The sequence below is a fragment of the bacterium 336/3 genome (assembly GCA_001281695.1).
Taxonomy (GTDB): Bacteria; Bacteroidota; Bacteroidia; order Cytophagales; family Thermonemataceae; genus Raineya.
In genome coordinates this window covers 2,024,609-2,082,279 of the sequence record LJIE01000001.1, presented here as the reverse complement: position 1 = coordinate 2,082,279, position 57,671 = coordinate 2,024,609, and the positions used below count along the sequence as shown (strand labels likewise).

Below are 57,671 nucleotides of genomic sequence, written 5' to 3'. Positions count from 1 at the left end.
ACACACAATTCTGCCAAACCTCCATAAATAGAAGAACCTGCACCTCTTATAATTTCTATTCTTTTAATATTTCCGATAGGTATTCGTTGCCCAAAAGCTACTGTACCAAAACTGTTTTCGTTGAGAATCATTCCATCTAAAAGAAGTAAAAATTTGCCTTCTTCTGCCCAGTTGCCTCGAGCTACAAAGCCTATGGCATTTTCGTAGTTATGAGCAAAATTAAGCCCAGGTACTAACCTCAAAATATCTACCAAATCTCTTGCTCCTGAGTTCTTAATTTCTTCTTCTGTGATAAGTGTTACAATTCCAGGGCTTTCTCGCAAAGGTGTTTCTTTATACCCTGTAATAGATACCAAATCTTCATCTTGGTTTTTCTGATTCATTAGTTTTAACATATCTGTTGCATCTGTTTCAAATACTTTTGCAGTACGAGATGTGTCTTGTGCCAATAGTCCAACATTCAAAAAGAATAGCAAGCAAACTATGGAGAAAGATTTCCATAAGTTTTGAAGGTGTATAATAAGCATTTTGATAAGTTTTAGAGGTTATAGAATGAAATGTAGAATGTTTTTTTGAAGAAAACAATCACATGAAGAAGTATATAATCATGAAAAATAAATCATTTTTTTTAGCTTCATGATTGCTTGATTTTTTTGATTGTGAGATAAAATTATACTTGAGAATGATACTTTGAAAAAAGATATTCTCGTTAGTTATATGAAAACTACTTATTTCATTTTAAAACAAAATTTATCAAAATCATGAAAATTTTAGGACTTGTTGGTGGAATCAGTTGGGTTTCCACTACAGATTACTACAAACTTATCAATCAGGGTGTTAATAACAAATTAGGTGATTTAAACTTCTCAGAATGTATAATTTACTCACTTAATTATCAGGAAATCAAGAATAATAATGACAGAAATGATTGGGATGCCACATTTCAAACAATTTTAAAAGCTTGTAAAAAATTAAGTAGTTCTGGAGCAAATGCCATTTTGCTATGTGCTAATACCATGCATCACATTGCTGATAGACTTGAAAAAGAATTAGACATTCCTATTATTCATATTGCTGATGCTACTGCCCTTGAAATTGAAAAGGTTGGACTCAAAAAAGTAGGACTTTTGGGAACAAAGTTTACAATGGAACTTGATTTTTTTAAGTCTCGATTACTCAAAAAAGGGATTGAAACCATCATTCCAGATGAAACAGACAGAGCATTCTTACATCAAAATATTTTTGAAGAGCTTGGAAGAGGTATTTTCAAAGAAGAAAGCAAAAAGCGTTATCTAGAAATTATTGATAAGCTCTTGGCAAATGGTGCAGAAGGAATTATTTTGGGCTGTACCGAAATTCCTATGTTGCTCCCACCCCAAGAAGTCCCTGCTCCAGCATTCGATACAACCCTGATACACACAAATGTAGCCATTGAGTTTCAGTTGTCTTAAAATAATAAGTTTTGATTGCCTTATTTTTATATATTTGGTTATTCTAAATTTCTATGTTTATGACCGAACAAGAAATATTAAAAAAAGTTCAATGGAAAGATTTAAAGAACTTATCAAACCAAGAACTTCTGATTGAAAACAATCTGACAATTCCTTGGTTTGTTATTTCCATTACTTTGGCTTACTACAAGCATTATGTCTGGGCTTTACCCTTTTCTGCATTTTTCTTCTTAACAGCTCTCAGACAGGTTCATAATGGATTTCATAATACTTTGGGGACAAGTAAGTTTTTAACATGGCTGACACTCTACATCAACAGTGTACTGATGATGGTTTCCATTCATGCTGTTAAATTCAATCATTTAAGGCATCATAAGTATTGCTTAGAAGAAAAAGATTATGAAGGAAAATCTGCTCGTATGACTTGGTATGGAGCTATTTTGTATGGACCTATTCATACTTTTTTAATTCATAAAGTAACTTGGCAGTTAGGTGGAAAACTTTACAAAATTAATTTACTTTTAGAATTGACTTCTATTGTCATTTTTGTGGGTATAGTTTGGTATTTTCAGATTCATTTTCTGATTTATCATATGATTGTCATGGTCTTTGGAGAGTTTTTGATGGCTTTTTTTGCTGTTTGGACTGTCCACCACCATACCCACGAAAATCCGAATTTTGCACGTACACAAAGAACTTTCTGGAAAAATTGGCTAACGTTCAATATGTTTTATCATTTGGAACATCATTTATTTCCTGCTGTGCCCACTATTAAATTACCCGAATTAGCTAAACGCATAGACAAAGCCTTACCTGAAATAGATAAAAAGATTACTTTTTAAAACAACACCCCACGATTTGTGGGGTGTTTGAATTTCTAAGCAGGTTGAAGAGATTGAAACAAAGTTTTATGAATAGTAGCTGTTCTTTCTTCAAAGCTCTGAATGTCAAGAGGGAACACTACATTTCCAAACAAATTCATAAATTCATCTGAATGGTTGGTAGCTTTTTGTGTAGTTAAGTCGTAATGCACAAAATTAACCCAATTAACAGCTTTTAACTCTGTTTGTTTTTCATTGAACATTCTGAGTTCTATTTGAATGCTTTTAGGTGTAAAATTAATTAGTTGAGATTCTATAATAATAGGCTCCATCAGTAAAGCAGGTTTAAAATAAGCAATTTGATTGCTTACTACTACCCAACTTTTCTGAGTTTCTTGAGCTATTTTATAAATATCCAAACCATAATATTCAAGCAATTGGTCTTCTCTTGCATTCATAAAATAGTCTAAATATTTTCCATTGTTCAGGTGATTGAAAGGGTCACAATCCTGAAATCTTACTTTGGTTTTACTTTTCAAAACTTTTTCCATAAAACATTGAAGGTTAAAGGTTTTTAAATATACCGATTGGTATATTTTTGAATAAAAAAATTTATATAATTGGTTGAAGAATTCTTTCTCTGATATAATTATCTACAAAATCCATCATGGTTTCTAAATATGTCTTATCTAAATGCGAAAAAGACATTAAAATACTTCCATCTATCATGGTATAAAGCACTTTGGCCGTTTGCTCTGCATTCAGGGTTTCTTTAAATTCCTTACTCTCAATACCCATTTGGATAATTTTAGTGAGTTTGCCTTCCATTTTTTTAGCTTCATAACAACCTAAAGCATATAATGTAGGGTTGATATTTTTAGCATCAATGGTCACATTGATAATTGGGCAACCTCCAAAATCTACCATGAAATCATAATAATTTCTGTAAAATTCCGTCATCAAAAACAGTTTTTCTGTTGGATTTTTGCCTTTAATCATAAAATCGTACAACCATTGGTTTACTTTCTTAAAATTATATTGAAAAGCCTTGACAGCTAAATCTTCTTTCGACTCAAAATTTCCGTAGATTGCTCCTTTGGTAAGCCCTGTGGCTTCTTCCAAATCAGACAGACTCGTAGCAGTATAACCCTTTTTGTTGAATACAGGGGCTACTTTTTCAATGATAAACTCCGTTGTTTGTTCTGCTTTCGATTTCATGTTACAAAGATAATGAAAAATACCGAATGGTATAATTATTTAAAAAAAATATTTTTGATTTAAAACAATGTATTTTGAATATGCTTATTTTCACTTTTTTTCTTAATACTGATTCAAAACTATAATTATGAGTTTAAAAATAAATATTGTTTTAATTCTATTAGTCTTTTTGTCTATGCCATTAGGGATTTACAGTCAAAATTTATTTAATTCAAATGGTTTTCAGAGAGATATGATTGATATTGTGGTTGCTAAAAAAGAAAGAACTGCAAAAACTTATAAGAAATGGAAAATGATAAATTTACATAATATTGATGATGATTCTGTGAAGGTTTATATAAATGATACATTATTTACCAAAATTTGTGTAAGAGTTGATTGTTTTGAAAATGACATTTTTATTTTCAAAGGTAAAGAAAAGGTGAAAAATGTAAATATGGCTGTAATTCTTACCAGAAGAAAAAGATACATAAGATTTCAAACAAATTTTTATGATGGGACATATATAACGATAAAGTTTTTTTCAGATAATGAGGGCTATTGGAAAATACAGCAAAATAAAATCAAAAAAAATCCTATGTTAATGTGTCCTTAATAAAAACTCATCTTTCATAAAACAAAAAAGAGGCGTACGCCTCTTTTTTTATGCTTGTTCTTTCTGTTCTTCTTCAGGTTTGGGAGCAATTTTCTCAAGGTCTCCAATAATTTCAGAATAAATAATATCCGAAACATCTTTGAAAGGAATCAGACGTTTGTCTTTGTCATCACTAGGTTCATCATAAGTGTAGCTTCCAAACTGCACTGAACCCGTTTTCACGAAAAACAGTCTGCCAATATGAGCATCATCATAATCGTAATAGCCCATAAAAATTCCATCCACTTCTATTATGGCATCTACTCCAGCCTCTTCAAACGATTTGCGATAAGCAGAAACCATTCCTCCATCTACCACTGAACCACGTTGCCAGCCTAATTTCTCAAAATATCCCACAGCAGCACGAGCATCTACTTTTCTACCACTGAAATTACTATTGATGAGTAAATTTTTATCTGCATCTGTAATCAAGTGAACAGCTCTACTCATTTGATCAAATATTGCTTCTATACCCAATTCGTAGAATTTATCTTTCCACTGACGACGTTCTTGTTCTGAAATATGCAATGGATGCAACATTCCTACCATATTTTCCTCATCAATACTGATTTCCTCATCTTCCAAATTGAGAAGAGTCGTATCCTCCGAGCAATAGAAAGCATTAATCAGTTTTCCATTTTTATCAAACTCTCCCCAAATTAACTTAATGGCATACACAAACATAATTGGATTACCCAAGAAGAAACGTTCCCAATTTTCTTTTGTCCAACGTCTTCCAATTACCATATATTGCTCTAAACGATCTGACTGTGAACGAACTATATCTCTTACTTCTTTGGCAATTTCTTTAAACTCCGTTTTGAGTTCTTCAGGTGTACCTTTGGGAGGTGATTTGAGTTTTTTATTGTTCTCATCAAAATAAGCCAATTTGAAATCGTTATCAATAAAGGCTCTGTATTCTGCTCCTTTAATGTCAAATGATTTAAACAACCCATCAAAACCAAAATCAGGGATAATGCTATCAGCCAGTTCATAAGGGCTTATTCCTAATTCTTCTGCTGCTGTTTTCAAAGCATTTTTGGCAGCCTCACCAATATTTTTGTTCTTAGAACGATATTTTCTTGAGAAAAACTCCACAGCTCTCAAAGCTTTGTTTGAGCCTATCAGAGCGAGTGCCCCTACAGCATATTCTGCCATTTTAAGCCTTGCTCCTTCACCAGATTGTTGCCAATTACCTTGATTATCCTGAAACCACTTCAGGGTGTTTTCAGCCCAACGTTGAACTGTAGAACGTAATGTTTGTACCACATCATCATCTCCCAGCAAACCAGCCAATGCCAAACAATATTTTTGTTTAGAATCTGCTCCATTTCCCAAGTATAGATTGAAAATTTCTTTGGCAAATGTTCCACTTTTACTTCTATCCACAAGATTTAAAACTACTTTTGCCTCAATATCAGACTTCATTTCTTTGGCTCTACCCATTCTATAAAGCAAGAAACGGACAGTATCCAAGTCTAATTTTTTACCTGATTGGAAATGTAAAGCTGGTAATTTTGTTTCATCTATCCATTTCTCAGCTTGCTTATCCAATTTTCCTCTTTCTTTGGCAAAAGCTACCATTTCAGCTACTTCCTTCTCTCCTGCTTTCTTATAAAGCTTATCTGCAAGGTTTGTAAGCATCAAATCTCTTGCATCATCACTTTTTTCTGCATTCAGGGCTTTCATCAAGATTTTCTTGGTTTTTTCATTCCCAATCAAAGAAAGTATCAAAGCTCCTGACTGCCTTGTATCAGCATTTTTGCCTTCCAAAAGCATTTTTTCGGCATTTGGAATGGCTTTATCTTTTTGTTTGGAAAGGGTAACAGCCACTAGTTCCCTTACACCTTTATTTTTACCTTTGGCAAGTTCCCAGAGTGTATCTTCGAAGGCTGTGAAATCATGTTTCTGAATGGCTTCAAAAGCTGTTTTAAAGAAATTACGATTATTTTTCTTACCATCAGCTTTGAGCATTGTAAACAACAACGGAATAGAATCTTGTTTTAAGTTTTTCTCTACTACTTTTACAATTTGTTCATTGAAACGAGAAGTTTCTACTACAAATTTATCCAAATAAGGCTTGAAGTTTTTGAAGTCAGTTTCTAACAGTTTATCAATAATAAAGGCACTCATGGGCATATAATCCACATATTCGCCTTTTTTGTTGTATATATTCTGATAACTTTCGTAGAAGTAACTACTTTTTGAATTGTTTACTTCATTGGTGTACCAATCCAAATATTCATACAAAATTTTTAATCTTTCCTCATCATATTTTTTAGGAAAATGCTTGTCTAAAAGCTCAAAACCATCAATTTTTTCTTTAGGGTCGGTTTTTTTACTAATGATAACGTAAGCCTCTTTTTCATATTTTTTGGCATCTTTTGTTAAAAAAGTATCTATTACACCTCCTTGATTAAGATAAGATACTTTAAAAAACTCTTTAGCATTATTTTCCGCTACTTCAGGGCGATTATGAATCAAAAGCCTCACCAAATACTCCACAGAATACTGATAATCGCAAAATGCCTTGATAACCATTTTTTCGTTTTCTGCGATTTTTTGGAGAATAAACTCTCCTTGAGGAGTAGGTTTGTTTTTATCGTTGAGTAATTGATAGTAGCTACGATAAGCAAAATCTTTGAACAAATCAGCTTCTTTTAATCCACTGGAAATCAATTTTGTCCATAAAAAACCTAAGACACCTTCCTTAGGATGCTCATTACCTACCCTTTCTATCCAATACCAAAATGTATATGATAAATCTTGCCAAATGCCAGATTGTGTAAGTAAATTAAAAACCAGTTCATTTTTTGCTCCCCATTCAGAAGGAATATCAAGCATTTCTACCAAATGGCTAAAATACCATCCATAATAACTGTTTGCAGGGGTTGTCGGAATATTTTTAAGATTGCCAGTCAAATATTTTTTTACATCATCAAAAAAATTAACGAATTTGGGTTCGTTTGTGATGTAATAGCTACCTCTTTGTTCTACTGAGGCGATAAAGTCTGCGAGTTCAGCATCTGTGTATGCCATAAAAGTTGTTTTTTGATTGTATAATGATTTTAATTACAAGTTCTTATTTTTGTGTGGTAATTTATAATTTTTTTCGAAAACAAGAATCTTACTTCGTAAAAATGTTACGTACTATTCAAATATTCTATTAAACTTTTTCATTTTCATTCTTTTATGAAGTTTTTTCTACCTTTTTCGTGGTTGTATGGTGGCATCATGGATATACGCAACTGGCTCTATGACCATCAAAAAGTTCGTTCCTTTCGTTTTGAGGTTCCCATGATTAGTGTAGGTAACCTCACTGTTGGTGGAACGGGCAAAACACCTCACATTGAATATCTGATACGTTTTTTACAAAATCATTTTTCCATCGCTACTCTCAGCAGAGGCTATGGTAGAAAAACCAAAGGTTTTTTGTTGGCTCATCCTGAAATTTCCAGTATAGAAATTGGTGATGAGCCCATGCAATTTTATGAAAAATTTGGAAAAAACATAATTATTAGTGTAGGAGAAGAACGAGCTTTGGCTGTACCATATATTTTACATGACCATCCTGAAGTAAATCTAATTTTATTGGATGATGCTTTTCAGCATCGCCCTGTTCAACCAGATATTAATATCATGCTCACAGACTATAAAAGACTGTTTTACAACGATTATCCTTTTCCTGTGGGCAGATTGCGTGAACGTAGACATTCGGCAAAAAGAGCCAATATCATTCTGGTAACCAAATGCCCCAAAAGTTTATCAGAAAATGAGCAACAAAATATTATTCAAAATATTCAAAAATATAATGCTCATGCCCCTATTTTCTTCACCTATTTTGATTACTCAAGTCCAAAAAGTTTATTTCTGAAAGAAAAAGTCTGTTCTAAAAACGTGGCATTGGTTTCGGCCATAGCTCAACCTGCTCATTTTGAAAAAGATATGAGATATTTGTTTGATGTACGCCATCATTTTATGTTCCCCGACCATCATTTCTTCTCTGAAAAAGATACACAGCATTTTATTAATTTCCTTGAGCAAAATCCTGATTGTGATCTAGTTTGTACAGAAAAAGATGCCGTGAAACTCAAAGAAATAATTATTCCTGAAATATTTAAAGATAGATTTTTTAGTATGGGAATTGATGTTCGTTTTTTAGAAAAAGAAACAGTTTTTCAAGATTATATTCAAGAAAAACTGCTTAAGAGAATGAAAGAAATTCAGGAAAATTAAGCGTCTACCCAAAGATTGTCTATCAAACGAACCTCTCCTACAAAAGCAGCAACACACAACGCTTTTGCTTTTGAATGTTTTTGTAGGTTTGGAATATTTTCTAAAGTCTGAGCGTCTGCTATTTCAAAATATTCTAATTCAATGCCTTCTATTTGAGCGAAAAATATTTGGACTTGCTCTTGAATCTGCTCAAGAGAGTGTGTGTTAAGCATTTTTTCAGCCATTTGCAAAGCTTTATAGATATTGGAAGCTATTTGTATTTGTTCCGTACTCAAACGTTTGTTCCGTGATGACATCGCCAAGCCATTTTCTTCACGGACAATTTGGCATCGTACAATCTCAATAGGAAAAGACAAATCGCTGGTCAGTTGCTTGATAACAAGGTACTGTTGTAAATCTTTTTGACCAAAATAAGCCTTATGTGGCATAACTATATGAAAGAGTTTTGAAACTACCAATGCCACTCCATTAAAATGTCCTGGTCTAAACTTTCCTTCCATCGTGGTTTCTAAAAACCCAAAATCAAATTTAATTTTGGCAGGCTCTGGATACATTTCTGCATCAATGGGTGCAAATAAGATATCACAACCCACAGAACGCAACATTTCTGCATCAGCATCTAGGATACGAGGATATTTTGCCAAATCGTCAGGATTATTGAATTGTGTTGGGTTCACATAAATACTACAAACAACTATGTCATTTTCGGCTTTGGCTTGTTTAATCAGTGCAAGATGCCCTTGATGCAAAGCTCCCATTGTAGGGACAAAACCTATTTTTTGTGATTGTTGTTGCAAAACCAGAAGCATTTCTGTTAGTTTTGAAATATTTTGAAATATTTGCATCATGAAAAGAGCAGAATATGGGCATATTACGATTTATGTTTGCAATATTGAAGTATTTTTGAATAAAAAAAATGCTTTTTCATTTTTTTTGTGTAAATTGCACCCGAAATAATTTTTTGTACGTAATCCCTATATTATGTCAAAACTCCGTATATTGTACGTAGCCAGTGAAGTAAACCCCTTCTTACAAACCACTAAAGTAGCCGACTTTGTCAGACAAATCCCACAAGCCATGCAGGAAAGGGGCATGGAAATCAGGATTTTAGTTCCTCGATTTGGAATTATCAATGAACGAAAGAATCGTTTACACGAGGTAGTCAGGCTTTCGGGCATCAATATCTCGGTTGGTGATGAAGAAAAACCACTCACAATCAAAGTGGCTTCTATTCCAAGTGCCAAATTACAAGTATATTTCATTGATAATGAAGACTACTTCCAAAGAAAATCAGTATTTGTGGACAAAGACAATCGTTTCCATGCTGATAATGACGAAAGAGCCATCTTCTTCTGTAAAGGGGTTCTTGAAACTATTAAAAAATTAGGTTGGTCGCCTGATATTATCCACTGTAATGACTGGATGACAAGTCTGATTCCCATGTACTTGAAAACAACTTATCGTAAAGACCCTATCTTTCAAAGTACCAAATCTGTTTTTAGTGTTTACAACAATGCATTTTCACATCAATTCAGTGCCGATTTTGCAGAAAAAGCTCGCATGATTGATATTGATGATGACATGATTGCTCATTTACAACAAGCAACTTTTGTCAATATTGTAAAAACTGGCATCAAATATGCTGATATGGTGGTGAGTGCCGAAGATGAGTACAGCGAAAAATTACAATCACTTCTAACTGAAATGGAATGTGAGTGTAAAATAAACCATATTCCTTTTGCCTCAGAAGAACAAAACCAAGCTCTTTCAGACTCTTACTACAATCTATACCATGAACTTAGCAGTTGTTAAAACTTTTTTTTCATTATCAGTCCTAAGCACAATTTTATTTTCTTGTAATAAATCTACCTCTATAGGTAGTGAACTTCAACCCCAAAATCTTGGGGTTGTTTTCACTGATGACATTACAATTGAAACATCTACAATTCTCATTGACCCTATCAATACAACAAACAGAGAAGTTTTATTGGCAGGGCAATACACAGACTCTCATTTAGGACAAATCAAGGCTTCTGCTTTTTTTGCAGTACAACCTTTCAACAAAATTTTCAATTTTGGGTCTAATCCACAGTTCAAATCGGCTGTATTTTCACTTCCTGTAAGTTTTTCGTATGGAGATACTACTCAAAATCAAACACTTAGCTTACACAAGCTCAATAATTTTATAGACCCCAGTCGAGTTTATTACAGCAAAGATGCCATTGCTTACGACCCAACACCCGTAGCAAGTTATACATTTAAGGGCTCGGAAGCTACAACCTTTAGAAAGTTAGAAATTCCTCTACCTGATAGTTTCAGAGATAACATCATTACTCTTGTAAACAACAATGCTGCTGATTCTTTAGAACAATCTGAATTAGATAACTTTGTCAAAGGTTTCGCTTTAGTACCTCAAGGTGGAGAAGCTATTTGGGGTTTTAGAGTAACTGGTAGCATTCCTGCTGCCATTGAAATCAAATATATAGATGATAATGGCTCTGAACAAACATATCGTATTTCTGTACGAAATGCAGCATCTACTAATGATATTGTAGGCGAAAGATATAATTCTTTGAGATTTAATGGTGTAACAGCCAATAGAGCAAGTACTCCTTTAATTTCTTTGAATCAGAGTTACCAAACCATTCCTGCTGGGCAAACTCAAAATCTAACATATATTCAAGAGTCTTTGGGTATTAGAACTAAAATTACTTTCCCTGACTTAGGAAAACTTGTTCAAAATCAAACCGTTGCTATCAATAGAGCTGACTTAATTGTTGCTCCTATTGAAAATACTTTTAATGATTTTATCAGAACTCCAAGGCGATTAGAATTACAAATTTTAGATGAAAATAGTAGAATAAAGGAATATTACTTCCGATTTACCGACCCTCTTTTTAGAGTAGCTGTTCAAGATACTCTTCTTCAACGAGTGCAAGTAGAAGGTGCAAGTCCTTTTGGATTAGCAAGTCCTTTAAATGTTGGCCTTAGTGGGCTGAGTAATTCTTATAATTTTGAGATTACTTCATACATTCAATATTATTTGAATCAGCTCAACCCCCGTTATAAAGGAAGCAATAAACTACCAAATAATGGATTAGTTTTAGCATCTGATTTGGGCAACTCAGGTATTTCAAGACTTGTATTAGGTGGTTACAATCATCCTAAACAACCTATGCGATTACGAGTGTTTTATACCATTGTAAAGTAAGTTTTAAACATCATTAACTCTCTAATTTTTTATGTGTGGAATAGTTGCTTATGTAGGACATCGCCAAGCCTACCAAGTTATCATCAATGGTTTAAAGCGTTTGGAGTATAGAGGTTACGACAGTGCAGGGGTTGCTCTACTAAATGGAGGACTCAATGTATATAAAAAGAAAGGAAAAGTAGCTGATTTAGAAGCCTCTTTAAAAAACGAAGGGCACCTCAATAGCCATATTGGTATCGGACATACTCGTTGGGCAACTCATGGAGAACCTAATGATACCAATGCTCACCCACATTACTCAGCCAATAAAAACATGGCTATTATTCATAATGGAATTATTGAAAACTATGCTTCTCTCAAACAAGATTTGATTAGCAAAGGACATACATTCCATAGTGATACTGATTCTGAGGTTTTTATTTATCTGATAGAACACATCAAAGAACATGAAAAATGCTCTTTAGATGAAGCTGTAAGACTTGCTATGACTCAGGTTGTAGGGGCTTATGCTATTGTGGTTATTTCTAAAGAAGATAGTACACAATTGGTTGCAGCTCGTAAAGGTAGCCCTTTGGTAGTAGGTGTTGGGGATGGTGAATATTTTTTAGCCTCTGATGCTACTCCTATTGTTGAATATACAAAAAAAGTTGTGTATTTGAATGACCATGAAATCGTCGTGATTCGTGGTGGAGAATTACAAATTCGTACTGTTGAAGACTTACCTATCACACCTTATATCCAAACATTGGATATGGAGCTTACTCAAATAGAAAAAGGTGGTTACAAGCATTTTATGCTTAAAGAAATTTTTGAACAACCCAAATCATTACGTGATAGTATGCGTGGGCGTATCAATGCTGATAAAAACCATTTAGTTTTAGGAGGCTTGATAGAATACCAACAACGCTTGATGAATGCTCAAAGAATTGTGATTGTGGGTTGTGGAACATCTTGGCATGCAGGTTTAGTAGCTGAATATTTATTTGAGGAGTTTGCAAGAATACCCGTAGAAGTTGAATATGCTTCTGAATTCCGTTATAGAAATCCTGTTATCAACGAAAATGACATTGTTATAGCCATTTCTCAGTCTGGTGAAACTGCTGACACTTTGGCTGCTATTGAGCTTGCTAAAAGCAAAGGAGCTATCATTTTTGGAGTATGTAATGTAGTAGGTTCTTCTATTCCAAGAGCCACACACTCAGGAGCTTATATCCATGCTGGTCCAGAAATTGGCGTAGCCAGTACAAAGGCTTTTACGGGACAAGTAACAGTACTTGCGATGATGGCTCTCATTATTGGCAGAGCCAAAGGAACTATCACAGAGTCTAAATTTCAGGAAATGATTGCTGAACTTAGTAGCATTCCTGAGAAAGTAGAGCACATCTTGAAAACTACTGATGAGCAAGTTCGTTATATTGCAGAAGAATTTAAGGATGCTAAAAACTTCTTGTATTTGGGTAGAGGCTATAATTTTCCTGTAGCTTTAGAAGGTGCTTTAAAACTCAAAGAAATTTCTTATATCCATGCAGAAGGCTATCCTGCCGCAGAAATGAAACATGGTCCTATTGCTCTCATTGATGAGCAAATGCCTGTTGTATTTATTGCTCCTAAAGATAGTTCTTACGAAAAAATAGTTAGTAATATCCAAGAAATAAAAGCTCGAAAAGGAAGAATTATTGCTGTTGTAACAGAAGGTGATACTGAAATCAGCCGTTTATCTGAATTTACAATCAATGTTCCACAAGTTCATGAAGCATTCTCTCCTATTCTAACGGTTGTGCCTTTGCAGTTGCTTTCGTACCATGTGGCTGTATCATTGGGTAAAGACGTTGACCAACCTCGCAATTTAGCCAAGGCTGTAACAGTAGAATAGTAAATAACAAGATTTTTTTTACATGAAAATCTTATAGGTTTTAAACAATTGATAATCAAAATTGCTTAAAACCTATAAGGTTTTTCTTTTTAAATCATTTTTATGAGATTTATATATATAACTTTACTCTTTTGTATTTTTGGATTTATCACATTTGCACAAAATACAAAGCCGAATTTTAGTAGAAAAGGGAATTTAGTATTTAATTGGGGTTATAATAGAGCCGAATTTACCAAAAGTAATTTACACTTTATTGGAAAAGACTATGATTTTACAATAAAAAATAGTGTGGCAAAAGATGCTCCCACTAAGTTTAGTTGGGAAACATATTTTAGTTTAGTCAAACTCTCTATCCCTCAATATAATTTTACAACAGGTTATTATATTAATGATAATATTAGTATTTCATTAAATATAGATCACATGAAGTATGTAATGCAACAAAACCAAGTTGCTAATATTGATGGTTATATCAATGAAGTAGGGAATCCTTATAAGACTGTTTATAACAATCAGCCTACAACTCTTACAGAAGACTTTTTGACTTTTGAGCATACAGATGGATTAAATTATGTAAGCATAGAAGGAGCCTATACCACTAATTTGTATGCATCTCCAAAAAGGCATTTCCAAGTAGAAGCTATGGCTGGATTGTCTATAGGGGCATTGGTTCCTAAAACAAATGCTAAATTGTTTAACCATCCAAGGAATGATGAGTTTCATTTGGCAGGCTTTGGAATAGCTCCAAGATTAGGCTTAAATTTTGTATTTTTCAAAAAAGTATTTATTCAAACAAATTTGAAGGGTGGTTGGATAGACATGCCAGATATTATTACACGCAACAAAAATTTAGGCGATAGAGCAAAACAGAATTTCTTCTTTTTACAAGAAAATGTCACATTTGGCTTCATAACTCCTATTAAAAAAAGATAATTTTTTTAAACTCATATTCAAAGGCTTGAAATTAATTTCAAGCCTTTTGTGCTTTTTGGGGTTATTTTACTAAATTTGCAAAATTTTCTTTTGCTTGTATGAAGACCAAAACCATCAAAAAAAATAAAGTGAATATTGTTACGTTGGGATGTGCCAAGAATTTGGTGGACTCAGAAGAACTTTTCACACAACTCAAAGCCAATAAATTTGACGTAAGCCACGAATCCAAAAAAGATGATGCTGGCATCATCATCATCAATACTTGTGGTTTTATAGACAATGCCAAACAAGAATCCATTGATACCATTTTGCAATATGCAGATGCCAAAGAGTCGGGCTTGATTGATAAATTATATGTTACAGGCTGTTTATCACATCGTTATAAAGATGATTTGGAAAAAGAAATTCCACAAGTAGATGCTTTTTTTGGAACAAATGAATTACCTCGTATTCTTAAAACTCTTAAAGCTGATTATAAACATGAGCTTGTAGGTGAACGTTTGCTTACTACGCCTGCTCATTATGCTTATCTCAAAATTTCGGAAGGTTGTGATCGCCCTTGTTCGTTTTGTGCTATCCCACTCATGCGTGGAAAGCATGTTTCCAGACCAGTGGAGCAACTTGTAGAACAAGCTCATAATTTTGCTAAGAAAGGGACAAAAGAGCTCATTTTAATTGCTCAGGATTTAACTTATTATGGTCTGGATATCAATAACAAACGTACTTTAGCCGATTTGTTAGAACGCCTTTCTGATGTTGAAGGTATAGACTGGATTCGTTTGCAGTATGCCTATCCTGCGGGCTTTCCATTAGAAATTTTGGATGTAATTAAAAATAAAAGTAATATCTGTAACTATTTGGATATGCCTTTGCAACATGGCTCAACGGAAATACTGAAACACATGCGTAGAGGTATCACAAGACCCAAAACGGAGGAATTGATTGACAAAATTCGCCAGAAAGTGCCTGATATTGCTCTTCGTACCACTCTGATTGTAGGACATCCACATGAAACTGAAAATCACTTTGAAGAAATGTACGATTTTGTGGAGAAAATGCGTTTCGATAGATTGGGTGTATTTACATATTCTCATGAAGAAAATACTCATTCATTCTCCATGCCTGATGATATTTCAGATGAAATCAAGCAAGAAAGAATCTCTGAAATCATGGCATTGCAACAAGATATTTCTTTTGAGCTTAATCAACAGAAAATAGGTAAAACTTATAAAGTGCTTTTTGATAGAAAAGAAGGTGGTTATTTTATTGGTAGAACAGAGTTTGACTCTCCTGAAGTAGATAATGAGGTTTTGGTAAAAGCTGATAAAAACACTTATTTGCGTATTGGAGATTTTGCTCAAGTGAAAGTCAAAGAAGCACAGGAATTTGATTTATTTGGCGATTTGGTTGCTCAATAAGCTATTATTATTTATTTTTTGAAAAAAGAATATAGAAAAAGGATGATTGACATTTCTTTGTTCTTTCATCCTTTTTTTTCTCAAGAATAATTTTAGTTGAAAATATTAAACAAGTTTTACTCACAACTTATAATTTATAAATCATATTGCTTATGTCAAATAAACCCCACCCTCCTTTTACTTGTACCCATTCTCCCAATATTCCTGAATTTTTGTGGCAACTCAATGCCTCTGTTATATTAAGTACTTACCAAGCAGGTAAAATGATTTTCCTGAGTTCAGTAAACCAAGAGAATCTTGTTCAGTTACCAAGGAATTTCAAGAAAGCAATGGGAATAGCTTTGAAAGATCATTATCTAGCTATTGCCACAGAAAATAGTGTGATTGTGTATGGACATGATAAAAGCCTTGCTCCTCGTTATCCAGCCAAACCCAATATTTATGAAACTCTGTATGTTCCTAGGGCTTCTTATTATACAGGTATCTTAGATTTGCATGATTTAGAATGGGGTACAGAAGGTCTGTGGGCTGTTAATACACAGTTTTCTTGTCTTTCACTCATCAATGACCATTATAGTTTTGAACCTCGTTGGCAACCTAAATTCATTTCTAAATTAGAGCCTGGTGACCGTTGCCACCTCAATGGTTTGGCTATGGAAAATGGAAAACCCAAATATGTAACAGCTTTGGGTACAACAGATGAGCCTATGAAGTGGCGTGAAAACAAAGTAAAAGGTGGCGTTTTGATAGATGTAGATTCTAATGAAATTATTGCTAATGAATTAGGAATGCCTCATACACCCAAAATTTACAATGGGAAAGTATTGGTTTTACAATCTGCTACTGGAGAAATTATAGAAATAGACCCACAGTCAGGAAAAAAAGAAGCTTTGTATAAATTCCCTGGTTTTGTGAGAGGTTTGAGCATCTATGAAGACTACGCATTTATAGGTCTTTCTAAATTACGTACAACAAGCAAAACTTTCCAAGATCTACCCATCTCCAAAGAATCAGTATTTGCCGGTATAGCCATTATGTATTTACCACAAAGAAGTATTGTGGGTTATATTAAATACGAAACCAGTGTCGAAGAGATTTATTCGGTACAAGTTCTACCAAATATCCGCAGACCAGGTATGGCAAGCATGGATAAAGATGATCACCATTATAGCATTGTAACCCCTACCGAAACTTTTTGGGCACTGAAAGATATTCCTGAAAATACTCCCAAAGATACAGATGGTAATGTAAATTTTACATACGCCAATTAAAATAAAAAGCCTGATGATACACACTCATCAGGCTTTTTAGTCTTTATAAACTTCTTCGGTTTCCTTACTTTTTTTACCCAAATAGGTTTCCCAATCTTTTTCTATTTTTCCAGAGAAATCTCTCAAGAACATAATAAAAGAAGGTTTGAAAGGTTTACGAGGAAGTGGCATTTCTGCTTCTTCTGGAGTAAGATCTCCTTTTTTAGAATTACAAGCCTTACAAGCTGTAACAAGATTTGTCCAAGAGGACTTACCTGCACGAGAACGAGGCAATACGTGGTCAAGTGTGAGATCTGTTGTAGCTCCACAATATTGACATTGGTGATTGTCACGTTTAAAAATGTTCTGTCTGCTCAATATTACTCCTTTGTAAGGAAGATTTACATATTTATGCAAACGAATAATCGTAGGTCTTGGAAATGTACGTGTTATCGTTTGTATTCCCTGCGAAGACTCCGAAATGATATCAGCTTTATTGAGATATACCAAAATAAATGCTTTTTGGATACTACAAATTGTCAAAGCTGAGTAATCTTGATTAAGTATAAGTACCTTACCCATAACTGTATGAATGGTTTTTTGCAATATAATATTTTTGTTTTAAAAGTTTGTCTTTTTTCAAACAAAAATATTGCCAAACATCTTTTTAGCTTAGGTATTATTTGGTAAAAACACCTAAGCGTATGTATCTACATAACCTTGTAAACCTTTATTTCCACCTATTCCTGATGCTACAAATATCCATTCGTTGTTTTCTTTACGCAATCTACCAAACTCGATATCTGTATTGGTAGGGTATTCTGCATCTAAATCATAACGTAAAATTTCTCTTTTTGTTTCCATATCCAAAATACGAATATACGCATCTGAAAGCATTCCAAAGTTGTGACGGCGAGTCTCTGCATCATGGATACTTACAATTATCAGGATTTCTGCAACATTTGAGCTAATAGTATCCAAATTGGCAAGAACCATTTCATCATCATCATCTCCTGCACCTGTACGGTTATCGCCTGTGTGTTTAACTGCCCCATCAGGTGATTGAAGGTTGTTATAAAAAATGAAATATTCATCTTGAGGCAATTTCCCTTTGCTATTAATCATGAAAATAGAAGCATCTAAATCCAACGCATTGCCTTGTTTTACTTCCCAACCCAAACCAATCATAATTTTTTTAAGCGTAGGTTCTTTTTTTGTAAGATTGAAAGTGTTGCCTTTTTTGAGTGTAATAGCCATATTTTATAATAATTATGTGTTTAAACGTTTTATATTAATAGGATAAAGCCGTTGTTATTAGAATTTCAGCATATTGATATACATCATCAATTGTACGTATTTCTATTTTTCTTTCTGAACGTCCCTCCCCATCAAACAAACTTAAATATTTTTTTGAACCATTAAGATGCAACCTACAAATAGGTTTTCTATTATTGTTGTCTAATAGAATACCAAAGTAACTTTGTGTATCTCTGTAAAAAATTCGGTTTGAGTCTATTTTAACTCTAAGTATAGCTTTTATAATATAAAAACTTTCTAATTCTTCTTCTGTTGTAATAATTTTGGAGGCTTCATCATCTCCATTTTGTTGAACATCTAATTTAGGTATTTCTGCTATTTGTAATGTCTCTGTTTCTTTTATTACAGCTTGATTTAATCTTAAATTAACTGTTTCACTAATAATCTGTTGGAATGTTTTTTTTACAATACTTGTGAATTGGTCTATTACTTTTTGAGTAACAACACCTGAATATATTTGTTTTGTAAAAAATTTAACAAAATCAGCAGAAGATTCTACCATTTCTTTTTTTAGAAGGTTTTTCAACTGATTTGTATATTTTAAATCACTTGCACTTGTCAAAATCTCTTCTAAATTAAAATAAGATTTATGAAACTTTTTAAGTTCATTCACTTGAAGCTCTGTAAAACTTGTTATATCTATTTCTAAAAATGGATTCTCATCCATTTTATTTGGAGCTTCTAAATCTGTGTAGAATTTATATATTATTCCATTTGTTAAAACTCCAAATCGGGCTTCAGTTACATGAAAATATCTGTGTAATTGGGTTGTATGAACATCCAGTTTTTCTTTCCAACTTTTACACTCAATAATAACACTTGGTTTACCATCTTTTAAAATAGCATAATCCACTTTTTCACCTTTTTTTATACCAATATCAGCCACCAATTCTGCTGTTATCTCTAATGGGTTAAAAACATCATAGCCCAGCTTTTGTAGAAAAGGTAGAATAAAAGCCGTTTTAGTAGCTTCTTCTGTGGATACTTGTTCTTTAAGGCTTAAAATTCGGTCTCCAAGAGCCTTTATTTCATCTTTGAAATCCATAAATTTATATTATTTAAGTGGTGTGTTCAATCTGTAAATCTATTAAGCATAAGCATCTACATAACCTTGTAAGCCTTTATTTGCTCCAATACCTGATGCTATAAATATCCATTCGTTGTTTTCTTTACGCAATCTGCCAAATTCTACATCTGTGTTGGTAGGGTATTCAGCATCCAAGTCGTAGCGTAAGATTTCTCTTTTAGTTTCTACATCCAAAATACGAATATAAGCATCTGCAAGCATCCCGAAATTATGACGGCGAGCCTCTGCATCATGGATAGATACCGTAATTAAAATTTCTTGGATATTAGCACCAATAGCATCCAAATTAGCTAAAATCATTTCATCATCTTCGTCTCCTGCACCTGTACGGTTATCACCTGTATGCTTGATAGAGCCATCAGGAGAGTTTAAGTTATTATAAAAAACAAAATAACCATCTTCAGGTAGCTTTCCAGAAGCATTCAACATAAAAACAGATGAATCGAGGTCTAAAGAATTACCAGGTTTTACATCCCAACCTAAGCCTATCAATATTTTTTTAAGTGTAGGTTCTTTTTTAGTCAAATTAAAAGTATTGCCTTTTTTTAGAGAAATAGCCATATAAATGATGATTTTTGAGTGATGAATTAAGAATTATTTGGTTTGAATATTTTGGTAGTCTATTAATTTTAAGCGTATATATCTACGTAGCCTTGTAAGCCTTTACCCGAACCAACACCTGTAGCTACAAAATGCCAGCCATCTTCTTCTAGTTTTAGTCTGCCAAATTCCATATCTGTAAAGTTCATATTGGCTTCATCGAGTTTGAAACGTACAATTTCTCTGCTAGTTTCTACATCTACAAGGCGTATATAAGCATTATTAAGCAATCCAAAATGTTGTTTTCTTTCTTGAGCTTCATGGATACTAACAACAAAAATCAGTTCTTTGATATTGGTATTGATAGCTGGAAGATTAGCCAAAATCATCTCATCATCATCATCTCCTACTCCAGTACGATTATCGCCTGTGTGTTGTATTGCTCCATCAGGTGATTTAAGATTATTATAAAAGACAAAGTACTCATCAGCAGGAATTTTCCCATTGTTGCCAATCATAAAAACGGAAGCATCCAAATCTACAACATTGCCTGGTCTTAAGTCCCACCCCAAACCAATCATTATTTTTTTAAGACTTGGCTCTTTTTTACTTAGATTTAATCTTGCTCCTTTAGAGAGTTCTATGGACATAATAAAATAGTGTTATAAGTATTATTGCTTAAAATATTCCACAAAAAAAGGCTTTTTCGTAATTTTTGCAAATTTTTTAAGTGTTAATGTATAAATTTATTTGAATATCACGAAATAGTTTGTATTAATTGATACAACCACGTACCATTTCGGTATATTTACGTAGAGCATCTTTAAACTCTAATTGCTCCTCTTGCATTTTTTCAATAATCCAGATGGCTGCGATGGTATGAGTGAGTTGCTCTCCTTCATCATCTCCTTTGATAGCTATTTGGGGTGTTTCTTCATTGATTAGAGCCTCTTCAGCCATTCTAAGTGTTTCTAAAGGCTGGTTTTCTACTAATTCTTTGATAGCTGGAATTTTCATGTGATTTCTTATTGATTTAAAACTTTTTTTTGATTACTAACTTAACAACTTTTTTTGTGGGCTTGTTTCTTATTTTCAGTAAAATTTAAGTTTATTTGTAAAACGCTTTTTATCCGAAAACTATTTTGGCTTATAGGCAAGATATTTGTAATAGTTGTTTATTACTAACATACAAAGTTAAATTTTTTATTGATTTTACCAGCTTATGCTCATTCATTTTGAAAATGTAGTACCTGAACCTTTACATGGAGTTGCCAATCCCAAATCGGAGGTGTGGCAAACCCATTTAGAACTTCAACCACATAAAAGTTATCAGGTTTATTCACCGTCAGGTAAGGGAAAATCTTCTTTTTTGCATATTATTTATGGATTAAGAAGCGATTTTACTGGTCATGTAAAACTCAATGGCAAAGATACAAAAAGTATTTCTGTAGATGAATGGGCTGTGATTAGGCAGAAACAACTCTCTATTGTTTTTCAGGATTTAAGGTTATTTCTGGAGCTTACAGCATGGGAAAATTTACTTGTAAAAGCAAGCCTGTACCCTGAAAATAAAGATGATGAGTTAAAACAACATGCTGAACTTTTAGGTGTATCACATGTGCTTCACAAACCAGCCCACACACTTTCGTATGGGGAGCGTCAGCGTATTGCCATTATTCGTTCACTGATTCAGCCATTTGAAATTCTTCTTTTAGATGAACCTTTTAGTCATTTAGATGAAGAGAATATTCAAAAAGCCTCCAAACTGATTGCTCAAAAAGCAAAAGATCAAAATGCCTCTATCCTAATGACTTCTTTAGGCTATGAATATCATCTGCAATTTGATGAAAAAAAGTTATTGGGATGATTTTTTGGAAAAAAGATGCAAGAGAAAGGATAAAAGACTCCAAATAAAAAAACTAGTGTTTAGCATTCAAACATTTACTATTTTAACATTTAGCATTCACCATTTTAAACATGACCAATCCGATTCTTTCTAAAATATTTCGTTCTCAAAAAAACAAAAAACAATTTCTATTTGCAGGAATTGGCTTTTTATTAGGCTTTGTATTACTTATTAGTTCATTTTATGTGTATTTACAAATCCAAAAAACATTCAGCAATAACACCGAGCTCCCTGATTATCTGATTGTCAGCAAACAAGTAACCGTTTTAAATGTATTGGGAGCTTCTACTTTTTCGCAAGAAGACTTACAAGATATTCAAAAACAACCCTTCACAGACAAGATGGCTTCGTTTCGTTCAGGAAATTTTAAAGTTTGGGCATACGGAAATGACTATCTCCAATTCCAAACTGAATTATTTTTTGAAAGCATTCAGAAAGAAATGCTGGGAAAAATCCCAAATAATTGGGACTGGCAACCCACAGATAAGTTTGTACCTGTGATTATTCCCAAAGATTTTGTTGACCAATACAATTTTGTGTATGCTCCTTCACAGAATTTGCCCCTCATCAGTGAAAGTTTGTTACCCACTTTTCCAGCTCTGAAAGCTCGCATTTATAGCAGTAAAGGTGAAAGAAATATCGAACTGAAAATTGTAGGTTTTGAGGAACGCATTCCCTCTATTTTAGTCCCTGAAACTTTTTTGGATTGGGCAAACAAAGAAATTGGGTCAAGTGAAACCAAAGACCCTGCCCGAATTGTTATCAAAGCAAAAAACCCTGCCAGTCCAGAACTTGCTACATATCTTAAAACCAAGAATTTACAAGTAAATACAGAAAAAACTCTTTTGAGTAAAATAGCAGGACAAGTGATGGAGGTTTTGGGTATTGTGGGTGTTTTAGGAGTAGCTTTTGTGTTACTTTCATTGGTGATTATTTCTATGAGTTTTAAACTCATTTTAAGTGAATCAAAAGATGAAATCAGACTTTTGATGCAATTGGGTTACACACATCAAATGATTTCTGGTTATCTCAATAAAAGCTTTTTACGTTTTATTGCTTTTTATGGAGTTTTGGGAATTATCCTCATTGGTGTATCTATTTATGCTTTTTATAGCTACATGCAATCAAGAGGTGTGGGACATTTAACTCTGTTTGAACCATTGGTTTTGGTCTTAGGATTGGGTTTTATTGCCTTAACAACTTTGTATAATATTTGGAATATCAGGGGATTGGTAAGAAATTATTAGTTTTAGATTTTAGAAAATAGACAAAAGATATAAGATTCCAGATAAAAAATTTAGCGTTTAGCATTCAAACATTTATCATTCAAATATGCGTTTAACCACAAAACCCATACTTTGCAATTACTATGTTACATATCGTTGCAATGCAACTTGCGGGTTTTGTGATATTTGGGAACGCCCTTCGCCATATATTACACTCGAAAATGCTGAAAAAAACCTTAAAGACCTCAAAAAGTTGGGTGTTAAGGTCATTGATTTTACAGGTGGAGAGCCTTTGTTACATCGAGAAATTGATAAAATTCTTGAATTAGCCAAAAATCTAGGTTTCATTACTACTCTCACAACCAATGGTTTACTCTATCCAAAATTAGCTGAAAGGTTGAAAGGAAAAGTAGATATGTTGCATTTTTCTCTGGATTCCTCAGTTGCTGAAGAACACGATGAAATGCGAGGTGTGAAGTGTTTTGAATCTGTGATGAAATCCATTGAAATTGCTAAAAATCTAGGTGAACGCCCTGATATTTTGTTTACGGTTTTTGAACACAATTTGCATCATATTGAGCCACTTTGGAAAAATATTTGCCTGCCTAATAACCTGATTCTTATTTTAAACCCTGCTTTTGAGTACAATGAAGTAAAAGTGGGAAACCAGTTTACCAAAAAGGCTTTGGAGGAAATAAGCCATTGGGGACGAAAAAAGAATATTTACCTAAACGAAGGCTTTATTGCCCTCAGAAAAGACGGAGGCAACCATATCAATAACCCTGTTTGCAGGGCTGGTAGTTCTACAATTGTCATTTCTCCTGAAAACAAACTCATTTTACCTTGTTATCATTTGGGTGTTGAAGAATTACCCATTGAAAACAATTTGTTTGAACTCTACAAATCTGAAAAAGTACAAAAAATAATTGCCCAAGAAGGCAGATTACCTGCCTGTGAGGGCTGTGTGATAAACTGTTACATGCAACCCTCTTTTGCAGTTGAGATTTCTAAATATTGGTGGAAAGCCCTCCCCTCTACCCTCAAATACAATCGCATCAAAGGAACTTGGAAACAACTCTTGAAGGTATGAAACTACTTTTTTATATTCTGATTATTCTGGTGTGTGTTGCTTGTGCATCTCCTAAAAGTGACACGAAAGAAAGTTTTGTAAAAACAAAGGATTCTATCCCCTTGAAAGATACTGTAAAACAAGCCCAAGAAGAAACACCTAAAACTGTTAAACTCCTTTCAGGCAAACAATTATTGGACAGCCTGCTCAAAAAAGCAAAATACAGAGATTTGAAAAAGATTGAAATACCTAAAGGGTATGGATATGGCTTTTGGAGTGAAGATAAAAACAATGAAAGAAAATTATCTCTGAATTTATGCGAAGAATTGGGTGTTTTAGAATCATATCAAGTATTTATCGCAGATATTCATGTTTATGCCTATTTAGGAAAATATTTTGATAAGCACTTATTTATAATTTTAAGACGTGGTGGAGATGGTGTATCTGCCTCCGATTTATGGATGGTAAATTCTTTGGGGAAAATTATTAGCATACAAAAGGATCTGGCTTGTTATTTTGCTGATATGGGAATATTTGACATTTCTTATACAGTCAGGGAAAATGATAGTTTATTTATTACACAAAATTTATGTACCCATAAGATTCCAGTAAAAGAAGACACTTTACTTTTAAGCAAAACTTATTTTTATATTCGAAAAGATAGTTTTTTTGTAAAAAGAGTTGATACTTTAGCTTATAAAGAGTTAAAATTTTAGTTTTATGGCAAAATGGCTTTTGATAATATCAATAATATTTTTCTCTTGTGAAAACCAAAAAAAACAAGAGAATACCCAAATAGATACAACCAAACAAAGCAAAAAAAATGCTGAAGCACTCTCAGGCAAACAACTATTGGACAGTCTGCTCAAAAAAGCAAAATATAAAAATTTGAAAAAAATTGAGTTGCCTCAGGATTACATCAATTTTAATACCCTTCAAAATCATAAAATTAACGAGCAAGAACTTTTTACATTAGGCTTGGCAGATTTTAATTATGATGTTTATACCAGTAAATTATATGTTTATGGGTATTTTGGAAGGTTTAGAAACAGTCATTTATTTGCTATTTTAAGACAAGAAGGAAATGGTGCTATCATAGCTGATTTATGGCTTGTTGATAGTTTAGGCAAATGCAAATCTATTCAGAAAAATATAGTCCATAACTGGGGAGATATGGGTTTTATTTGGGATAGTTATACAGAAAAAATCAATGATAGCTCATTTATTACCCATTCTAAGCAGTTTTACTATCCTCCCGAACAACTCACTCAAAAAGAAACTTTACTTATTTCTAAAACTCATTTTACTATTCAAAAAGATAGCTTTTTTGTAAAAAAAACAGATACTTTGGTATTTCAGAAACCAAAGTTCCTTCGCTGATTATTCTTTTATATAGCTAATATTTTCTTCTTTCATCAGTTCCAGTCCATATTCTCTGATTTGGATAATCAAAGGAATTACGCTTTTCCCTTTTTCTGTGAGTCTATATTCCGTTCTGGGAGGCACTACAGCATATACTTCTCTATGGATGTAGCCGTCTGTCTCCAATTCTCGCAATTGTGTAGTAAGCATTTTATCTGAAATATGCTTGATAGACTTTCTTAGCTCTCCATAACGCATTACATTGTCATCTTGCAAACGCCAAAGAATAGGCATTTTCCAAACTCCTCCAATTTGCTCCATCGCAAGTTGAACAGGATTGTAGTACACTTTTCCTTTGTAAATAAAATCGGGCATAGTTGTATTTCTTTTAGATACAAATAAAGTATCTATTTTAGATAAATTTCCCATACTTTCCAAAAAGTATGTATCGCACTTTTGGGTTAAACTCTTGAATTTAGAGAGTACACCTATTTATTTTGGTGAAAAATTAAACCTCAAAAGTCATGAAACAAATTATTGTAAGTTTTTTTGCTCTGCTTTTTTCCATCAATGTTTTTGGACAACATAATGCAGGCAATCAGGGTAAAATCCTGATGATAGTATCCAACCCTTCTGTTTCCAAACAAACAGGTTGGCCCATTGGTGTATGGTATGCCGAAGTTACACACCCTTATTGGGTATTTAGTGAAGCTGGTTATAGTGTAGATATTGCCAGTTTGAATGGTGGAGAAGTAAAATTTGACGCTTTCAGTGATCCTGAAGATGCCAGCAAATATGCAGCCTTCGATTACATTTCTTTGGGTTTCAAAAAAGACCCCAGTAAAATGGAATTGATGAAAAACACGAAAAAAATATCTACTGTAAACCCTAACGATTACAAAGCTATTTTTGTATGTGGTGGTCAAGGACCTATGTACACCATGTATAAAAACGCTGAAATAGAAAAATTCTTTGCTGATTTCTATTTAACTGGTAAACCTTCTGCGGCTATTTGTCATGGAACTTGTATTTTATTGAATACTAAGCTCTCTAATGGTAAATTTTTGGTGGAAGGTAAAAAATGGACTGGATTTGCCAGCAGCGAAGAGCAATATGCAGACAACTATGTAGGCATGAAGATTCAGCCTTTCAGGATTGAGGATGAAGCTCGTAAAATGTCTAATAGCAAATTTGTAATAGGTGCTCCTTTTTCGTCATTTGCTGTACGTGATGGCAATTTGATTACAGGACAGCAACAAAATTCGGGTGCTGCTGCTGCCGAATTGGTTGTAAAAGCTTTAGAAGAAGACAAAAAACGCTATCCTACCTATGTACTTGTGCATGGTGCTTGGGCAGATGAAAGTGCTTGGGGTTTTGTAAGAAATGAATTGGCTAAAAATGCTAATGTGGTAGTGGTTAATTTACCTGCTCATGGTATTGATTTAACAGCTTCTAATCAGGTAAGCCTTGTAGATTATGTAAAAACAGTTACAGATGCTGTCAATGCACAACAAGGAAAAGTAATTCTGGTTGGACACTCTATGGCTGGTGTTGTTGTTTCTCAGGTTGCTGAAAATATTCCTAATAAAATTGACAAATTGGTGTATGTTTCTGCTTATTTACCTAAAAATGGAGAAGATTTATTAAGCCTTTCTAAAACAGATACGCAAAGTAAAGTAGGTGGAGCTTTAGAATTTAGTGCTGATTTTGCAGAAGCCAAAATCAAAAAAGACATGATTGCAGAAGCTGTATGTGCTGATTGCCCTGATTTTATGAAAGAAGTGCTTGTCAAATACCATAAAGCTGAACCAGCTAAACCTTTAGGCGAAAAAGTTATTTTGACAGCTAAATTTAATAAAGTACCTAAATATTATATCCATACCACCAAAGACAATGCTGTTGGTTATGATTTACAGAAAAGAATGGTCAAAGCCAATGGCACTATCACTAAAACATTTGAAATGCCAACATCTCATTTGCCTTTTGTGGTCAATCCTACTGAGTTTGTAAAAATACTTACTGGTTTGAAATAACTGAAACTATTATTAAATAAACAACAGAAACCTTATAGGTTTACATTTTAAGTGTTTGTAAATCAGCATATATAATTGTAAAAAATCCATCAAAACCTATAAGGTTTTAGTATAAATAATTTTCTCTTATTGTTATATGATACGATATTTATTTCTGATAGGTATTTTTTTGGGAGTATCCTTTTATGGATATTCCCAAATCAACGAAAGTGATACAGTTCGTCTACAAACCCGATTGGCTATCACAGGAGCTTGGCAAACTGGAAATGTAGCCATGTTTACCACCCGAAACAAACTCGATTTGACAGTAGCTCCTATCGAACACCTTGTATTTAAAACACAAAATGCTTATTTGTATCAAGCCTTTTTCAATAAAAAAGCAGACGAGGATTTATCCAGTAGAAATTTTATCTACTGGAAACCACAAAGAACGGTTTATCCTTTTGTCATGTTTTTTGCTTCTAAAAGTTTTAGAAGAAATATTGATTTCAGATATTTTACTGGCATAGGAGCTACTTGGCAGATTGTAAGAAGCTCAAAAACTACCCTCAAAGTAGCTTTATCAGGCGTTTATGAACAAACAGAATTCAGCAAAAGTCTTTTCAACAAAAATGAATATGATGGCTCTGAAAAAATAGCAACTCCTCGTGCTACTGTGTGGTTGTTTGGAAAGCACCAAATTGTAAAAGATAAGATCAACTTCCATTATGAATGTTTTTTGCAGCCTTCAGTAGAAAAGACAAACAATCTGCGTTGGCAAACAGAAGCAGGTTTGGATATTTTTCTGACTAAAAAATTCAGTTTTACCGCAAATTATCTTTATACTTATGAAAGTGTGGTAACCTTAGGGCAGAAAGATTTTGACAGTATCTTGACTTTTGGGCTATCCTATCAAATACGTAAATAAATAAATATTATTTATGACAAAAAACAGGCTTGAGGCTTTCAGTGATGGTATTATAGCCATTATTATCACCATTATGGTATTTGATATAAAAATGAATGAAGTTCCAAATGAACATCATTTTTGGGTAGAGTTTCTCAAACTTTATCCAAAAATCATTTCTTATATGCTCAGTTTTCTGACACTGGCAATCATGTGGGTCAATCATCATCAGTTATTTCATCAAATCAAACAGATTGATAGAAAAAGCCTTTGGTATAATATCCATTTATTGTTTTGGATGAGTCTTGTTCCTTTTGGAACAAATTTAGTGGGAGCCAATCCAACACTTGCACTCAATATTAGCATTTATAGTCTTATATTTTTAATGAATGCACTTTCATTCTCTTTTTTAAGAGGTTATGCTGTTCGTAAAAATTTACTATTGGAGCATGTAAGAAAAGAAACTCAGGTCAGAATTTTAAAGAAGAATATTCTGGCTGTTTGTATTTATGCCTCAGCAGCAATTGTGGGATGGTGGTCTGTATATATTTCTTACATTTTGCTTCTGATTGTACCAATTATGTATTTTATCCCTGAAAAAATAACATCCAACGAAATTTCAAATTCTTAACTCAAACCTCATTTTTTATGAAAATAGCAATTATTGGAACAGGCAATGTAGGTGGAGCTTTGGCTACACAATGGGCTAAAGCAGGACACCAAATATTTTTAGGTACAAGAGACCTTTCCAAATTTGAAGACAAACACCTTCTGGAAAACCCAAATACAAGTTTACATACCCTTGTAGATAGTTCAAAAGAAGCTGAAGTTATTTTGATAGCAGCCGTTCCACAAGCCTCTGAAAGCATTGCAGAGCAAATTAAGCCTTATGTTTCAGGTAAGATAGTCATTGATGCCATGAATGCTGTTCGTACACGCCCCGAAGGTTTTACAAGTTCTTTTGAAGCTCTTAAACATTTTTTACCTGAAACAGAGATTGTAAAATGCTTTAACTCAACAGGTTTTGAAAATATGCAAAACCCTGTTTACAAAGGTGAAGGCATTGATATGTTTGTGGCTGGAAACTCTGTAAAAGGCAAAGAAGTAGCTAAACAATTAGCCTTAGATGCAGGTTTTGGAGCATGTTGGGATTTTGGAGGTGATGACAAAGTGGCTCTGCTTGAGTCTTTTGCACTCGCTTGGATAAATTTAGCTATTATGCAAGGACATGGTAGGGATATGGCTTTTAAGGTGATTAGAAGGTGATTATTTTTCTTTGCAAAAAAGGCATTTTTTTGGAGAGCTTGAGATAATTTATACCTTTGCCTAAAATCAACTCAAAGGTTTTACTATCCAAATTTTATTGTATGTCTTTTCGTAAAGAAATTCGTTTATTTGATGCCGTCATGCTGGTAGCTGGCACCATGATTGGCTCCGGTATTTTTATTGTCAGTGCGGGCATTGCACAAAAAGTTCAATCTGTTTCATTGTTATTGCTTGTTTGGCTTGTTACAGGGCTTATCACCATGACAGGAGCTTTAAGTTATGGAGAGTTGGCTGCCATGATGCCCCAAGCAGGTGGACAGTTTGTATTCTTACGAAAAACATATAATAAACTTGTTGCCTTTTTGTATGGTTGGACAGTTCTTGGAGTTATCCAAACAGGAACAATCGCAGCTGTTGCTGTAGCCTTTTCTAATGCCTTTGGAGAGCTTGTTCCTTTGTTTCATAAGACTAATATCGTTTTTGAATTAGGCAAGTTTAAAGTAGGCTCTAATCAACTTTTAGCAATTGGTATTATTTGGTTACTTTCCTTTATTAATAGTAAAGGTGTACGCTATGGCACACTCATTCAAAATTGGTTTGGAAGTACCAAGATGATAGCATTGTTTGTTTTACTCATTGTTATTTTCATTTTTGGACGTAATCCTGAAGCCATTGCTCAAAATTTTGGAAAATATTGGTCAATGCCTGAAAACATTTCTTGGACAGCCATGATGCCTATTTTTGCTGTGGCAATGGTAGGCTCGTTATTTTCGAGTGATGCATGGAATAATATTAGTTTTGCAGGTGATGAAATTGTAAACCCTGAAAAAACTATTCCCAGAAGTTTAGCTCTTGGAACAGGGCTTGTTACAGTTATTTATCTCCTTACCAACATTGGCTATTTGGTGGCTCTCCCCTTACCTGAGATTCAGAAAGCCGAATTGGTGGCAACTACCTCTATCAGCAGTGTTTTTGGAAGTGTCGGTCTGATTCTGATGAGTGTCTTGATTATGGTTTCAACGTTTAGCTCTGATAATGGTTGTATTCTTTCTGGGGCAAGAGTGTATTATGCAATGGCAAAAGATGGCATTTTCTTTTCGGCTTTGGGTAAACTAAACAAAAATGATGTACCTCAGAATGCTTTGTATGTACAAGCAGCTTGGGCTTCGGTGTTGTGCCTTTCAGGTGCTTATGGCGACTTATTAGATTATGTAATGTTTGCTGTGATGCTTTTCTATTTCCTTACGATTTTAGCAATTTTTATTTTACGTAAAAAAATGCCAGATGCTCCCCGCCCATATAAAGCATTGTTATACCCTTATTTGCCTGCTTTGTATCTTATTTTGGTAACTGTTATCAGTATTATTTGGCTTGTAGAAATCCCTTATACTCGTTATGGTTTCTTGATTATTCTTTCAGGTGTGCCTGTGTATTTTTTATTTAAAAGTAAAGAAGAAACTAGCGTTTAATCAGCATCCCAAAAATTAGTATAAAAACCCAGTAACATACCCTCCTGATAATCAAAGAAAAAACCTTTATCAAATGTATCCCAAAGACTATATTTCAAAGACTCTTTTGGTTTTGAGGTATAGCTTTGAGCATTTTGAGGGGTATCTATCCAGATAGAAAATCTCTGCCAAGCAAGCTCTTCTCTTTCTTGAGGAGTTTGTTCAGGCAAAGGGGTTTCAAATGGTATTTCAATGTGCAGATTTATTTTATTTTTTCTAATAAAATAATGTATAGAGGCTTTGACAGTAAAATAATCTATGTGTATCTCATGCCATATAGATTCTGTGGAATTCAAATAAAACCATGCCACATCTGTATCAGCTGTAGGCTGACAAAATGCAAATTGTGGGTGTTTTAAAATGTTGATGTAATTGATATAGTTTGGCATAATTTTTTACTTTTCATCAGGAGAAAACTCATAATCAGTCATAACTCTGATACCAAAAAGCCCTTGTTTAAATGTATAACGAATATTACTTGAGCTTTCTATGGGTTTGTAGTCCCAAAAAACTTGTAAGCCTATGTACTCACCATATTTCTCATATCCATCATACTTTAATGTAATTTTTGAGCTTACTTTAGGTCTCCTATTTTTATAATATTGTAAATGAACATGATATTGATAGGTTTCTTGTGTAGGATATGAGCTAAAAAAATAATTGAAACATAAAAATAAACTCATTACAAAAGGTACTAAAGCAAATATATAAAGATATTTTTTAGATGTCTTTTTAAGAGGATATACCCATTGTGCAACAACAAAAGCAACAAGTATTGACAAAAGATATATTAATGCATAAGTTTGTAGTGTAATAAGCGTTTGTAAACCTATTCTTAAAAAAACAACAACATTGATTACACTTAATCCAACTATTTGAAATATTATATTGGTAACAATAGTTTGTATAGCATCATTTAAATTTCCCATTTTTAAGCTATCTAACCCATAATATACCAAATGACCTGTAATTGGAAGTGTAATGACTACTACAAAAACAGAACCCCAGAAAAAATCTTTGACATATCCTATATACAGTATAAATGGAATAAAAGTTAAAGCTAATATCATCCCAACCATTCCCCCTATTCTTACAAGAGCCAGATAATTATAGTCTTCATTGATAAATTTCTCAAAGTCTTCATGTTTTTTCTCAGCATAAAAATCTGCTTTATTCTTCACTTCTTTAATCCAAGTTTCATAATCAAAGCTTTTTGACTTGAGTTTCCTTTGCATTTTTCCTGAAACTACTTCATAAGCCTCTGTAAGGGCTATAAAAGCTTCTTGAGCCTCCTGAGATGTTGCATATTGATGATGAATTTCTTTGGTTTTATCAAAATAGGCTTGTTTGATTTTAGCCAGACTATCTTTTTCATTCACTCCTAAGAGCTGGTAATACCTAGGTATATCAATCATAATTATTTACAGAATTTAAAAACAAAGATAATGACTTTCAGCTTATTAGTAAAAGTTTATTGTTATGAAAAAGATTCGTATTCCCATTTTTTTAGCTACCATATATCTTTTGATATATGCCACTACACTCTACTGGACACCAGAGTACATTACAGCTATCATGTACTTATTTTCTCCTCTTATTGTGATTGGTTTAATTTTGATTGTACTCAAAAAAGGTGAGCCTAGTCACTTAACTTTTGATGAGGCTTTTTATGAAGATTATCCTACTAAAAAAAACTAATGTATTAATAAAGAAAAAAGGCTCGTAACAATACGAGCCTCTGTTTTATAAAAGTTCTTTTGGGAGAAAATGACTAAATGTATCTCCTCGTAGCCCTAAACGAATAGTTTCTACAGATATCACTTCATTGGGAGCTATATTTCCAAGATTTACATTTGCCCCAAGTAGTTTTACGAACCAAACTTGTTGTGATTTTTGAGGTGCCTCCCAAATAATTTTCTCAGCTGGAATAGTGTGAATAATCTCTTTCACAAGTCCTTGGCGTACTTCTCCAGAATCTCTAAAAAGCCCTACAGTACCTGATTCTCTCGCTTCACCTATTACCTTCCAAGCTCCTGCTTGCAATTCTGCTTGCATAAGTTCAATCCACTGATAAGGTGCCAATATTTTTTCAGCATCTTTAGAACCTACCTCAGAAAGTACTGTAACTTGTTTAGCTAATTCACTGATATAATTACATTTTTCTTCGTGTGGGAGTTCAATGGAACCATCAGAAACTTCAACATAAGGCATTTGGTATCTGTCGATCAATCTTTTATAATCGTCAAATTGTTTTCTAACGATAAAAGCTTCAAATAGAGTTCCTCCAAAATAAGTAGGAATATTGGCTGCTTTATAAGCATCTAATTTTCTTTGCAAATTAGCACTAACATAAGAGGTTGCCCAACCTAGTTTCACAACATCTATATGATCGCCTGCTACTTCTAACATATCTTCGATTTCTCTTACACTCAATCCTTTATCCATTACCATCGTAAGACCTGATTGACGAGGTTTGCCTGAACGTTCAGGCACATGCTGAAGGTTATAATTCATTATTTAGCTGATTTATAATTCTTAATATTATCTTTTATTTAAAATCTTCATGAGTGCTGCTACATCATTACGAACACTGCTATCTACTTCTCTCAAATCACTGATGGTTTGTATCGCATGAATCACTGTACTATGATCTCTACCCCCAAAATGAAACCCAATCGCTTTCAAAGAAAACTCTGTATATTCTTTACACAAATACATAGCCATTTGACGAGCAAGTGCCAAAGCTTTGGTTCTTGCTTTTCCTTTTAGTTCTTCTTCTGTTACACCAAAATATTGACAAACAGTTCTTTGAATAGAATCTATACCTACTTCTACATCATCAGGACGGCGATCATCTACTTTCTTAACAATATGTCTTACAGTTTCTTTAGCAAGTTGTACATCTATTTCTCTTCTATCAAGGTTTGACCTTGCCATTAATGAAACAATTACTCCTTCCAACTCTCTAATATTACTATCAATGCTATGAGCAAGATAATCAATTACATCATAACTGATGCTAATGCCTTCATTTTGAAGTTTTCTATGAATAATAGCAACTCTTGTTTCAAAATCGGGTTGTTGTACATCCGCTGTAAGTCCCCACTTGAAACGAGAAAGCAATCTATCTTCCAAGCCTTGAAGTTCCTTTGGAGGACGGTCACTTGTCATGATGATTTGCTTGCCATGTTGATGTAAATGATTGAAGATATGGAAAAACATTTCCTGTGTACGTTCTTTTCCTGAAAGAAACTGAACGTCATCAATGATCAATACATCTATTTTAAGATAAAAATTTGTAAGTTTTTGAAGATTATTGCTTTTAAGCTCTTCAATAAACTGATTAACAAACTTTTCGGAAGAAATATAAACTACTATTTTTTCAGGAGAATTGAATCGAACATGATTGGCAATAGCTTGTACCAAATGCGTTTTACCAAGTCCTACACCTCCATACAACATCAAAGGGTTGAATGCTGTTACCCCAGGTTTTTTAGCTACAGCAAAACCTGCTGAACGAGCCAATCTATTACAGTCTCCTTCTACAAAATTATCGAATGTATAATTTTCATTGAATTGAATATCTCTAAAAAAAGCATCATGCTCTTTCATGATTTGCTGTTTACGTTTCTGCAAATCGTGATTGGGCTTTTCTTCTTTACTTTTGATGTCCAATTCAATTTTATTATTAGGAACGGTCATGGTTTTGGGAAGGCTTTCAGCATTTCCTTTATCCACAACAAGCGAATATTCAAGTTTTCCTTCTGCACCCAATTCTTGGTCTATAGCTTTACGTAAAATATCTACATAGTTTTCTTCTATCCATTCATAATAGAATGGGCTGGGTACTTGTATTGTTAAGATATTATTATGAAGACTGACAGGTACCACAGGACCAAACCAAGTCTTGAAGGTATGCTCAGGCAGATACTGCTGAATTACACGTAGGCAATTTTCCCATACTACTCTATGGTCTTTTATCATCGGATTATGGAAAATTGAAGTTTTAAGCACAGTCGTTGTCTGTAGTTATTTATTTATATACTAAATACGTATTTTTTTTAAATCAGGGGAACAAAAGTGCTAAAAAAATTTCACAACTGAAAGTTAAGTTTTTTTTAAAAGCTCTCAAAAAACTACAAAAGCTTTATAATCAAATTATTATTTTTAAAAAAAATTTAGATTAAGAGTAAAGAGGAATCTCCATAGCTTAAAAAACGGTATTCATTATTTAAAGCATGTTCATAAACTTTTCGCCAATTTTGACCCATAAAAGAAGCTACAAGCAAAATAAGTGTAGTTTCGGGCATGTGAAAATTTGTAATGAGTCCTTTACATATTTTAAACCTATAACTTGGAAAAATAAAGATTTCTGTTTGTCCTCTAAGCTCTTCCAAATTATTTTTTTGCATCAAATCCAAAATGGCTTCCAATGCCTCTTTGGGTGAAGCAGGTGATTGAATGCTGTAAGGCAGTAGTTTTTCAACCCAAATAGTTGTATCTGTGATATTTTGGTCAATAATTTTTGCTCCAAACCAATAAATACTCTCAAGGGTACGCATGCCTGTTGTACCTACTGCCACAATGGTTTTATCAAGATTTTGGAGAATATTTTCAATATTTTTCTTGGAAACCACTATTTGTTCTGCATGCATGGTATGGTTTCTGAAATCGTCTGTTTCTTTGACAGGCTGAAATGTACCAGCCCCCACATGAAGCGTCAGGAAATCATAAAGAATCCCTTTTTGTTGCAGTTTTTCAAGCACTTCTTCTGTAAAATGCAAACTGGCTGTTGGAGCAGCCACAGCTCCCTCCTTTTCTGCAAAAACAGTTTGATAACGTTCTTCATCAGATTTTTGAGCTTCTCGTTTGATGTAAGGTGGTAGAGGCAATTTTCCCAAATAATGCAAAATTTCAGCAAAAGAAATAGCATCATTATCCCAAACAAATTCCACTTCATTTTCCTCCAGCAAATTGACTTGCAGATGCAAAGTTTGGTTTTCTATGGTTAATTCTTGGTGTAGAGCTTCCTTGAAACGTTTTCGATTGCCTATCATACAATTCCACACACACCTTTTTTTAGCCTCCATTGTAATAGCTACAATATTAGAGGGCTCTTTTGCCTCTAATAAAAATATTTCAATCGTTGCTCCTGTAGGTTTTGTAAAAAACAAACGAGCTGGAATTACTTTAGTATTATTGAAAAATAAAAAACTATCAGCAGGCAACAAATCAGGGATTTGATGAAAAGTATAGTCTTTGATAGTTTCATGTTGATAAACCAACAATTTAGCATCATCTCGTTTGGCAAGTGGTTGTTGGGCTATTTTGTGTGTAGGTAAATCGTAAATATAATCTTGTAGATTGAAGGATTCCAAGGTAATCGTGATTTTTAGTTTTTACTATCTTTTTTGCAAAATTAGGTAATTTTTCTCAAAATAAAAGCCCAAATGCGAAGCATTTAGGCTTTTAAAATTAAAATATTATTCTTTTTATTTTTTAGTAACTCTTACAGAAACTCTACGATTTTTGTCTCTTCCTTCTTCTGTATTATTATCAGCCACAGGGAACTGGTCTCCATAGCCTTCAGATGCTACACGAGTATCTGTAACGCCTAATTTTACCATTTCAGCTTTTACAGCATCTGCTCTTTCCTGAGAAAGTTTTAGATTGTTTGCAGGGTTTCCTACATTATCAGTATAGCCTCCAATCTTAATTTCCACATTAGGATATGCCTTCAAGATTTTTACAATATTTTCTAATTGCTCTTGCGATTCGGGTTTGAGTTTAGAGCTACCCGTTTCAAATAATAATCTATCAAAATCGAACCAAGTCGTTTTATCTACTGGTTTGGTGTTATCTTTGATAAAAGCAAGCAATTTACTTTCGATACCCAACTCAGGGATTTCAAGGGTTATACCATCAGGAAGTTTGTCTTCTTTGAATTTACCCAATTCTTCTTTGACGATAGCGTGTTTGGTATGGCTGTGGTCATGTCCTGCATGGTCGTGTCCTTCATGTTCATCTTTTTTTACAGGAGTTTCTACTTTAATGGTATCAGTATTTGCTTTTTCCGAAGAAAAATAACTTGCAATAGGTGTCCCTGATTTATAATCTTTGAGTTTATAGGCAAACCAAGTAAGTCCGAACACCACAATTAAACCACCAAATATCCACCAAAGTGCTACTACATCTTCATCTTCCTGATCATTTTTAGGATTTGTACTCATAAAATTATATCGTGTTTTATGTTGTTAAATATGTTTTTAATTTTGAAGTCAAAAATATGAAAATCTGATAATATAGTACATATTCTTTTAAAGATTTTTTAGAAGAAATGAATGTTTTTTTCATCTATTTCTATAAAAATGCTTTTTTTCGCTATTTTTTGAGGACTAAACATTTTTATTTTCTGCTTTCCAATGGTACAAAGTACTTCGTAGCCTTTACCAACATATTTTTGGGTTTGGATAGTAGCTTCCCATAGAGTAGGTATTTGAGAAATTTTGATATGCTCAGTCCGAATACAAGCTTTTTGTGGTTTTTGCCAGTAATTTTCAGAAAATTCGGGGCTTAAAATATTTTCATTTCCAAAAAGTGTAGCTATATAGCTGTTTTTAGGGCATTGATAAAGCATTTCGGGTGTACCTTGCTGTATAATTTTTCCATCTTTCATCACAATGATTCTATCTGCATAACTCAAAGCCTCTTGCGTATCGTGGCTGATGCAAACAGTAGTAATTTTATGTTTTCGTAAAATTCTAAAAATATCCTCTCTGATAGTATTTTTGGTGAAAGTATCAAGGTGGCTAAAAGGCTCATCCAAAAGTAAAATAGAAGGTTCATCTGCCAATGTCTGTGCCAATGCAATGCGTTGTAATTGCCCACCTGAGAGTTCTCTAGGAAGCTTTTGAGCAGCTTTTTCGAGATGACAGAGTTTCAGTAGTTCACGAATTCTTTTTTCTTGATATTCTTTTGTAAAACTGCGTAAAGGAATTCTCAAATTCTCAAAAACATTATGAAATGGCAAAAGTGGGTTATTTTGCTGAAGTATTTTGATAGATGGATAACCCGCAATCAATTTTTCTATCGTTGGGTATAATTTCTCTTGATCTAGGTAAATGCTTGGATTTTCACCATCAGGATTGAGTATGCCAGCCATGATCTTGATTAAGGTACTTTTTCCCGAACCACTTTCTCCTACCACAAAAACCATTTCACCTTGTTTTATTTCTAAATTAATATTTTTTAAAGCAACATTTTGCTCCTGATAAGATTTTGAAATATTTTTCAGATAAAGCATGTCTGTTTTTTATGAATAAAACACCTCAATATTTATTTTGTTTCATTGTATCATAAAAAAGGCTGTTAGTGATACCAACAGCCTTTTTTGATTATTCTTGTTCTGTCAAGTCCCAACGCAGTCGGGTTTCGTTCCAAAATAATTGGTATTCTCGTGGTAATAACACTTGATAATAGATATATCCTTTGTTTTCAGTGGCTACTCTCAGATAACCATAGAGTTGCTTTCCTGCTCCAAATTTATATTTTTTCCCTGATTTAGAAGATAATTTTTCCTTACGCCAAGTAAGGTTATCATCGCTAAGCTCAAACTCTAACTCTTTGTCTGTACTATTATAAATAGTTGCTCCTTGTTTTACCATTACAGGTAACTCTGTGCTTTCTTGAAGCACCAGATTATTTATATCACCTACAGGGTCAAGAGTATTTGCTACTTCATACTGTTTATTAGCCGAAATCCATGTTTCACCTGTTATAGATTTCGTCTTAGCTTGTCCATTTTGATTGGTACTTTCCACTGTAATTTTATATAAATATTTACCTTCTTTGGGCAGATTAAACTTTAGTATGCCTCTTAAATTTCCGTCTTGACTCAAATTTAACTCTTGACGTGTATTATTTATTTCAAGCGTTATTTTTGCTTGTTTTAGTTTTTCAGGTAAAATGTAAGTGGTTTCCATATCAAATTTTTTACCATTTTGAACATTGGTATTATTACTACACCCAGCTTTGGGATACATTTCGTTAAGAGCTTCAATATCTCCTTTACTCAAGCCCTCTCTTTGTCCGATATTACATGTAGATGTACAAGAGATGGTGGGTTGCCCATTGATACTAAAACCATATGCTCCATAGTGCATAATAGAGTCATAGTCATAATTTCCAAATTCTAAACTATTATCATAAGTTCTTGCTTCATAATTATGCTTATTTTGTTCTGGAATATTATCCCAATTGATTTTCACATATTTATCTCTATCAGGTCGGGTGTGTTCGTGCCACATACCCATTGCATGGCATATTTCGTGTACAACTGAACCAAAAGGACAATTAACACTCACATTAATTACTTGCTTGCCTCCTATCATACCTACATACGACCAACAACCATTATCCTGATTGACGAACTCCACATAATTTGCTTCTGAGCTTTGTGGCACAATACAAACATTGGTTTTTGCATTGATGTGCTCAATAGCTTGTAAGATTAACTCTTTTCTGGGATGTCCATCTGCAATTTTGTATGGAACAATAGCGTTTGTCCAACGATAGTTATCGCCTTTGATACCTACAGCTTTTGCTTTAGCAGTTTCTACAACAGCTATATCTCCTTCAAAAAACATATTTTTCCCTACCACATCTACTTCAATTTTTGAAGGATTTTTGCTAAATGGTAGTTGTGTAGTAATAGCTTTTTTACTGATAGCTTTTGACTTTTCGGGGGGTAAATCGTAACTGTATTGTTCTTGTGCAAAAGCCCAATACCCCAAAAAAATGATACATAGTGTACTAATCAATTTTTTCATACTTTTTGTTTTTGATGATGATGATTATTTCACTTCAATAGCAACTTCTGTTTCTTTTTCAATTTCTGAACGAAATTTATTGATACATTTTACTTGCGAATTTCCAGCCTTAACTGCCTGAAAAATTACTGTTACAGTAGATGCATCTCCACCTGCCATACCTGCAACTTGTTTTTGGTGAAAACGAGTATGTGTTTTAACTATTTTTAGCACTGACTCATCCGAACTCGTTACATCAGCCCAAATGCCTACTGAAGCATGCATCTTGTATTGAATGTAAGCCTTCTGACCTACTTTTAAGGTAACTTTCTTTGTTCCTAATGAAGAAAGATTCACCATGCCTTTTTCGGGTTTAAAAGGTTTTGTTTCGTCTTGGGCGTAAACAACAGACAACATTAAAGAGAATAAAACTGATAAAACAACTGATTTCATGATTGATATTTTTGTTTGTGAAAATTTAAAAACTGGGTGTATTTGTTTTTGTTGGGGTTGTATTGATAGTAGAACCTTTGTCTGTAAGATTACCAATAAAAAAACCAAATATGCTACCACATAAGCCCCCAAAAATATGAGCAAATTGTGAAACGTGGTTTTCTCCAAAACTATTCCAAACTTCTCTACCTATATACAAAACTAATACCAAAATAAATGTAAGAGGAATAACTTTTGCTTTCATGTTGGTAAAAGAAGCAAGTAAAATCATCATAAATACAATACCACTTGCTCCATATAAGCCATTGCTCATAAAAGTAACGTTCAAAATTCCTGTAATAAGGGCTGTTACAAACGACATGAGCAAGAGTAATTTTGTACCATATTTTTCTTCAAGAATAGGTCCAATAATTAGAATTAAAGAGAAGTTTCCAAATAAGTGATCCCAATTGGCATGCCCTATGGCATGTGAGAAAAGCCTGAAGTAATCTATAGGATTACTCACATCCATGGTATTGCCTACTGCAAAAAAACCTTTGGTTACATCATCACCTAAAACTCTTATGATGGTAGCCACCAAAGCAAAAGTAAGTGTAAAGGGTGCATTGTAAGTTATTTTCATAAAAAATGTGATAGCGTTTAATTAGAGGTAACTATCACAAAATTATATTTTTTTTTCAGAGAAACAAGTTTTTTTATACCTCTCTACTCCATTCTCTTGCTTTTTGACGTGTAAAAGTATCTGTTTGTAGCAAATTTTCAATTGTAGGGTTTTGGATAAAGTCTATTTTTTGCACACATTTTTCTACTAAATCAGACATCTGTAAAAAGCCTATTTCATCTTTTAGAAATAGTTCAACAGCTATTTCATTGGCTGCATTGAGAATGCAAGGAGCATTTCCACCCATTTTAAGAGCCTCAAAAGCAAGCCCCAAATTACGAAAGGTTTCTATATCGGGTTGCTCAAAAGTAAGACTGGGATATTTTGTAAAATCAAATCTTGGAAAATCAGAAGCGATACGATTTGGATATGCAAGTGCATACTGAATGGGCAGTTTCATATCGGGTAAACCCATCTGAGCCTTCATAGAGCCATCTTCAAACTGTACAATAGAGTGTATAATGGATTGAGGGTGAACAATCACTTCAATTTCAGAAGGTTCTAAATAAAAAAGCCACTTAGCTTCTATTACTTCCAAACCCTTGTTCATCAGTGAAGCTGAGTCAATAGTAATTTTAGCCCCCATAGACCAATTGGGATGTTTAAGAGCTTGGGCTTTGGTAACATTTATTAAATCTTCTCTTTTTTTACCTCTGAAAGGTCCACCAGAAGCTGTCAGGATAATTTTTTCGATTTTATTGTGAAATTCTCCAGCCAAACACTGAAAAATAGCCGAATGCTCAGAGTCCACAGGCAAAATAGGCACTTTATAGCGTTCTGTCATTTCGGTAATGATAGCCCCAGCCACTACAAGTGTTTCTTTGTTGGCAAGTGCAATGGGTTTTCTGGCTTCAATGGCTTTGAGTGTAGGCTCTAAGCCTGCAAAACCAACAAGGGCAGTCAGAACAATATCCACAGTTTCCATCTGTACCACAGATTTTAGAGCATTTGCTCCTGCAAATACCTTTATATCATGGGGTTGTAGAGCTTCTGCCACTTTATTATAAAGTGTGTCGTTGGCGATAACAACCGTATTGGGTTTGAACTGCAAACTTTGTTCAATGAGCAAATCTGCATTATTTTGAGCTGTTAGGACTTCTACTTCAAAAATATGGGGATTGGCAGCTATCACTTCTAAGGCTTGTGTACCAATAGAGCCAGTAGAGCCTAAAATAGCAACTCTTTTCTTTTGCATAAAAAATAAAATTAGGATTTTTTCTTTTTAGGGTGTTTGTCTCTGTAATCTAAATAGTAGCCTATTCCGCAAATTAAGGCGGTAAGGGTAAATATTAGGATGGCTGCGTATTTGAAAGGCATAATATTTTAACAATTATCTGTGAACACTTATCGATGAACAATATTTTTTTTATCATTCATCACTCATAAACTTATGATTGGAGGTTTTTGTTTAATTCAGGCACTTCAAAGTCTTCTTGATTTAGTTTATAATTCTGTAAGAATTCCATATTTAGTTTTCTTTTAAAAGGTATTATTTGTTTCTCTTCCAATTCTTTTTTCATTCTATCTGAAAACTGGTAAGCAAAATTTTCTTTTTCAGATGATAAAAAATTCTTATATGTTTCTTTTTCTGTAATGGCAAAATGATACAAATGACCTATTTCATGTAATAAAGTTCTGTATAACTGTGTATTACGAGCACTGTCAATATTGATTTGTATGTCGTATTGATTCTTTTTTTCAAGAATGAGGTGTCCGTCTCTTTTTAATCTATCCAATTCTTTCTGATTGTCTATATCTAATTTTTTAGACCATTTAAGCTTTTTAGAACAATTAATACTCTCTAAAATAATCGCTTTTTTATATTGATTTTCAAAAGAATATGAATAAATAAGTCTCCCCCAAACAGGTGAAATAAAAATTTCTTTTTTCTTAGGTTGTCTTAATACAACCATTTCTAATGCCTCCCAATATTTAAAATCGACTGATTTTAATATATGAACAATATCTTCAATACTACACGTATAAATAAAATCCTTTTTTGTACTTTCTACAACAAATAATATATTTTTATTCTCTAAATCTATTTCTAATTTTTTGTATCTACCTAATTTTTCGTAAAAATCCAGCATTTTTTTGGAATCGAAAGGCAATCTAAAAATAGATTGCTTCTTGATTCCTTGTTTGCTTGTTCCTATATTTTTATTTCTACGAATAGGATTTTTCATAAATATATCTAAACACTCACTTCTGCTTTGATGGCAGGGTGTGGATTGTAGTTTTCAAGTGTAAAATCTTGGTATTTGAAACTGAAAATATCTTTTACATCAGGGTTAATTTTCATAGTAGGTAATGGACGAAAATCTCTTGATAACTGTAAACGAGCCTGCTCCAAATGGTTCAGATACAAGTGTGTATCTCCTCCTGTCCAAATAAAATCCCCCAATTCTAAATCACAAACTTGTGCAAACATCATAGTCAGCAAGGCATACGAAGCAATATTGAAAGGCACACCTAGAAATACATCTGCTGAACGTTGATACAACTGACAAGAAAGTTTGCCATCAGCCACATAAAACTGAAATAAAGCATGGCAAGGCATGAGTTTCATGGCTGGTAAATCTTCTACATTCCATGCCGAAACCATGATTCTTCTTGAGTCAGGGTTGGTTTTGAGTTGCTTGATAGCATCAGAGATTTGGTCTATTGTCCCACCCTGACGAGTTTGCCAGCTACGCCATTGTTTGCCATAAACAGGTCCTAGATTTCCGTTTTCATCTGCCCACTCATCCCAAATGCTTACATTATTATCTTTGAGGTATTTGATATTCGTATCGCCATTCAGAAACCAAAGTAGTTCATGAATAATAGATTTTGTATGTACTTTTTTAGTCGTAACCAACGGAAAACCTTCGTTCAAATCGAAACGCATTTGATAGCCAAATACGCTGACTGTTCCTGTTCCTGTTCTGTCGGTTTTTTGAGTTCCTGTATTTAAAATATGTTCTAAAAGGTCGTGATATTGCTTCATAAAATAGTATAAAGATATGAGTAATGGGTATTTGGTTGCAAAATTAGCATTTTTTTAATAATTTTTATTTATGCTTTGTAGATATTATAGTTTTTAGGAGAAAGGAATAAAGAAAAAGGATAAGTTTATACTCTTTTTTCTTTTCTCAAAATTTCACCACAATAAACCCCTTAAATAAATATTATTTTCTTCCAAAATCAGCAGGGATTTCACCCCAAGTATCTGTTTCCCACTTGAGTACAGGGATATGCTTGTAATCATTTTCTTGTAACCATTTTTCTGCTCTGTCTATCAGTTCAAAAACGTCTTCATTTTGCTTTGTTTCAGCTTGTTCTGTTTTACAATGTTTGTTTCTAAGCCAAGCAAGAGCCGTTTTGCTATCAGAGTAAATGGGCATTTGTACATTGTTTTTGAGTAAAAAAGCCAACCCATGTACTATTGCCAAAAATTCACCAATATTGTTGGTAGAATCTTTAAAATCTTTTTGGTGGAAAATCACTTTACCAGATGGATAATGAACGCCTCTGTACTCCATATCGCCTGTTTGCATATTGCAGGCAGCATCTACACATAAACATTCTTTATAGGGTATTTTAATTTCTGTTTTTTTCTTAACAGTGGCTTCTTTACCTATATGTTGTGAGTAGCCTTGTTTAAAAGCCTTTTGGGCATCTGTTTGACTTTCAAAAGATTTGTATTTGGCATCTGTGAAGCCTGAAACTTGTTCTTGACATTTGTCCCAAGAATCATAAATACCAGCCTGCCTTCCCTTCCAAACTACATAATATTTCTTTTTTGCCATGAATTTGAATTGTAAGTTTTAAATAGTAAATGCTAAATGGAAAAGGAAAGTTTACCATTTAGCACTTTAAAATTGAATATTTTATAGTTGTTGTTTTATCCTATTCCTAAAATTGCTTTCAGTGGCTCTAAAACCTTCAAGGCTCTTTCTTCATCAAACAATGGCGATGTATGCAAAGACTCTCCTGTTTCCACAAGCAAATCTTGAGCTTGTACTGCTCCATGTTTTGCTTTTTCTCCAATTTGTTTGCGTTCTGGGACTTCAAATTTAGAGAACGTACGCCTTAAAATTGGCATGAGTTCTATAAATGTAGGCTGTTCTAAGTGAGCTACCCACAAATACAAAATATTCCAAAGAGTATGGTCGTAGATAAGTATCATACCACTGCCCTTTAAAAAGCCTTCGAGCCATGCAGCCGAAGCCATTGGGGTGTTTCCTACTGAAAGAGCTTGCGAAAATTCGTTAGCAGTTTCATCAGGACTAATTTCTTTAGCATCTAAAAGCAAACGACACACACAACCCACAATAATTCCATTTATGCCTTCTTTATGCAAAATCACTTTAAGAGCCTTATACCAAATTTCTGCCAATTCTTCAATTTGAAAAAGTTGGATAGCTTCATCTACTTTTTTGATGTTCTCAAAAAGACTATATGAATTTTTTTCGTCCAAACCATACGCTGTATTGGGCAAACCAATACAAATACGGCGAACAAATGTATCTACGAGTGCATTGATGACTGTTCTGTCGCCCTCACGAACACGAACATCGCCATAACGACCTGTATCTACCAAATTGGGCAATGCTCCCATTAGTTCAATCACATCTGCTGAGATAGAGGATAATTCTGTTATTTTAACAAGAATTTTGTCTATTGCCTCATAAATTTTAGCAGGAAAAGCCTTTTCTTTTACAATATTGGAGAGTTCTGCAATACTCTGATTGTCTTTGATGCTATCTAGTAAATATTGTGTAGAAGCTTTTTCAACAGTATTTCCCCAAAAACCTTTTTCAATCAAGTCTATCACCATTTCGGGCTTCCAGCGTGTAAACCAACTTTCTTTGAATGTTCCTTTACCTGAAGTATATTGCTTTCGAGCCCAATTGATACCCAATATTTGCAATTGATGTAAAAAGACACTTTTACTCAAATCTAAATCTTTGCGTAAGTCGAGTTCGTATGTTTTATCTAAATCCTTGACATCCAGACGATTTTTCTGGGATCTACTCTCAAAATCTGCCTGAATAGGCAATTTAGGTAAATCGCTGGGTACTTTCCCCATTACTTTGGCTACAATTAGCTCTTCTTCAATGAGTTTAAGTAGTATTTTATCTCCAAAACAAATGACAGATTGGGTTGCCTCGTTGAGTTCCATCAGTCCTGGGCGAGAGAGATCTCGCATAGAAGCGAGTGCTTCAGCAAGCCTAAAAGCCTCTATAACATGAGCTGTAGAGGTATCCATATCTTTATCTCTGAAAAGTCTGGCAACCTTCGAGAGCCAGCGAGTACCTTTGTCTTTGGGATATTTCCAGAGGTGATCATACCAACCTGGCGAAACAATACCAGCTCCATAGCCTGTAAACATACTCAAACGTGTATTTGTCCAAGGAATCCAAGTACAACCCACATTTGTTTTAGGTAAAGGCTTGAGCATTTCCTCATCTTGTTTGGTAACTTGCTTATCTTCAAAATTTTCTAATACAGGAGCATGCCAAGCACCACAAATCACTACAGCCGTTTTAAATCCTTGCTTTTTAGCTTCTCTGATAAGCTTTCGCATATAAGCCTCTCGTGCATCATCTCTTTGAGAAGCATGATTTTCCAAGTTTTCTCTTAAGACTTTCATGGCTTCAAAAACAGCCTCAAAATGGTCTTCCCAAGAACCTTTGATATGGTTTTGCTCAAAATGATGTTCCCACCAAAGCTCTGAATCGTCATAACCTGCCAATTCTGCCAAATGGCTGATAGGGTCTTTGGGAACATATTCTGGAATGATTTCTTCAGGAGTAGCTGTTGTATTTTCAGTTTCGTTTTCTAGAGTATCTTTGGGTTCATTTTCAGCGTTTTCAGCTTCTTTAGCCATTTGTTCTTCCAAAAGCTTTTGTTGTTCAGCTCTTTTGGCAAGTTCTATCCCAAAACTGTGGCTTAAGGGCAAATCCATCATTTGCACTTTTATATCATTCTTGAGGGCATACGTAATTGCCTGCCACTCAGGAGAAAAATGTGTAAACGGGTAAAAAACAGCCTGTGAAGGTTCATCGATATTATAGGCAAGCACCGAAACAGGTGGCTTCATTTCTTTATGAGTAATCCAAGAAGTTACAGAATCTAGTTCAGGAGGACCTTCTACCAAAACAATATCAGGTTTAAGGGCAGCAAGAGCTTCAGCTATATATTTTGCAGAACCTACGCCGTGGTGTCTGATACCTAAAATATGTAGTTTCATGGAGTTTCTGATTATAAAGTTTGAAGGCAAGATATAAAAGAAAAAGAAAATATGAAATGAAACATTTAAGGCAAATTCATGTCAAAATATAAAAAACTCATTTTCAAATATTTATTTTTAAACTTTGAATCGTTTGGGATAAGCCTCTAATGATACTTTAAAATACTCATCAAATTGTTCTTTAGGTGTTTGGTCATAGAAAGCGTTGATAGCCTCTAAAAAAGCTTCTAAACTTGGTGCTAGTACATTTCTCGCTTCATAATCGTGATTATGTTGTAATATTTGTCCTTTTTTTCCTGTAAATGTTCCTTCCATATCATAACAGATATAATCGCCTCTACCATTATGAAATAGTGGAATCCAATCTTTATTCCACCAATTTTCTCTATCAAAATCTTTCCCTATCATTGCTGTCAGGTTTTGGGCTATTTCGAGAGATTTTTCAAGAGGAATCATCATAGAATTATTAACGAAAGTCTCATAGAGTTTCTCAGGTTGCCCATTTTTCCATAAATACAATTTTTTTAAATCTTCAGGAAGGTTTTTTTGAAACAGTTTTTCAATTTTTTCTATTTGGGAAGTTTCTATCCCTAGTTGAAGTTTATTGTAAAACTCTGTTCTCTTAAGAGAAAGATGAGCTTCTAACTTTTCTAAAACAGATTCCATATCATACTATTAGACAATATTTTATTTGCAACATACAAAAGAAAACATTCAAATAGTAGTTTTTTTACTTCATTTTTATATATTTGAAATAACTTTTTTCCATTATTCTTTTATGTATTCTAAAGAAAGATTTATCCCTTTGGGCTTGAAAATCAGAGTTCTTTTTGGTGATGTTTCATCTATTGTTGGTTTTTCTATAATGGCTTTGGGGCTTATTTTTGTCATTGTTTTTGTAGGTTTTGCCGATTTTTCGGATTGGAAGTTTAAACCTGATAGCCCTAAAACACAAGGAATTATTACTACTATTGGGGCAACTAACAGTAAAGAGAATAAAAACAGAATTTATGCTTATTATTATGAATTTTCAGATAACAAAGATACTAAACAAACAGGCGTTTCGTATGGCTATTCTGGACAATACCAAGTAGGCGATACTCCTACTATTATTTATTTGACAGAAAAACCTACCTATTCCCGCATTGAAAATCTTAGAAAAGAACCCTTTGGTATGTTTGTTGTTTTTACTGCTATTTTTCCATGTATTGGATTAGGTTTTGCTGTGTTTGGTGTCCTTACAGGTTTAAAAAACTTAAAAATTTTAAAATATGGCATGATTGGGTATGGGAAGTATATCCGAAGTGAAGCAACCAATACCAAAATCAATGGACGAAGAGTAATGAGATTGTATTTTGAAATGATGGTAGGTGATAAAAGCTATACTGTTACAGCCTCTTCGCACCAGCCTGAGCATTTGTTAGATGAAGCTCAAGAGATGTTATTTTATCTACCTCAAGAGCCTACAAAAGCTGTTTTAAAAGATGCTTTGCCTGGTCGCCCTAAAATATTGAGTGATGGTTCTTTAGAGGATTACTCTCTATTTCCGAGTGCTTTATTTCTTTTATTGCCTTTAACTGTTTTGATTGAATTACTTATTTTTTATAAGATGATGACTTCTTAAATTTTTATTTAACTAAAAAACAAATGGTTATGCAAAGAATCAGATTTGTATTGTGGTGCTTTGTAGTGATAGGACTACAAACTTCATTTGCTCAAAGTAAGGCAGGAGATATTGCTGTTTCAAAACTACCTGCTGAAGTAAAACAGGTTTTGGAAGAATATGTGAATATTCTGACCTCTTCCAAAGATTTAGATGAATGTGCTCAGCGTTTTACAAGTATTGCTGGAGGTGGTTTGATAAACGAAGACCCTGTAAATGTAACATTAAGGCAAACAGTTCAACCTTTTTCACTCAAAAAGGACTTCAATAATATTAAGTTTTATGCTCAACCTGTCAAAGTTACACGAGTAAATGTTTCTAAAACAGGTGGCTCGGGTTATGGGGCTTCGGCTGTAGCTGGAACTATTTATAAAATTTGGATTGATAAAAAAGATCCCAAACAAGGAATGCCAGCCCCTGTGAGTATTGTTGTTCCTGAAAACCATTCTACCATCAAAACTCCTAAAGTAATGAATATTGGTAGTTTTTAAGACATTAAAATTCTTTATTGCTAACAAAAAAAGTGTGGGTGTTAAACTCACACTTTTTATTTTTATTTAGAATAATTAAAAATAAAAAATATTTTTTACATTTGCCTGCATTTTTAGCTCGCTAAACCCTACCAAATGGTTTCCACAGATTTCGAACATATTCATTCTCAGATTCATCTTTCTATCCAACAACAAATTTTTGAAGGAGAATCTTGTGTAAATATCCAAGAAAAAGCTCATAGTTACCTCCTACAATACTTTTTAAATCCAACTTCCTGTGTTTTTGACCTTAATGGTGCTTATTATAATATAACCATTGAACTTGAAAAACATTATCTGGAAAGATACAAAACTTCTACCCTGCTTGTTACCAGACAAGAAAGCATTTGCTGTAACGTACAAGGAAAATTATTGGACATGATTCATTGTGATTTAAAGGGCATTGAACGAGAGATTTTCTTAGAAAGTCAGATTCTATACTTAATTCATTATCTGTTTAAAAACAATCATTTTTATGAATCTCATTGTGGCTGTACACAATGTGGACTATCCCAAAAGACAACTGAAACAACAAAAGTAAAACATGCTCATCAGTATATTCAGGAGCATTTACACGAAAAACTTACAATTCCTGAGATCGCCCAAACTGTTGGAACTAACCAATGTTATCTCAAAAAGGGTTTTAAAGAGTTATATGGATGTACTATTTTTGATTTCGTTTTGGAAAACAGAATGCTCAAAGCTGAACATTTTTTAAAAAATTCTGATAAAAAACTCATTGAAATTGCTGAATTGGTGGGTTATTCCTCTCTGAGTAGCTTCAGCAAAGCCTATAAAAACTATTTTGGGATTAGTCCCAGCCTTGTAGAACATTAATTTTTTTCCGATTTACCAAATCAATTTCCTGATTTGACAAATACAGCGTAAGAAGTATTTATACTTTTGTGTCATTATTTATATTTAGTCTAAATAAACCAAAATATGAAATATATACTTCTACCAGCTTTTATTTGTATGAGTTCTTTGGTTTTGGCTCAAAGCCAAACCAAAGACTCCACTCGTCAAGAAGCCATTGAAGAAATCTCTGTCAATGGTTCTATTATCAAAACTTCTAAAGTTTCTAAGAATAAGTTAGAAGAAATGGATTTGCCTCAAGCTATGAGTGTTTTAGACAATAAAATACTTCGAGAACAACAAATTATGAACCTTACAGATGTTCTTAAAAATGTGAATGGTATTTACATTATGGGCAATACAGGTGGTTATCAGGAAGAAATAGCTTCCAGAGGTTCTAATATTTCTACCACCAATACATTCAAGAATGGTATCCGTTTTTTTAATGGAATGAAAATAGAAATGAGTGGCATTGAAAAAGTAGAAATTTTGAAAGGCAATACAGCCATCGAATATGGGAATGTTGCTCCTGGAGGTGTTTTAAATATCATTACAAAAAAACCAAAATTCAATTTTGGAGGAAATGCCAGCCTTACAGTAGGTAGTTTTGAGAACTATAAACCTCAAATAGATGTATATGGCTCACTGAATAAAGAAAAAACCATTGCATTCAGGCTCAACGCTTCACATCAACAAGCTCAGAGTTTCCGAAAATATGTAAACTCCAATACTTTTTATGTAAATCCATCCTTACTTTTTAAAATTTCAGACAATTCTACTCTTTTACTAGAAGGAGACTACATCAAGAGCAGTACCATTCCCGATTTTGGAGCAGGAATCATCAATTATGAGGTTGTGGATATTCCCAGAGAAAGATTTCTGGGTGTTACTTGGGGCAAATACAACGCTGAACAAGGCTATGCTTCAGCCAGATACGACTGGCAGATTTCAGAAAAATGGCATCTCAATGCCTTGATGGGCTTTAGAAATTATGCCACAGACTTATTTTCTAACACAAGACCTAACGCTTCAGGTGGAATTATCCAAACAAATGGTACTTGGCGTAGAAGTATTCAGCGTTCCACAAACAATGATACCTATTTTATCCAACAAATAGATGCCAATGTGAGTTTTAAAACTGGAGCCATTGAACATCAGGCTCTTGTGGGTGCAGATGCAGAGCGTTTTATTACCAATACAACTGCCTATAGAACCTTCTCCAATTACGATGAAATCAATATTTTTCAAGATTATGACCCTAATGCACAACCTACTATACCTAATTTAGACCCAAGTACAGCTACAAAAAACCCTATTAATCGTTATGGGGTGTATGCCCAAGACCTAATTAGTTTTCCTAAGTACGTAAAGTTGTTTGTAGGAATACGTTATAACCAAATTAAATCCATTTCCGATGTATTTACTTATGGTGTCAATACACTTACCTCAACAGAAAAAACAGATAAACCATTTTCTCCTAAATTGGGTATTATTCTTCAACCGAACAAAAAACATACTGTATTTGCGAGCTACTCAAACTCTTTTTCACTAAATACAGGTGTTGATATCAACGGAAATGCTTTAAGTCCCTCTATCATAGACCAATACGAAGTGGGTATTAAAAACCGATTATTCTCTGAAAAACTACAATTCAATGTAACAGCCTATCAAATTATCAATAGTAATTTGGCTCAAACATCTCTTATCAATGGCAATACAAACGCTAATATCAGAGAACTGGCAGGCGAAACAAAATCGAAGGGTATTGAGGTAGATGCTGTTTTCAAGCCTATCAAAAACCTTTCTGTGATGTTTGGATATAGTTTCAACGAAACCAAATATACACAAAGCAACATCTATGTCATTGGTAGTGAGCTTCGTTACAATCCCAAAAACACAGCCAATGCTAGTATCAGTTATACATTTTCTCAAGGTACATTAAAAAATCTGAATGTAGGTGTCATTAGTCAATATTTTGGTAGTAGATTTGCGGGGCGTTCTACTCGTTTAACCGTAGATAACGATACGTTCAAACTCATTCCTCTTTCCAATTACTTCTTGGTAGATTTTGTAGTGGGTTATGAATACAAAAATTGGCGATTAAACGGAAAATTAGCGAATATTTTCAATGAATTAAACTATAACATTCATGATGATAACAGCTTAAATCCGATTACACCTGCCAATTTTTCAGTTCAATTAGGTTTTACATTTTAATCAGTTTTAAGTTCAATGAAAATGACAATTCGTTCTATTCACAGAGATTTAGGGTATTTTTATGTAGGTTTAATCATTTCTTTTGCCTTTTCGGGAATACTGATGAACCACAGAGACCAATGGCATGCAGAAAAATACACCATTGAAACAAAAGAGTTTCAGACACAACTGCCCAAAGAATCGGAGATTACAGAGGCTTTTGTAAAAGGATTTGTTTCTAATGAATTAAAAATCAAAGATAAATTTAGAAGACATACTCTCAAAAACGATAAACTTCGCATCAATTGTGAACGCCACGAAATAGAAATTGATATGAAAACAGGGAAAGGAGAAGCTACTGAGTTTAGAAAAACGCCTATCATCAGCCAAATGATGGGTTTACATAAAAATACTTCCAATTGGTGGATTTATTATTCTGATATTTTTGGACTTTCATTAATTACCATTGCCGTTACAGGTATGTTTGTGTTGCCTAAGGGGAAACTTTCATTCAAATCGAGAGGTTGGAAATTGGCTGTTGCAGGTTTGTTATTTCCTTTGATATTTTTGATATTCTTAGCTTAAGAGATTTTACACTACAAAACTATTTTATTAAAAGAGGCATTTATAAATGTCTCTTTTTTTGTTTTGAAATTATAATTCTACATTTGAGTTTTCTTCTGTTTATATGCTTTTTATTTACATTTTATATATTTTTACGTTTATCCTTGCTCCAGTCATTAGCAATCTCATTATAGAAAATGTTATATTTCAATCTTATAAAAAATACTTAATTGGATTTAGTATCTTCTTTTTTATCCATAATCTTTTTTGGAGTTTTGGATATTCCATTCAAGGAAATTTTCCTGATTACATTATTTTTTCTTTAGAATATTTTTCTGTTTGTCTTTGGTTACTGTTAGGATTTAGAGTTAAAAAATCATATATAAAAGTTTTAAGCATATTAGGTTTTATCCCTGTTGGACTTACTCTCATATTAGCTTCTTTTTTTCTTATTTGGTTTCCTCCAATTACTCAAGATTATATTCCTTATCAAAACTATTCTTTTGGGTATCAAGATAATCATTACCAAACAAGAGTGTTTGTATATGGCTTTGTTACCTTTGTAGATACCAAATATACTTTTCAGACTTATCAAGTTTTTGAAAATGTACCCATAGAATATCATCTTGATACGACTCTACTTTCTAGCATCAAAAATTCATTTGTTTACGCCTTAAAAGACTTTAATGTCAGAATAACTGAATATCAAGGGCAGAAACAATTAATATTTTCAAGTGGAAAATCTTTTTATACCAAAAATATTATATTATAACATCATGAAACAAAAAGCTATTTTCAATTGGAGTGGAGGAAAAGACTCCTCACTCGCCTTGTTCAAATTATTACAAAGCCAAGAATATGACATTTTGTGCTTGCTGACAAGCGTGAGCGAGCAATATCAGCGTATTTCGATGCATGGCGTACGAACTGAACTTTTGGAGTTACAAGCTCAAAGTATTGGAATCCCACTTCAAAAACTCATGATTCCCGAAATGCCCACGATGGAGGTCTATGAAAAACAGATGATTGAAACCCTTACAGTTTTAAAAAATCAGGGAGCAAGTGTTTCAGTTTTTGGAGATATTTTTTTAGAAGATTTACGGACTTATCGTGAAAATCAGTTAGCTAAAATTCATTTAAAAGGTGTTTTCCCACTCTGGAAACAATCTACCAAAGAACTTATCAGGGAGTTTTTAGATTTAGGTTTTAAAACCATTATAACCTGTGTAAACGAAAAATATTTGGATAAAAGTTTTGTAGGAAGGGTAATTGATGAAGATTTTCTGAAAGATTTACCTTCTCATGTTGACCCTTGTGGCGAAAATGGTGAGTTTCATACGTTTGTTTATGATGGACCTATTTTTCAAAAACCTGTTTCTTTTCAAATTGGTGAAATAGTACACCAAACCTATACGCCTACTCCAAAAAATAATGATGATGGTTATGAATGTGGTGAAAAAGAAGAAAACCAAAAACCTTTTGATACAGGTTTTTGGTATTGCGATTTGCTAATAGTGTAAATATCAGAAAAATGAATTTAAGGCTTATATGAAAGTATTCAGTTTTGTATTGGAATTTCATCCATTGCCATACGATTGCACTTCATTAAAATTTCTTGTAACTCTGAACCCTTTGAACGCAAAGGGTCAATTACTTTGATAAGTGTAGTTCTCATATAATACAATTCTTCACGATTATACTTTTTTGAACCTTTTACCATATCCAATTCCATAAGAGCTTGTTGTTGATTTTCTTTTGGATTAAACCAGCCATTTAACTCCGAACACTGATGACATACACCATTTTTATTGATTAATGCACAACGATTATCAAAAATATCTATCATGGTTTTTCTTCCATCTTGTAATAAGTATTTTATAACACCCTCAGTTTTATCAAGTATCAAACATATTTCAGAAACTGAGAAATCATATACATCTTTGAGTATGATGGCTATTTGATTTTCTATGGGTAAATTTTTTGAGATACAAGTAAAACAAGTATCAATATGCTCTTTCATATCATACTTTGCATCTGTGGCTGTTTCATGAACTTTCACAATCTCGTTTCGTAACGAAGGGTTTTCAAGCACCAATTTTTTAGCTTTTTCACTTACATTGGGTGTCCATCTTTTTTGTCGTTGTAAATAATTGTATGCCAAATGAGTCGCTATTTGAAATATCCAAGTTTTTAGAGATGACTCCCCTTTAAAGGTTGAAAGTTTGTCAAAACCCTTGATAAACGTATCGTGTGTAATGTCTTCTGCATCATTGCGATTGGCAAGGAGTCTATACAAGTAAGATTTCAAATGATTTTGAAATTCAGCAAAAAGAGTTTGAAATGCGTTGATATCTCCACTCAACGCATTTTTCAATGTTTCTGTGTTCTTCATATCAGTTGTTTAGCCAATTTATCGCTTCTTGAAAAGTAATGAAGTTTCGTGTTTCAAATTTACCATTTTCAGCAGGAATGTCCTTCATAAACGGTAAAAACTCTGGTTTAGTAATATAAGCAAATTTATAGACACCTAACTTATAATAACGTGGATTCAATTCTTCTTCACGCCAAATTGTAAACTCTTCTGGTAACTGAAAGTTAAATTTGCAAGTATCTACCAATAAGTGTTTTGACTGGTATTCCCATGCAAAACCTGCAAAATTATTGCAAGCTGCTTGAAAATCTTCATAATTCATTTCTGTTGTTTTATCTGTCCAATCAAAGAATATAATGGATGGCTTCTCAACTAACAATTGAAAACTGTATAGCGAATTTTTAAATAATGTTTTCATTTTTTTGGCTTTAAAAGTATGCTTATTACAAAAAGAATGATGCTAAAAAATGCAAAAACAGGAATGAATGAATATTTATTGAGGTAGTAAAATACAAGTAATAGTACCATAAAACCCAATGAAATCCCTATTAATATTGCTTGAAATGATTTCATATTTTAATAACTGGTGGCGTTAAGGATGTAGGTCGTTTTTCAGGACTACACATATCATTATCTTGTGGACGATTTCCAAAATATAATTTACCTTCTGAGTCTAATGAAAGCAAATCATAATCTCCTGGACACTCTTTAACTGATTTCCATGCACTACAACCACTTGCAGATACATCTTGTTCTACATCTATAATCATATTACAAGGTGTAAAACCAAATGCTTTGATTAAATTCTCATCCTTTGTTTTTAAGGTTAAAAATTTCTTTTCTTCAAAAAATAAAGCATGATAGGTGTTGGGGATTTTATTTGATTTATCCTGAATTTTATATGTTCCCAAAGTTCTGAATTGGAAAACCTGCATTTTCATTTCAGGGTCAAGGGCAAGCGTAAAATGAAGAGTCCATCTTCCCTTATCAAAAGTAAATACTCTTCTGCCCCAAGCCTGTCCATAAGCATATGGTTTAGCATCTGCATAAATTCCTGAAAGTTTTTCCAATTTGTTTTTCAGTTCCTTATCTGTACTTGTTGTAAATGCAACAGCAATCGTTGCGATAACAAGAATAGCGATATATAAAATTGATTTTTTCATTTTCTTAATGGTTTGTGGTTAATACTACTTTTCCTGTGGTTTGTCTTGCTTCAATTTGTCTATGAGCTTCAGCAACATCAGACAAAGTAAAAGTTTTAGGAGTTTCAATTTTTAATTTTCCCTGAGCTATCAGCTCTATAATCGTTCCCAATGCTTCTTGCCATAGTGGCATCTTATTAGTAATGTAAAAAGCCAAGTTGAAACCTGATTGACTGATATTTTCATCAACAAAATATTCAGGATGTACTTGCCCTTGAATACCACTTGCACAACCATACACAATAAGGTGTCCACCTTGAGCCAACGATTTTACAGTTTCATTATAAATGTTCCCTCCTACCATTTCAAAAGCAATATCTACACCTTGTCCATTGTTGGCTGATTTCACTTTTTCACTCCAATTTTCTTTAGAATAGTTGATAGTTTCATCTGCTCCATGAGCTTTAGCTACTTTGAGTTTTTCGTCTGAGCTACTTGTTGCAATTACTTTTGCACCATTGAGTTTTGCCAACTGAACCAGTAAAGAACCCACACCTCCAGCAGCAGCATTGATGAGAACAGTTTTATCTTTCAGGTCTTTAGCAAATTGTGAAATCATTAGTTGTGCTGTTGTTCCTTGCACAAAGATAGCTGTGGCTGTTTTTGAGTCAATATGAGGTGGAAGAGGAACACAATATTGTGCTATGGCAGAAACATATTCTGAATATCCTCCACCAAATGGAAGAATAGCCAAAACTCTTGTTCCAACGCCATAAGGTTCTGTTACTACATCACCCACTGAAACAATTTGTCCAACAGCTTCTGAACCCAAAATATAAGGTAATGGTGTAGGTTGAAAATACTGGTTTCGTCTACGTAGTGTATCAGAGTAGTTTACTCCAATAGCTTCTACCTTAATAACTACCTCACCCGTTTTGGGTTGAGG

The 57,671-nt window shown here is 33.5% G+C and carries 55 protein-coding genes and 5 pseudogenes (2 of these 60 running past the window's edge); 28 read left to right on the top strand and 32 right to left on the bottom strand.

Features of this window, described 5'->3' with window-relative positions; all coding sequences use genetic code 11:
* Positions 1-527, bottom strand: partial view of a hypothetical protein gene (locus AD998_09645; protein ID KOY86373.1) — the 5' end (the start) only. Its footprint begins 1,507 nt before the window's first position; the window shows 527 of its 2,034 coding nt (coding positions 1-527); the start codon lies at positions 525-527; its stop codon lies beyond the left edge, outside the window.
* Positions 528-761: 234 nt separating this feature from the next.
* On the opposite strand from AD998_09645, the gene AD998_09640 reads away from it, so the two are divergent.
* The gene (locus AD998_09640) at positions 762-1,451 is read left to right on the top strand and encodes an aspartate racemase (protein KOY86372.1); all 690 of its coding nucleotides are present in this window, start codon (positions 762-764) and stop codon (positions 1,449-1,451) included.
* A gap of 59 nt (positions 1,452-1,510) precedes the next feature.
* Positions 1,511-2,293, top strand: coding sequence for a fatty acid desaturase (locus tag AD998_09635; GenBank protein KOY86371.1), 783 nt, complete (start codon positions 1,511-1,513; stop codon positions 2,291-2,293).
* Positions 2,294-2,328: 35 nt separating this feature from the next.
* Here the strand turns inward: AD998_09635 and AD998_09630 are convergent, their stop codons facing one another.
* Together AD998_09630 and AD998_09625 are read right to left on the bottom strand one after the other, a co-directional pair.
* Entirely contained in the window at positions 2,329-2,823 is a 495-nt protein-coding gene (locus AD998_09630; protein KOY86370.1) for a thioesterase, read from the bottom strand.
* A gap of 61 nt (positions 2,824-2,884) precedes the next feature.
* Entirely contained in the window at positions 2,885-3,490 is a 606-nt protein-coding gene (locus tag AD998_09625) for a hypothetical protein (protein KOY86369.1), read from the bottom strand.
* Positions 3,491-3,617: 127 nt separating this feature from the next.
* On the opposite strand from AD998_09625, the gene AD998_09620 reads away from it, so the two are divergent.
* The gene (locus tag AD998_09620) at positions 3,618-4,085 is read left to right on the top strand and encodes a hypothetical protein (GenBank protein ID KOY86368.1); all 468 of its coding nucleotides are present in this window, start codon (positions 3,618-3,620) and stop codon (positions 4,083-4,085) included.
* A 48-nt stretch (positions 4,086-4,133) separates the two neighbouring features.
* Here the strand turns inward: AD998_09620 and AD998_09615 are convergent, their stop codons facing one another.
* On the bottom strand, positions 4,134-7,163 hold the full coding sequence (locus tag AD998_09615; protein ID KOY86367.1) for a hypothetical protein: 3,030 nt from the start codon (positions 7,161-7,163) through the stop codon (positions 4,134-4,136).
* A gap of 153 nt (positions 7,164-7,316) precedes the next feature.
* On the opposite strand from AD998_09615, the gene AD998_09610 reads away from it, so the two are divergent.
* Entirely contained in the window at positions 7,317-8,360 is a 1,044-nt protein-coding gene (locus AD998_09610; GenBank protein ID KOY86366.1) for a hypothetical protein, read from the top strand.
* Here the strand turns inward: AD998_09610 and AD998_09605 are convergent.
* Positions 8,357-9,205: a pantoate--beta-alanine ligase gene (locus AD998_09605; protein ID KOY88132.1), complete on the bottom strand. Its 849-nt coding sequence runs from the start codon at positions 9,203-9,205 to the stop codon at positions 8,357-8,359. The genes AD998_09610 and AD998_09605 overlap by 4 nt on opposite strands.
* A gap of 136 nt (positions 9,206-9,341) precedes the next feature.
* On the opposite strand from AD998_09605, the gene AD998_09600 reads away from it, so the two are divergent.
* The 6 genes from AD998_09600 (at position 9,342) to AD998_09575 (ending at position 17,066) form a co-directional block, all read left to right on the top strand.
* The gene (locus AD998_09600) at positions 9,342-10,172 is read left to right on the top strand and encodes a glycogen synthase (GenBank protein ID KOY86365.1); all 831 of its coding nucleotides are present in this window, start codon (positions 9,342-9,344) and stop codon (positions 10,170-10,172) included.
* A complete protein-coding gene (locus AD998_09595) occupies positions 10,153-11,571 on the top strand; it encodes a hypothetical protein (GenBank protein KOY86364.1) in 1,419 nt (472 codons plus the stop codon). The genes AD998_09600 and AD998_09595 overlap by 20 nt, the downstream gene beginning before the upstream one ends.
* Positions 11,572-11,602: 31 nt before the next feature.
* On the top strand, positions 11,603-13,444 hold the full coding sequence (locus AD998_09590) for a glutamine amidotransferase (GenBank protein ID KOY86363.1): 1,842 nt from the start codon (positions 11,603-11,605) through the stop codon (positions 13,442-13,444).
* Between the two features lie 102 nt (positions 13,445-13,546).
* Positions 13,547-14,377, top strand: a complete 831-nt coding sequence (locus AD998_09585; protein ID KOY86362.1) for a hypothetical protein — start codon at positions 13,547-13,549, stop codon at positions 14,375-14,377.
* Positions 14,378-14,475: 98 nt separating this feature from the next.
* Positions 14,476-15,795, top strand: a complete 1,320-nt coding sequence (locus AD998_09580; protein ID KOY86361.1) for a ribosomal protein S12 methylthiotransferase RimO — start codon at positions 14,476-14,478, stop codon at positions 15,793-15,795.
* A 152-nt stretch (positions 15,796-15,947) separates the two neighbouring features.
* Positions 15,948-17,066, top strand: coding sequence for a hypothetical protein (locus AD998_09575; protein ID KOY86360.1), 1,119 nt, complete (start codon positions 15,948-15,950; stop codon positions 17,064-17,066).
* A gap of 36 nt (positions 17,067-17,102) precedes the next feature.
* On the opposite strand, the gene AD998_09570 is transcribed toward AD998_09575, so the two are convergent.
* The 6 genes from AD998_09570 to AD998_09545 all read right to left on the bottom strand — a co-directional run bounded on the left by AD998_09570 (position 17,103) and on the right by AD998_09545 (position 21,006).
* Positions 17,103-17,627: an HNH endonuclease gene (locus tag AD998_09570; GenBank protein KOY86359.1), complete on the bottom strand. Its 525-nt coding sequence runs from the start codon at positions 17,625-17,627 to the stop codon at positions 17,103-17,105.
* Between the two features lie 114 nt (positions 17,628-17,741).
* Positions 17,742-18,302: a chemical-damaging agent resistance protein C gene (locus tag AD998_09565; GenBank protein ID KOY86358.1), complete on the bottom strand. Its 561-nt coding sequence runs from the start codon at positions 18,300-18,302 to the stop codon at positions 17,742-17,744.
* A 34-nt stretch (positions 18,303-18,336) separates the two neighbouring features.
* On the bottom strand, positions 18,337-19,407 hold the full coding sequence (locus AD998_09560) for a restriction endonuclease (protein ID KOY86357.1): 1,071 nt from the start codon (positions 19,405-19,407) through the stop codon (positions 18,337-18,339).
* 42 nt (positions 19,408-19,449) lie between these two features.
* The gene (locus AD998_09555) at positions 19,450-20,010 is read right to left on the bottom strand and encodes a chemical-damaging agent resistance protein C (GenBank protein ID KOY86356.1); all 561 of its coding nucleotides are present in this window, start codon (positions 20,008-20,010) and stop codon (positions 19,450-19,452) included.
* A 68-nt stretch (positions 20,011-20,078) separates the two neighbouring features.
* Positions 20,079-20,639: a chemical-damaging agent resistance protein C gene (locus tag AD998_09550; GenBank protein KOY86355.1), complete on the bottom strand. Its 561-nt coding sequence runs from the start codon at positions 20,637-20,639 to the stop codon at positions 20,079-20,081.
* Between the two features lie 124 nt (positions 20,640-20,763).
* A complete protein-coding gene (locus tag AD998_09545) occupies positions 20,764-21,006 on the bottom strand; it encodes a hypothetical protein (GenBank protein ID KOY86354.1) in 243 nt (80 codons plus the stop codon).
* A 205-nt stretch (positions 21,007-21,211) separates the two neighbouring features.
* On the opposite strand from AD998_09545, the gene AD998_09540 reads away from it, so the two are divergent.
* The 5 genes from AD998_09540 to AD998_09520 all read left to right on the top strand — a co-directional run bounded on the left by AD998_09540 (position 21,212) and on the right by AD998_09520 (position 25,570).
* Complete coding sequence (locus AD998_09540) at positions 21,212-21,856, top strand: hypothetical protein (protein ID KOY86353.1); 645 nt, start codon at positions 21,212-21,214, stop codon at positions 21,854-21,856.
* 110 nt (positions 21,857-21,966) lie between these two features.
* Positions 21,967-23,142 (top strand): hypothetical protein, encoded by a 1,176-nt coding sequence (locus tag AD998_09535; protein KOY86352.1) that lies wholly within the window; start codon positions 21,967-21,969, stop codon positions 23,140-23,142.
* Positions 23,143-23,227: 85 nt separating this feature from the next.
* A complete protein-coding gene (locus AD998_09530; protein ID KOY86351.1) occupies positions 23,228-24,211 on the top strand; it encodes a radical SAM protein in 984 nt (327 codons plus the stop codon).
* On the top strand, positions 24,208-24,906 hold the full coding sequence (locus tag AD998_09525; protein ID KOY86350.1) for a hypothetical protein: 699 nt from the start codon (positions 24,208-24,210) through the stop codon (positions 24,904-24,906). The genes AD998_09530 and AD998_09525 overlap by 4 nt, the downstream gene beginning before the upstream one ends.
* A gap of 4 nt (positions 24,907-24,910) precedes the next feature.
* Positions 24,911-25,570, top strand: coding sequence for a hypothetical protein (locus AD998_09520; GenBank protein ID KOY86349.1), 660 nt, complete (start codon positions 24,911-24,913; stop codon positions 25,568-25,570).
* Here the strand turns inward: AD998_09520 and AD998_09515 are convergent, their stop codons facing one another.
* Positions 25,571-25,927 (bottom strand): MarR family transcriptional regulator, encoded by a 357-nt coding sequence (locus AD998_09515; GenBank protein ID KOY88131.1) that lies wholly within the window; start codon positions 25,925-25,927, stop codon positions 25,571-25,573. It lies immediately after the preceding gene.
* 149 nt (positions 25,928-26,076) lie between these two features.
* On the opposite strand from AD998_09515, the pseudogene AD998_09510 reads away from it, so the two are divergent.
* The 5 genes and pseudogenes from AD998_09510 (at position 26,077) to AD998_09490 (ending at position 31,206) form a co-directional block, all read left to right on the top strand.
* Positions 26,077-26,859 (top strand): annotated as a pseudogene (locus AD998_09510) (hypothetical protein).
* A gap of 862 nt (positions 26,860-27,721) precedes the next feature.
* On the top strand, positions 27,722-28,492 hold the full coding sequence (locus tag AD998_09505; protein ID KOY86348.1) for a hypothetical protein: 771 nt from the start codon (positions 27,722-27,724) through the stop codon (positions 28,490-28,492).
* 13 nt (positions 28,493-28,505) lie between these two features.
* The gene (locus AD998_09500) at positions 28,506-29,102 is read left to right on the top strand and encodes a hypothetical protein (protein ID KOY86347.1); all 597 of its coding nucleotides are present in this window, start codon (positions 28,506-28,508) and stop codon (positions 29,100-29,102) included.
* Between the two features lie 17 nt (positions 29,103-29,119).
* Positions 29,120-29,737: an NADH-ubiquinone oxidoreductase gene (locus AD998_09495; GenBank protein ID KOY86346.1), complete on the top strand. Its 618-nt coding sequence runs from the start codon at positions 29,120-29,122 to the stop codon at positions 29,735-29,737.
* 101 nt (positions 29,738-29,838) lie between these two features.
* Positions 29,839-31,206, top strand: coding sequence for a hypothetical protein (locus AD998_09490; GenBank protein KOY86345.1), 1,368 nt, complete (start codon positions 29,839-29,841; stop codon positions 31,204-31,206).
* Here the strand turns inward: AD998_09490 and AD998_09485 are convergent.
* Both AD998_09485 and AD998_09480 read right to left on the bottom strand, forming a co-directional pair.
* Positions 31,203-31,634, bottom strand: a complete 432-nt coding sequence (locus AD998_09485; protein ID KOY86344.1) for a hypothetical protein — start codon at positions 31,632-31,634, stop codon at positions 31,203-31,205. The two genes, AD998_09490 and AD998_09485, sit on opposite strands and share 4 nt — an antisense overlap.
* Before the next feature lie 6 nt (positions 31,635-31,640).
* Positions 31,641-32,660 carry a hypothetical protein gene (locus tag AD998_09480; GenBank protein KOY86343.1) on the bottom strand — a complete coding sequence of 340 codons (1,020 nt, stop codon included), beginning with the start codon at positions 32,658-32,660 and terminating at the stop codon, positions 31,641-31,643.
* Positions 32,661-32,724: 64 nt separating this feature from the next.
* Here AD998_09480 and AD998_09475 point away from each other — a divergent pair, with 64 nt between their 5' ends.
* Positions 32,725-32,943: a hypothetical protein gene (locus AD998_09475; GenBank protein KOY86342.1), complete on the top strand. Its 219-nt coding sequence runs from the start codon at positions 32,725-32,727 to the stop codon at positions 32,941-32,943.
* A 45-nt stretch (positions 32,944-32,988) separates the two neighbouring features.
* Here AD998_09475 and AD998_09470 read toward each other — a convergent pair whose 3' ends face one another.
* The 14 genes and pseudogenes from AD998_09470 to AD998_09405 form a co-directional block, all read right to left on the bottom strand.
* Positions 32,989-33,759: a phosphosulfolactate synthase gene (locus tag AD998_09470; GenBank protein KOY86341.1), complete on the bottom strand. Its 771-nt coding sequence runs from the start codon at positions 33,757-33,759 to the stop codon at positions 32,989-32,991.
* Between the two features lie 27 nt (positions 33,760-33,786).
* A complete protein-coding gene (locus AD998_09465; protein KOY86340.1) occupies positions 33,787-35,229 on the bottom strand; it encodes a chromosomal replication initiation protein in 1,443 nt (480 codons plus the stop codon).
* Positions 35,230-35,423: 194 nt separating this feature from the next.
* Entirely contained in the window at positions 35,424-36,623 is a 1,200-nt protein-coding gene (locus AD998_09460; protein KOY86339.1) for an S-adenosylmethionine tRNA ribosyltransferase, read from the bottom strand.
* A 114-nt stretch (positions 36,624-36,737) separates the two neighbouring features.
* Positions 36,738-37,202: pseudogene (locus AD998_09455) on the bottom strand (flagellar motor protein MotB).
* Between the two features lie 617 nt (positions 37,203-37,819).
* Positions 37,820-38,548 (bottom strand): annotated as a pseudogene (locus tag AD998_09450) (hypothetical protein).
* A 733-nt stretch (positions 38,549-39,281) separates the two neighbouring features.
* A pseudogene (locus AD998_09445) lies at positions 39,282-39,971 on the bottom strand (hypothetical protein).
* 126 nt (positions 39,972-40,097) lie between these two features.
* A complete protein-coding gene (locus AD998_09440; GenBank protein ID KOY86338.1) occupies positions 40,098-40,505 on the bottom strand; it encodes a hypothetical protein in 408 nt (135 codons plus the stop codon).
* 25 nt (positions 40,506-40,530) lie between these two features.
* Positions 40,531-41,127: a hypothetical protein gene (locus AD998_09435; GenBank protein ID KOY86337.1), complete on the bottom strand. Its 597-nt coding sequence runs from the start codon at positions 41,125-41,127 to the stop codon at positions 40,531-40,533.
* Between the two features lie 73 nt (positions 41,128-41,200).
* The gene (locus tag AD998_09430) at positions 41,201-42,361 is read right to left on the bottom strand and encodes a 1-deoxy-D-xylulose 5-phosphate reductoisomerase (GenBank protein KOY86336.1); all 1,161 of its coding nucleotides are present in this window, start codon (positions 42,359-42,361) and stop codon (positions 41,201-41,203) included.
* A gap of 193 nt (positions 42,362-42,554) precedes the next feature.
* Positions 42,555-43,352, bottom strand: coding sequence for a hypothetical protein (locus AD998_09425; protein ID KOY86335.1), 798 nt, complete (start codon positions 43,350-43,352; stop codon positions 42,555-42,557).
* An 8-nt stretch (positions 43,353-43,360) separates the two neighbouring features.
* Positions 43,361-44,155: a thymidylate synthase gene (locus tag AD998_09420; protein KOY86334.1), complete on the bottom strand. Its 795-nt coding sequence runs from the start codon at positions 44,153-44,155 to the stop codon at positions 43,361-43,363.
* Between the two features lie 181 nt (positions 44,156-44,336).
* On the bottom strand, positions 44,337-44,957 hold the full coding sequence (locus AD998_09415) for a ribonuclease H (protein ID KOY86333.1): 621 nt from the start codon (positions 44,955-44,957) through the stop codon (positions 44,337-44,339).
* Positions 44,958-45,052: 95 nt separating this feature from the next.
* Complete coding sequence (locus AD998_09410) at positions 45,053-47,404, bottom strand: hypothetical protein (protein KOY86332.1); 2,352 nt, start codon at positions 47,402-47,404, stop codon at positions 45,053-45,055.
* Positions 47,405-47,521: 117 nt separating this feature from the next.
* On the bottom strand, positions 47,522-48,070 hold the full coding sequence (locus tag AD998_09405) for a benzoate transporter (GenBank protein KOY86331.1): 549 nt from the start codon (positions 48,068-48,070) through the stop codon (positions 47,522-47,524).
* Between the two features lie 25 nt (positions 48,071-48,095).
* On the opposite strand from AD998_09405, the gene AD998_09400 reads away from it, so the two are divergent.
* The 7 genes and pseudogenes from AD998_09400 to AD998_09370 all read left to right on the top strand — a co-directional run bounded on the left by AD998_09400 (position 48,096) and on the right by AD998_09370 (position 54,732).
* Positions 48,096-49,028, top strand: coding sequence for a hypothetical protein (locus AD998_09400; GenBank protein ID KOY86330.1), 933 nt, complete (start codon positions 48,096-48,098; stop codon positions 49,026-49,028).
* A gap of 29 nt (positions 49,029-49,057) precedes the next feature.
* Complete coding sequence (locus AD998_09395; protein KOY86329.1) at positions 49,058-49,558, top strand: hypothetical protein; 501 nt, start codon at positions 49,058-49,060, stop codon at positions 49,556-49,558.
* 573 nt (positions 49,559-50,131) lie between these two features.
* Positions 50,132-50,434, top strand: a pseudogene (locus AD998_09390) (hypothetical protein).
* Between the two features lie 105 nt (positions 50,435-50,539).
* Positions 50,540-52,669 (top strand): ferrichrome-iron receptor, encoded by a 2,130-nt coding sequence (locus AD998_09385; protein KOY86328.1) that lies wholly within the window; start codon positions 50,540-50,542, stop codon positions 52,667-52,669.
* A gap of 15 nt (positions 52,670-52,684) precedes the next feature.
* On the top strand, positions 52,685-53,233 hold the full coding sequence (locus AD998_09380; protein ID KOY86327.1) for a hypothetical protein: 549 nt from the start codon (positions 52,685-52,687) through the stop codon (positions 53,231-53,233).
* A 103-nt stretch (positions 53,234-53,336) separates the two neighbouring features.
* The gene (locus tag AD998_09375) at positions 53,337-53,984 is read left to right on the top strand and encodes a hypothetical protein (protein KOY86326.1); all 648 of its coding nucleotides are present in this window, start codon (positions 53,337-53,339) and stop codon (positions 53,982-53,984) included.
* A gap of 4 nt (positions 53,985-53,988) precedes the next feature.
* Complete coding sequence (locus tag AD998_09370; protein KOY88130.1) at positions 53,989-54,732, top strand: ATP-binding protein; 744 nt, start codon at positions 53,989-53,991, stop codon at positions 54,730-54,732.
* Positions 54,733-54,770: 38 nt separating this feature from the next.
* Here the strand turns inward: AD998_09370 and AD998_09365 are convergent, their stop codons facing one another.
* The 4 genes from AD998_09365 to AD998_09350 all read right to left on the bottom strand — a co-directional run.
* Positions 54,771-55,604: an RNA polymerase subunit sigma-24 gene (locus AD998_09365; GenBank protein KOY86325.1), complete on the bottom strand. Its 834-nt coding sequence runs from the start codon at positions 55,602-55,604 to the stop codon at positions 54,771-54,773.
* 1 nt (position 55,605) lies between these two features.
* A complete protein-coding gene (locus tag AD998_09360) occupies positions 55,606-56,001 on the bottom strand; it encodes a hypothetical protein (protein KOY86324.1) in 396 nt (131 codons plus the stop codon).
* A 151-nt stretch (positions 56,002-56,152) separates the two neighbouring features.
* Entirely contained in the window at positions 56,153-56,746 is a 594-nt protein-coding gene (locus AD998_09355; protein ID KOY86323.1) for a hypothetical protein, read from the bottom strand.
* A gap of 4 nt (positions 56,747-56,750) precedes the next feature.
* Positions 56,751-57,671, bottom strand: the 3' portion of a protein-coding gene (locus tag AD998_09350) for an NADPH:quinone reductase (protein ID KOY88129.1). Its footprint extends 66 nt past the window's final position; 921 of the gene's 987 nt are visible here — the last part of the coding sequence; its start codon lies off the right edge, out of view; it ends in the stop codon at positions 56,751-56,753.

What these genes read in the sequence shown, in the direction of transcription:
- AD998_09375 (KOY86326.1), top strand. Translation starts at nt 53,337, where the DNA reads ATGCTTTTTATTTACATTTTATATATTTTTACGTTTATCCTTGCTCCA.
- AD998_09415 (KOY86333.1), bottom strand. Translation starts at nt 44,957, where the DNA reads ATGGCAAAAAAGAAATATTATGTAGTTTGGAAGGGAAGGCAGGCTGGT.
- AD998_09585 (KOY86362.1), top strand. Translation starts at nt 13,547, where the DNA reads ATGAGATTTATATATATAACTTTACTCTTTTGTATTTTTGGATTTATC.
- AD998_09365 (KOY86325.1), bottom strand. Translation starts at nt 55,604, where the DNA reads ATGAAGAACACAGAAACATTGAAAAATGCGTTGAGTGGAGATATCAAC.
- AD998_09620 (KOY86368.1), top strand. Translation starts at nt 3,618, where the DNA reads ATGAGTTTAAAAATAAATATTGTTTTAATTCTATTAGTCTTTTTGTCT.
- AD998_09555 (KOY86356.1), bottom strand. Translation starts at nt 20,010, where the DNA reads ATGGCTATTTCTCTAAAAAAAGGCAATACTTTTAATTTGACTAAAAAA.
- AD998_09630 (KOY86370.1), bottom strand. Translation starts at nt 2,823, where the DNA reads ATGGAAAAAGTTTTGAAAAGTAAAACCAAAGTAAGATTTCAGGATTGT.
- AD998_09485 (KOY86344.1), bottom strand. Translation starts at nt 31,634, where the DNA reads ATGCCAAACTATATCAATTACATCAACATTTTAAAACACCCACAATTT.
- AD998_09545 (KOY86354.1), bottom strand. Translation starts at nt 21,006, where the DNA reads ATGAAAATTCCAGCTATCAAAGAATTAGTAGAAAACCAGCCTTTAGAA.
- AD998_09615 (KOY86367.1), bottom strand. Translation starts at nt 7,163, where the DNA reads ATGGCATACACAGATGCTGAACTCGCAGACTTTATCGCCTCAGTAGAA.
- AD998_09600 (KOY86365.1), top strand. Translation starts at nt 9,342, where the DNA reads ATGTCAAAACTCCGTATATTGTACGTAGCCAGTGAAGTAAACCCCTTC.
- AD998_09595 (KOY86364.1), top strand. Translation starts at nt 10,153, where the DNA reads ATGAACTTAGCAGTTGTTAAAACTTTTTTTTCATTATCAGTCCTAAGC.
- AD998_09370 (KOY88130.1), top strand. Translation starts at nt 53,989, where the DNA reads ATGAAACAAAAAGCTATTTTCAATTGGAGTGGAGGAAAAGACTCCTCA.
- AD998_09495 (KOY86346.1), top strand. Translation starts at nt 29,120, where the DNA reads ATGAAAATAGCAATTATTGGAACAGGCAATGTAGGTGGAGCTTTGGCT.
- AD998_09500 (KOY86347.1), top strand. Translation starts at nt 28,506, where the DNA reads ATGACAAAAAACAGGCTTGAGGCTTTCAGTGATGGTATTATAGCCATT.
- AD998_09490 (KOY86345.1), top strand. Translation starts at nt 29,839, where the DNA reads ATGTCTTTTCGTAAAGAAATTCGTTTATTTGATGCCGTCATGCTGGTA.
- AD998_09520 (KOY86349.1), top strand. Translation starts at nt 24,911, where the DNA reads ATGGCAAAATGGCTTTTGATAATATCAATAATATTTTTCTCTTGTGAA.
- AD998_09550 (KOY86355.1), bottom strand. Translation starts at nt 20,639, where the DNA reads ATGTCCATAGAACTCTCTAAAGGAGCAAGATTAAATCTAAGTAAAAAA.
- AD998_09395 (KOY86329.1), top strand. Translation starts at nt 49,058, where the DNA reads ATGCAAAGAATCAGATTTGTATTGTGGTGCTTTGTAGTGATAGGACTA.
- AD998_09640 (KOY86372.1), top strand. Translation starts at nt 762, where the DNA reads ATGAAAATTTTAGGACTTGTTGGTGGAATCAGTTGGGTTTCCACTACA.
- AD998_09590 (KOY86363.1), top strand. Translation starts at nt 11,603, where the DNA reads ATGTGTGGAATAGTTGCTTATGTAGGACATCGCCAAGCCTACCAAGTT.
- AD998_09530 (KOY86351.1), top strand. Translation starts at nt 23,228, where the DNA reads ATGCGTTTAACCACAAAACCCATACTTTGCAATTACTATGTTACATAT.
- AD998_09570 (KOY86359.1), bottom strand. Translation starts at nt 17,627, where the DNA reads ATGGGTAAGGTACTTATACTTAATCAAGATTACTCAGCTTTGACAATT.
- AD998_09355 (KOY86323.1), bottom strand. Translation starts at nt 56,746, where the DNA reads ATGAAAAAATCAATTTTATATATCGCTATTCTTGTTATCGCAACGATT.
- AD998_09360 (KOY86324.1), bottom strand. Translation starts at nt 56,001, where the DNA reads ATGAAAACATTATTTAAAAATTCGCTATACAGTTTTCAATTGTTAGTT.
- AD998_09475 (KOY86342.1), top strand. Translation starts at nt 32,725, where the DNA reads ATGAAAAAGATTCGTATTCCCATTTTTTTAGCTACCATATATCTTTTG.
- AD998_09430 (KOY86336.1), bottom strand. Translation starts at nt 42,361, where the DNA reads ATGCAAAAGAAAAGAGTTGCTATTTTAGGCTCTACTGGCTCTATTGGT.
- AD998_09440 (KOY86338.1), bottom strand. Translation starts at nt 40,505, where the DNA reads ATGAAATCAGTTGTTTTATCAGTTTTATTCTCTTTAATGTTGTCTGTT.
- AD998_09575 (KOY86360.1), top strand. Translation starts at nt 15,948, where the DNA reads ATGTCAAATAAACCCCACCCTCCTTTTACTTGTACCCATTCTCCCAAT.
- AD998_09470 (KOY86341.1), bottom strand. Translation starts at nt 33,759, where the DNA reads ATGAATTATAACCTTCAGCATGTGCCTGAACGTTCAGGCAAACCTCGT.
- AD998_09425 (KOY86335.1), bottom strand. Translation starts at nt 43,352, where the DNA reads ATGAAAAATCCTATTCGTAGAAATAAAAATATAGGAACAAGCAAACAA.
- AD998_09385 (KOY86328.1), top strand. Translation starts at nt 50,540, where the DNA reads ATGAAATATATACTTCTACCAGCTTTTATTTGTATGAGTTCTTTGGTT.
- AD998_09625 (KOY86369.1), bottom strand. Translation starts at nt 3,490, where the DNA reads ATGAAATCGAAAGCAGAACAAACAACGGAGTTTATCATTGAAAAAGTA.
- AD998_09635 (KOY86371.1), top strand. Translation starts at nt 1,511, where the DNA reads ATGACCGAACAAGAAATATTAAAAAAAGTTCAATGGAAAGATTTAAAG.
- AD998_09560 (KOY86357.1), bottom strand. Translation starts at nt 19,407, where the DNA reads ATGGATTTCAAAGATGAAATAAAGGCTCTTGGAGACCGAATTTTAAGC.
- AD998_09515 (KOY88131.1), bottom strand. Translation starts at nt 25,927, where the DNA reads ATGCCCGATTTTATTTACAAAGGAAAAGTGTACTACAATCCTGTTCAA.
- AD998_09480 (KOY86343.1), bottom strand. Translation starts at nt 32,660, where the DNA reads ATGATTGATATACCTAGGTATTACCAGCTCTTAGGAGTGAATGAAAAA.
- AD998_09435 (KOY86337.1), bottom strand. Translation starts at nt 41,127, where the DNA reads ATGAAAATAACTTACAATGCACCCTTTACACTTACTTTTGCTTTGGTG.
- AD998_09410 (KOY86332.1), bottom strand. Translation starts at nt 47,404, where the DNA reads ATGAAACTACATATTTTAGGTATCAGACACCACGGCGTAGGTTCTGCA.
- AD998_09610 (KOY86366.1), top strand. Translation starts at nt 7,317, where the DNA reads ATGAAGTTTTTTCTACCTTTTTCGTGGTTGTATGGTGGCATCATGGAT.
- AD998_09535 (KOY86352.1), top strand. Translation starts at nt 21,967, where the DNA reads ATGACCAATCCGATTCTTTCTAAAATATTTCGTTCTCAAAAAAACAAA.
- AD998_09405 (KOY86331.1), bottom strand. Translation starts at nt 48,070, where the DNA reads ATGGAATCTGTTTTAGAAAAGTTAGAAGCTCATCTTTCTCTTAAGAGA.
- AD998_09525 (KOY86350.1), top strand. Translation starts at nt 24,208, where the DNA reads ATGAAACTACTTTTTTATATTCTGATTATTCTGGTGTGTGTTGCTTGT.
- AD998_09380 (KOY86327.1), top strand. Translation starts at nt 52,685, where the DNA reads ATGAAAATGACAATTCGTTCTATTCACAGAGATTTAGGGTATTTTTAT.
- AD998_09580 (KOY86361.1), top strand. Translation starts at nt 14,476, where the DNA reads ATGAAGACCAAAACCATCAAAAAAAATAAAGTGAATATTGTTACGTTG.
- AD998_09565 (KOY86358.1), bottom strand. Translation starts at nt 18,302, where the DNA reads ATGGCTATTACACTCAAAAAAGGCAACACTTTCAATCTTACAAAAAAA.
- AD998_09420 (KOY86334.1), bottom strand. Translation starts at nt 44,155, where the DNA reads ATGAAGCAATATCACGACCTTTTAGAACATATTTTAAATACAGGAACT.
- AD998_09605 (KOY88132.1), bottom strand. Translation starts at nt 9,205, where the DNA reads ATGCAAATATTTCAAAATATTTCAAAACTAACAGAAATGCTTCTGGTT.
- AD998_09540 (KOY86353.1), top strand. Translation starts at nt 21,212, where the DNA reads ATGCTCATTCATTTTGAAAATGTAGTACCTGAACCTTTACATGGAGTT.
- AD998_09505 (KOY86348.1), top strand. Translation starts at nt 27,722, where the DNA reads ATGATACGATATTTATTTCTGATAGGTATTTTTTTGGGAGTATCCTTT.
- AD998_09465 (KOY86340.1), bottom strand. Translation starts at nt 35,229, where the DNA reads ATGATAAAAGACCATAGAGTAGTATGGGAAAATTGCCTACGTGTAATT.